58 protein-coding genes, 1 tRNA gene and 1 pseudogene (2 of these 60 cut by a window edge) are annotated in these 55,037 nt (G+C 65.4%); 19 read left to right on the top strand and 41 right to left on the bottom strand.

Annotated features, from left to right (window positions below; all coding sequences use genetic code 11):
- From EV664_RS05600 to EV664_RS05505, 20 genes are all read right to left on the bottom strand, one after another.
- Positions 1-411: the 5' portion of a TraB/TrbI/VirB10 family type IV secretion system protein gene (locus EV664_RS05600; protein ID WP_133494669.1), read on the bottom strand. Its footprint begins 807 nt before the window's first position; only the first 411 of its 1,218 coding nucleotides appear in the window; the start codon lies at positions 409-411; its stop codon lies off the left edge, out of view.
- Complete coding sequence (gene trbG, locus EV664_RS05595; RefSeq protein WP_133494668.1) at positions 408-1,424, bottom strand: P-type conjugative transfer protein TrbG; 1,017 nt, start codon at positions 1,422-1,424, stop codon at positions 408-410. Before trbG ends, EV664_RS05600 begins: the two co-directional genes overlap by 4 nt.
- Complete coding sequence (gene trbF / locus EV664_RS05590; protein WP_036526086.1) at positions 1,421-2,104, bottom strand: conjugal transfer protein TrbF; 684 nt, start codon at positions 2,102-2,104, stop codon at positions 1,421-1,423. Before trbF ends, trbG begins: the two co-directional genes overlap by 4 nt.
- Positions 2,105-2,107: 3 nt before the next feature.
- Entirely contained in the window at positions 2,108-3,418 is a 1,311-nt protein-coding gene (gene trbL / locus EV664_RS05585) for a P-type conjugative transfer protein TrbL (protein ID WP_133494667.1), read from the bottom strand.
- 1 nt (position 3,419) lies between these two features.
- The gene (gene trbK-alt, locus EV664_RS05580; RefSeq protein ID WP_133494666.1) at positions 3,420-3,725 is read right to left on the bottom strand and encodes a putative entry exclusion protein TrbK-alt; all 306 of its coding nucleotides are present in this window, start codon (positions 3,723-3,725) and stop codon (positions 3,420-3,422) included.
- A 4-nt stretch (positions 3,726-3,729) separates the two neighbouring features.
- Positions 3,730-4,488, bottom strand: coding sequence for a P-type conjugative transfer protein TrbJ (gene trbJ / locus EV664_RS05575; protein ID WP_133494665.1), 759 nt, complete (start codon positions 4,486-4,488; stop codon positions 3,730-3,732).
- Positions 4,485-6,920 (bottom strand): conjugal transfer protein TrbE, encoded by a 2,436-nt coding sequence (trbE, locus tag EV664_RS05570; protein ID WP_133494664.1) that lies wholly within the window; start codon positions 6,918-6,920, stop codon positions 4,485-4,487. Before trbE ends, trbJ begins: the two co-directional genes overlap by 4 nt.
- Positions 6,917-7,186: a VirB3 family type IV secretion system protein gene (locus EV664_RS05565; RefSeq protein ID WP_133494663.1), complete on the bottom strand. Its 270-nt coding sequence runs from the start codon at positions 7,184-7,186 to the stop codon at positions 6,917-6,919. The genes trbE and EV664_RS05565 overlap by 4 nt, the downstream gene beginning before the upstream one ends.
- The gene (locus EV664_RS05560) at positions 7,186-7,518 is read right to left on the bottom strand and encodes a TrbC/VirB2 family type IV secretion system protein (RefSeq protein ID WP_133494662.1); all 333 of its coding nucleotides are present in this window, start codon (positions 7,516-7,518) and stop codon (positions 7,186-7,188) included. The genes EV664_RS05565 and EV664_RS05560 overlap by 1 nt, the downstream gene beginning before the upstream one ends.
- The gene (trbB, locus tag EV664_RS05555; RefSeq protein WP_188656373.1) at positions 7,515-8,453 is read right to left on the bottom strand and encodes a P-type conjugative transfer ATPase TrbB; all 939 of its coding nucleotides are present in this window, start codon (positions 8,451-8,453) and stop codon (positions 7,515-7,517) included. The genes EV664_RS05560 and trbB overlap by 4 nt, the downstream gene beginning before the upstream one ends.
- 657 nt (positions 8,454-9,110) lie before the next feature.
- Entirely contained in the window at positions 9,111-9,674 is a 564-nt protein-coding gene (locus tag EV664_RS05550; RefSeq protein WP_133494660.1) for a TetR/AcrR family transcriptional regulator, read from the bottom strand.
- Entirely contained in the window at positions 9,671-10,630 is a 960-nt protein-coding gene (locus EV664_RS05545; RefSeq protein WP_133494659.1) for an SDR family NAD(P)-dependent oxidoreductase, read from the bottom strand. The genes EV664_RS05550 and EV664_RS05545 overlap by 4 nt, the downstream gene beginning before the upstream one ends.
- Before the next feature lie 136 nt (positions 10,631-10,766).
- The gene (locus tag EV664_RS05540; RefSeq protein ID WP_133494658.1) at positions 10,767-11,195 is read right to left on the bottom strand and encodes a ribbon-helix-helix domain-containing protein; all 429 of its coding nucleotides are present in this window, start codon (positions 11,193-11,195) and stop codon (positions 10,767-10,769) included.
- A 9-nt stretch (positions 11,196-11,204) separates the two neighbouring features.
- Positions 11,205-13,178, bottom strand: coding sequence for a conjugal transfer protein TraG (locus EV664_RS05535; RefSeq protein WP_133494657.1), 1,974 nt, complete (start codon positions 13,176-13,178; stop codon positions 11,205-11,207).
- A gap of 14 nt (positions 13,179-13,192) precedes the next feature.
- Positions 13,193-14,953, bottom strand: a complete 1,761-nt coding sequence (locus EV664_RS05530; RefSeq protein WP_133494656.1) for a relaxase/mobilization nuclease domain-containing protein — start codon at positions 14,951-14,953, stop codon at positions 13,193-13,195.
- A gap of 238 nt (positions 14,954-15,191) precedes the next feature.
- On the bottom strand, positions 15,192-15,857 hold the full coding sequence (locus EV664_RS05525; protein ID WP_373287489.1) for a lytic transglycosylase domain-containing protein: 666 nt from the start codon (positions 15,855-15,857) through the stop codon (positions 15,192-15,194).
- A gap of 190 nt (positions 15,858-16,047) precedes the next feature.
- The gene (locus tag EV664_RS05520; RefSeq protein ID WP_133494654.1) at positions 16,048-16,383 is read right to left on the bottom strand and encodes a DUF736 domain-containing protein; all 336 of its coding nucleotides are present in this window, start codon (positions 16,381-16,383) and stop codon (positions 16,048-16,050) included.
- Positions 16,384-16,419: 36 nt separating this feature from the next.
- A complete protein-coding gene (locus tag EV664_RS05515; RefSeq protein WP_133494653.1) occupies positions 16,420-16,965 on the bottom strand; it encodes a S26 family signal peptidase in 546 nt (181 codons plus the stop codon).
- Positions 16,962-17,468 carry a DUF2840 domain-containing protein gene (locus EV664_RS05510; protein ID WP_133494652.1) on the bottom strand — a complete coding sequence of 169 codons (507 nt, stop codon included), beginning with the start codon at positions 17,466-17,468 and terminating at the stop codon, positions 16,962-16,964. Before EV664_RS05510 ends, EV664_RS05515 begins: the two co-directional genes overlap by 4 nt.
- The gene (locus EV664_RS05505) at positions 17,465-17,731 is read right to left on the bottom strand and encodes a helix-turn-helix transcriptional regulator (RefSeq protein ID WP_015459426.1); all 267 of its coding nucleotides are present in this window, start codon (positions 17,729-17,731) and stop codon (positions 17,465-17,467) included. Before EV664_RS05505 ends, EV664_RS05510 begins: the two co-directional genes overlap by 4 nt.
- A 73-nt stretch (positions 17,732-17,804) precedes the next feature.
- On the opposite strand from EV664_RS05505, the gene EV664_RS05500 reads away from it, so the two are divergent.
- The gene (locus tag EV664_RS05500; protein ID WP_229668083.1) at positions 17,805-19,058 is read left to right on the top strand and encodes a pyridoxal phosphate-dependent aminotransferase; all 1,254 of its coding nucleotides are present in this window, start codon (positions 17,805-17,807) and stop codon (positions 19,056-19,058) included.
- A gap of 121 nt (positions 19,059-19,179) precedes the next feature.
- On the opposite strand, the gene EV664_RS19490 is transcribed toward EV664_RS05500, so the two are convergent.
- The 3 genes from EV664_RS19490 to EV664_RS05485 form a co-directional block, all read right to left on the bottom strand.
- Positions 19,180-19,848 carry a DUF2285 domain-containing protein gene (locus tag EV664_RS19490; protein WP_229668084.1) on the bottom strand — a complete coding sequence of 223 codons (669 nt, stop codon included), beginning with the start codon at positions 19,846-19,848 and terminating at the stop codon, positions 19,180-19,182.
- Positions 19,742-19,963, bottom strand: a complete 222-nt coding sequence (locus tag EV664_RS19485; RefSeq protein WP_133494651.1) for a transcriptional regulator domain-containing protein — start codon at positions 19,961-19,963, stop codon at positions 19,742-19,744. Before EV664_RS19485 ends, EV664_RS19490 begins: the two co-directional genes overlap by 107 nt.
- 147 nt (positions 19,964-20,110) lie before the next feature.
- On the bottom strand, positions 20,111-20,383 hold the full coding sequence (locus tag EV664_RS05485; protein ID WP_133494650.1) for a DNA -binding domain-containing protein: 273 nt from the start codon (positions 20,381-20,383) through the stop codon (positions 20,111-20,113).
- A 170-nt stretch (positions 20,384-20,553) separates the two neighbouring features.
- On the opposite strand from EV664_RS05485, the gene EV664_RS05480 reads away from it, so the two are divergent.
- Complete coding sequence (locus tag EV664_RS05480) at positions 20,554-20,781, top strand: helix-turn-helix domain-containing protein (protein ID WP_133494649.1); 228 nt, start codon at positions 20,554-20,556, stop codon at positions 20,779-20,781.
- Between the two features lie 162 nt (positions 20,782-20,943).
- Here the strand turns inward: EV664_RS05480 and EV664_RS05475 are convergent, their stop codons facing one another.
- On the bottom strand, positions 20,944-21,786 hold the full coding sequence (locus tag EV664_RS05475) for a DUF932 domain-containing protein (RefSeq protein WP_133494648.1): 843 nt from the start codon (positions 21,784-21,786) through the stop codon (positions 20,944-20,946).
- A gap of 263 nt (positions 21,787-22,049) precedes the next feature.
- Here EV664_RS05475 and EV664_RS05470 point away from each other — a divergent pair, with 263 nt between their 5' ends.
- A complete protein-coding gene (locus EV664_RS05470) occupies positions 22,050-22,373 on the top strand; it encodes a hypothetical protein (protein ID WP_133494647.1) in 324 nt (107 codons plus the stop codon).
- Between the two features lie 58 nt (positions 22,374-22,431).
- On the opposite strand, the gene EV664_RS05465 is transcribed toward EV664_RS05470, so the two are convergent.
- On the bottom strand, positions 22,432-22,731 hold the full coding sequence (locus EV664_RS05465) for a DUF736 domain-containing protein (RefSeq protein WP_133494646.1): 300 nt from the start codon (positions 22,729-22,731) through the stop codon (positions 22,432-22,434).
- 341 nt (positions 22,732-23,072) lie between these two features.
- Positions 23,073-23,720: a cation efflux transmembrane domain-containing protein gene (locus tag EV664_RS05460; protein ID WP_133494770.1), complete on the bottom strand. Its 648-nt coding sequence runs from the start codon at positions 23,718-23,720 to the stop codon at positions 23,073-23,075.
- Positions 23,721-23,788: 68 nt separating this feature from the next.
- Between EV664_RS05460 and EV664_RS05455 the strand changes: the two genes are divergently transcribed.
- Positions 23,789-24,193, top strand: coding sequence for a MerR family transcriptional regulator (locus EV664_RS05455; RefSeq protein WP_133494645.1), 405 nt, complete (start codon positions 23,789-23,791; stop codon positions 24,191-24,193).
- A gap of 191 nt (positions 24,194-24,384) precedes the next feature.
- On the opposite strand, the gene EV664_RS05450 is transcribed toward EV664_RS05455, so the two are convergent.
- Entirely contained in the window at positions 24,385-26,457 is a 2,073-nt protein-coding gene (locus EV664_RS05450; RefSeq protein WP_133494644.1) for a ParB/RepB/Spo0J family partition protein, read from the bottom strand.
- Between the two features lie 564 nt (positions 26,458-27,021).
- Here EV664_RS05450 and EV664_RS05440 point away from each other — a divergent pair.
- The 4 genes and pseudogenes from EV664_RS05440 to EV664_RS19480 form a co-directional block, all read left to right on the top strand.
- A complete protein-coding gene (locus tag EV664_RS05440; RefSeq protein WP_133494642.1) occupies positions 27,022-27,270 on the top strand; it encodes a FitA-like ribbon-helix-helix domain-containing protein in 249 nt (82 codons plus the stop codon).
- Positions 27,267-27,689 (top strand): type II toxin-antitoxin system VapC family toxin, encoded by a 423-nt coding sequence (locus tag EV664_RS05435; protein ID WP_133494641.1) that lies wholly within the window; start codon positions 27,267-27,269, stop codon positions 27,687-27,689. The genes EV664_RS05440 and EV664_RS05435 overlap by 4 nt, the downstream gene beginning before the upstream one ends.
- Positions 27,690-27,834: 145 nt before the next feature.
- Positions 27,835-28,026 (top strand): hypothetical protein, encoded by a 192-nt coding sequence (locus EV664_RS05430; protein ID WP_133494640.1) that lies wholly within the window; start codon positions 27,835-27,837, stop codon positions 28,024-28,026.
- A 15-nt stretch (positions 28,027-28,041) separates the two neighbouring features.
- A pseudogene (locus EV664_RS19480) lies at positions 28,042-29,067 on the top strand (recombinase family protein); the annotation flags it as partial.
- A gap of 573 nt (positions 29,068-29,640) precedes the next feature.
- Here the strand turns inward: EV664_RS19480 and EV664_RS05420 are convergent.
- Positions 29,641-29,731: transfer RNA gene (locus tag EV664_RS05420), tRNA-Ser, on the bottom strand.
- A gap of 136 nt (positions 29,732-29,867) precedes the next feature.
- On the opposite strand from EV664_RS05420, the gene EV664_RS05415 reads away from it, so the two are divergent.
- On the top strand, positions 29,868-30,731 hold the full coding sequence (locus EV664_RS05415; RefSeq protein ID WP_133494639.1) for a peptidylprolyl isomerase: 864 nt from the start codon (positions 29,868-29,870) through the stop codon (positions 30,729-30,731).
- A 3-nt stretch (positions 30,732-30,734) separates the two neighbouring features.
- Here EV664_RS05415 and EV664_RS05410 read toward each other — a convergent pair whose 3' ends face one another.
- The 4 genes from EV664_RS05410 to EV664_RS05395 are packed head-to-tail and all read right to left on the bottom strand — an operon-like array spanning position 30,735 to position 34,212.
- Entirely contained in the window at positions 30,735-31,325 is a 591-nt protein-coding gene (locus EV664_RS05410) for an ABC-type transport auxiliary lipoprotein family protein (protein WP_133494638.1), read from the bottom strand.
- Positions 31,326-31,331: 6 nt separating this feature from the next.
- Positions 31,332-32,321, bottom strand: coding sequence for an MlaD family protein (locus tag EV664_RS05405; RefSeq protein ID WP_133494637.1), 990 nt, complete (start codon positions 32,319-32,321; stop codon positions 31,332-31,334).
- Between the two features lie 11 nt (positions 32,322-32,332).
- Positions 32,333-33,118, bottom strand: a complete 786-nt coding sequence (locus EV664_RS05400; protein ID WP_133494636.1) for an ABC transporter ATP-binding protein — start codon at positions 33,116-33,118, stop codon at positions 32,333-32,335.
- Complete coding sequence (locus EV664_RS05395) at positions 33,115-34,212, bottom strand: ABC transporter permease (RefSeq protein WP_133494635.1); 1,098 nt, start codon at positions 34,210-34,212, stop codon at positions 33,115-33,117. Before EV664_RS05395 ends, EV664_RS05400 begins: the two co-directional genes overlap by 4 nt.
- A gap of 61 nt (positions 34,213-34,273) precedes the next feature.
- Between EV664_RS05395 and EV664_RS05390 the strand changes: the two genes are divergently transcribed.
- Positions 34,274-34,948: an HAD family hydrolase gene (locus tag EV664_RS05390; protein ID WP_133494634.1), complete on the top strand. Its 675-nt coding sequence runs from the start codon at positions 34,274-34,276 to the stop codon at positions 34,946-34,948.
- Positions 34,949-34,953: 5 nt separating this feature from the next.
- On the opposite strand, the gene EV664_RS05385 is transcribed toward EV664_RS05390, so the two are convergent.
- From EV664_RS05385 to EV664_RS05375, 3 genes are read right to left on the bottom strand one after another with little or no spacing between them, the layout of a single operon-like run.
- The gene (locus tag EV664_RS05385) at positions 34,954-36,216 is read right to left on the bottom strand and encodes a DUF445 domain-containing protein (RefSeq protein ID WP_373287484.1); all 1,263 of its coding nucleotides are present in this window, start codon (positions 36,214-36,216) and stop codon (positions 34,954-34,956) included.
- 31 nt (positions 36,217-36,247) lie between these two features.
- Entirely contained in the window at positions 36,248-39,445 is a 3,198-nt protein-coding gene (locus EV664_RS05380; protein ID WP_133494633.1) for an efflux RND transporter permease subunit, read from the bottom strand.
- Positions 39,446-39,449: 4 nt separating this feature from the next.
- Entirely contained in the window at positions 39,450-40,643 is a 1,194-nt protein-coding gene (locus tag EV664_RS05375; protein ID WP_133494632.1) for an efflux RND transporter periplasmic adaptor subunit, read from the bottom strand.
- 354 nt (positions 40,644-40,997) lie between these two features.
- Between EV664_RS05375 and EV664_RS05370 the strand changes: the two genes are divergently transcribed.
- Complete coding sequence (locus tag EV664_RS05370; protein WP_229668085.1) at positions 40,998-41,726, top strand: SIMPL domain-containing protein; 729 nt, start codon at positions 40,998-41,000, stop codon at positions 41,724-41,726.
- Between the two features lie 77 nt (positions 41,727-41,803).
- Here EV664_RS05370 and EV664_RS05365 read toward each other — a convergent pair whose 3' ends face one another.
- The gene (locus EV664_RS05365) at positions 41,804-42,064 is read right to left on the bottom strand and encodes a GlsB/YeaQ/YmgE family stress response membrane protein (RefSeq protein WP_133494631.1); all 261 of its coding nucleotides are present in this window, start codon (positions 42,062-42,064) and stop codon (positions 41,804-41,806) included.
- Positions 42,065-42,159: 95 nt separating this feature from the next.
- Positions 42,160-42,477 carry a CtrA inhibitor SciP gene (gene sciP, locus EV664_RS05360; RefSeq protein WP_133494630.1) on the bottom strand — a complete coding sequence of 106 codons (318 nt, stop codon included), beginning with the start codon at positions 42,475-42,477 and terminating at the stop codon, positions 42,160-42,162.
- 56 nt (positions 42,478-42,533) lie between these two features.
- Between sciP and EV664_RS05355 the strand changes: the two genes are divergently transcribed.
- Both EV664_RS05355 and mnmA read left to right on the top strand, forming a co-directional pair.
- Positions 42,534-42,794 carry a hypothetical protein gene (locus EV664_RS05355; RefSeq protein WP_133494629.1) on the top strand — a complete coding sequence of 87 codons (261 nt, stop codon included), beginning with the start codon at positions 42,534-42,536 and terminating at the stop codon, positions 42,792-42,794.
- 145 nt (positions 42,795-42,939) lie between these two features.
- A complete protein-coding gene (gene mnmA / locus EV664_RS05350; RefSeq protein WP_133494767.1) occupies positions 42,940-44,052 on the top strand; it encodes a tRNA 2-thiouridine(34) synthase MnmA in 1,113 nt (370 codons plus the stop codon).
- Between the two features lie 15 nt (positions 44,053-44,067).
- Here the strand turns inward: mnmA and EV664_RS05345 are convergent, their stop codons facing one another.
- A complete protein-coding gene (locus EV664_RS05345; RefSeq protein ID WP_133494628.1) occupies positions 44,068-44,415 on the bottom strand; it encodes a hypothetical protein in 348 nt (115 codons plus the stop codon).
- On the opposite strand from EV664_RS05345, the gene EV664_RS05340 reads away from it, so the two are divergent.
- Positions 44,414-45,586, top strand: a complete 1,173-nt coding sequence (locus tag EV664_RS05340) for a serine hydrolase domain-containing protein (protein WP_162848772.1) — start codon at positions 44,414-44,416, stop codon at positions 45,584-45,586. The genes EV664_RS05345 and EV664_RS05340 overlap by 2 nt on opposite strands.
- Here the strand turns inward: EV664_RS05340 and EV664_RS05335 are convergent.
- The 3 genes from EV664_RS05335 to pdxH are packed head-to-tail and all read right to left on the bottom strand — an operon-like array spanning position 45,537 to position 47,868.
- Entirely contained in the window at positions 45,537-46,358 is an 822-nt protein-coding gene (locus tag EV664_RS05335) for a PhzF family phenazine biosynthesis protein (RefSeq protein WP_133494626.1), read from the bottom strand. The two genes, EV664_RS05340 and EV664_RS05335, sit on opposite strands and share 50 nt — an antisense overlap.
- Entirely contained in the window at positions 46,355-47,293 is a 939-nt protein-coding gene (locus tag EV664_RS05330; protein ID WP_133494625.1) for a cation diffusion facilitator family transporter, read from the bottom strand. The genes EV664_RS05335 and EV664_RS05330 overlap by 4 nt, the downstream gene beginning before the upstream one ends.
- A complete protein-coding gene (gene pdxH / locus EV664_RS05325; RefSeq protein ID WP_133494624.1) occupies positions 47,290-47,868 on the bottom strand; it encodes a pyridoxamine 5'-phosphate oxidase in 579 nt (192 codons plus the stop codon). Before pdxH ends, EV664_RS05330 begins: the two co-directional genes overlap by 4 nt.
- A 96-nt stretch (positions 47,869-47,964) precedes the next feature.
- Between pdxH and ku the strand changes: the two genes are divergently transcribed.
- The 5 genes from ku to EV664_RS05300 form a co-directional block, all read left to right on the top strand.
- Positions 47,965-48,816 carry a non-homologous end joining protein Ku gene (gene ku / locus EV664_RS05320; protein WP_133494623.1) on the top strand — a complete coding sequence of 284 codons (852 nt, stop codon included), beginning with the start codon at positions 47,965-47,967 and terminating at the stop codon, positions 48,814-48,816.
- Positions 48,816-49,295, top strand: a complete 480-nt coding sequence (locus EV664_RS05315) for an MgtC/SapB family protein (RefSeq protein WP_133494622.1) — start codon at positions 48,816-48,818, stop codon at positions 49,293-49,295. Before ku ends, EV664_RS05315 begins: the two co-directional genes overlap by 1 nt.
- A complete protein-coding gene (ligD, locus tag EV664_RS05310; protein WP_133494621.1) occupies positions 49,282-51,741 on the top strand; it encodes a DNA ligase D in 2,460 nt (819 codons plus the stop codon). The genes EV664_RS05315 and ligD overlap by 14 nt, the downstream gene beginning before the upstream one ends.
- Positions 51,742-51,984: 243 nt before the next feature.
- Positions 51,985-54,471: a circularly permuted type 2 ATP-grasp protein gene (locus tag EV664_RS05305; RefSeq protein ID WP_133494620.1), complete on the top strand. Its 2,487-nt coding sequence runs from the start codon at positions 51,985-51,987 to the stop codon at positions 54,469-54,471.
- Positions 54,471-55,037, top strand: the 5' portion of a protein-coding gene (locus EV664_RS05300; RefSeq protein WP_133494766.1) for a transglutaminase family protein. It continues 321 nt past the right edge of the window; the window shows 567 of its 888 coding nt (coding positions 1-567); its start codon is at positions 54,471-54,473; the stop codon falls past the right edge of the window. Before EV664_RS05305 ends, EV664_RS05300 begins: the two co-directional genes overlap by 1 nt.

The following is a 55,037-nucleotide window of genomic DNA, read 5'->3' as shown; positions in this document are numbered from 1 at the left end:
GGTCTCGGCGGCCTGAACGCGGGGATCGGGTTGACCTGGTTGCGTGCCGACCGGAGGCACTGGCACATTCTCGCCGCGCTGCTGCGCCGCCACGATCGGTCCGCCGAGGTCGCCGGGCAGCGGCGGGCCGAGCCGGGGCGCCTGCGCGTAGTCGCGCGGCCCGGACGTGATGGTCTCGGCGGTGGCGCGGCTGTCGGTGTTATAGAGTTCCTGCGCGGCTTTCTCGCTGGGCGGGCGCAGCGCATAGATCAGTGAGCTGCCGATCCCAAGGCCGGCGGCGACACCCACGACTGCGAGCGCCTTACGCGACAGGCGCATCACGCGCGGCGGATCTCCGCGAAGCTGGAAGGCTTGAGGATCGGAATGCAGCGCGGCGGGCGCGGTGGCCGGAGTGTCTACGGGCTCGCTCACGGCCGCCCCCGCCGTCCATCGACGCGCACGATGCGAACGCGCTGCTCGCTGCGCCGATCGCCCAGGCGCAGCTCGGCGGCGGCAAACAGGCGATCGACCACCATGTAGCGGCCATGCACGCGGTAATTGACCAGCTCGGCGTTGCCGGCCGCGCCGGTCACGAACAGCGGCGGCATCTCGCCCTGCGATATCTGGTGAGGAAACTCGATGAACACCTGCCGGCCATCGTCGAAAGCGCGGGCCGGACGCCACGGTGCGTGGTCGCCCTCGATCCCATAGCGAAAGTTGAGCGCCGATACGTCGACGCCGGTCGCCACCGGCGCAACGGCTGCGGCGGCCGCATTGCGGCCCTGCAAGGCGATTAGCGTGTCCTGCGGATAGGTCCAGCTCACCGACGCCATGTAGGTCGCGGCCGTCGCACGCAGCTCCAGATGATAGGTGCGCCGGTCGGTGTTAATGACGAGGTTCGTGGAAAGGTCGGGCCGGGTCGGCTTTGCCAAGATATGCACGCGCGCCGTGGGGCCGCTGCCGCTCACCGTGTCGCCGATGATCCAGCGCACGGTGTCGCCGGCCGCGACCGGCCCGGGCCCGACGAGTTGCTCGCCCTCCTGCAAGGCGATGTCCGTTACCTGGCCGGGCGCGGTATAGACCTGATAGAGCGCGCCATCGGTCCACGGATATTGCTGGATGGCGTTGAGGAATCCATCACGCACCGGCTGCACGCGAGCGGCGGCGTTGGCCGCGCCGACGCGCTGGCGGGGATCGGCCGGCTCCGCAGCGCGGCGCGCGTCCGTCACGGGCTTCAACTGGCCGGGCAGCGGCAACGGCTCGGGGATCGTCACCACCTCGACGGCGTGCGGGCGCTCCGGCATGGGAGTCGCGGCGATTTCGGCCGGCGGATCGTCATAGGCGATAACGGGCGGCTTCGCTGATGTGGTGGCGCAGCCGGCGAGCGCGGAAGCGGAGACGAGCAGCACCGCCGATGCGGCGCGGCGGAACGGACTGGCGGTCATTGCGACAGCTCCTTCGACCAGTTGAGGGCATTGACGAAGACGCCGAGCGGATTCTTGCGCAGGGCGTCGGGCGTGCGCGGCGGCTGCACGACGACGGTGAGGATCGCCGACCAACGCTCGGTGGCGGCGAGGCTGCCATCCTGATAGCGGCGCTCGGTCCAGGCGACGCGGAAGCTGTCGGGCGAGGCCCGGATCACGCTCGACACGTCCACCGCGACCTGAGCCCGGCCGACATTGGCGAAGGGGTCGTTGGCGCGCGCGTAGTCGTTGAGGAACAGTGCGCCTTTGTCGGTCGTGAAGTCGTAGGCGCGCAGCCAATTCTGGCGGACGATGACCGGATCGGCCGGGATGCTCCTGACCTGCTCGATGAAGCGAGCGAGGTGGAACGCTACCTGTGGATCGGTCGGGCGATAGCCGGCTTCGGCGGGAGCGACGGCCTGCGCCTCACCGAGTCGATCGACCTGCACCACCCAGGGGACGATGTGCCCGCGCGCCGATTGCCAGACGAGGCCGCCGGCCAGGCCGCCCGAGAGAGCGAGCGCGCCGAAGAAGGCGAACCGCCAGTTCTTTGCCTGGACGCGGGATGAGCCGATCCGGTCATCCCAGACCTGCGCTGCGCGCTGGTATGGGGTCGTCGGTTCGGGAGTTTGGCCGTAGCGGATATTCGGGCGTCGAAACATGGATCAATCCTTCTGGCTGACATCGACCGATGCGCCGCTGCCCCCGCCATCGCCGGAGCGCAGCGTGTGGGCGGCGACCGTCGCGCCGTGGGTCATGGTCTGGCGGCGTTTCATCGCGGCGGCCCAGGCAGGCGGGCCGCCCGACGCCTCCGTTGATGGCGCCGGTGCGCCGCCCGAGATGGTGCCGCCGGTGGCGGTGACCGCCGCGCGACCGCCCGAGCGGTAGCTGTCCTTGAGCGAGGCGGCGGCCTTGCGCAGCGGCGATATGGCAGCGCCGACGGCGGCTTTGCCGACGCCTGCCACGCCGCCCGCTGCCGCGCCCGCGCCGGTCTTTCCCGCGGAGCCTAGGGCATAGGCGCTGTTGGCGGCGCCGGACGTAAAGGCCGCGCCTCGGGCTGCACCGCCGATCGCCCCCACTGCCACGCCGGCGCCGAGACGGGCGGCGGCTGCGCCGCCGGCCAGCGCACCGCCGGCAGCAAGCGCGGTGCCCGCTGCCGCACCGGCGCCCAGCGCAGGGCCGCCGGATACGATGCCGTTGGCGATCGAAGGGCCGAAGATGCCGAGTCCAAGCAGGCAGAGCGAGGCGAGCGCGACGGCCATCGCGTCCTCGATGCTCGGCTGCGCGCCGCCGAAGCCGGCGCGGAACTCATCGAACAGAGTTGAGCCGATGCCGACTATGACGGCAAGCACCAGCACTTTGACGCCCGACGAGATGACCAGCCCCAGCACGCGCTCGGCCATGAAGGCGGTCTTGCCGAACAGGCCGAACGGGATGAGCACGAAGCCGGCGAGCGTCGCCAGTTTGAACTCGATCAAGGTGATGAAAAGCTGGATCGACAGAATGAAGAAAGCGAGGATGACAAGCACCCAGGCGAACAGCAGCACCGCGATCTGGATGAAGTTTTCGAAGAACGCGACCCAGCCCATCAGGTCGGAGATCGACTGAAGGATGGGTTCGCCAGCTTCGAGACCGACTTGGGCGACGCGCCCCGGCTGTAGCAGCTCGGCGGCGGTGAAGCCGGTGCCGGATGCTTTCAGGCCGAGGCCGGCAAAGCTCTCGAAGACGATCCGCGCCAGGCTGTTCCAGTTGCCGATGATGTAGGCGAAGATACCGACGAAGAGGGTCTTCTTGATGAGCCGCGCGATGATGTCGTCGCCTTCACCCCACGTCCAGAACAGCGCGGCCAAAGTCACGTCGATGACGATCAGGGTGGTGGCGATGAACGCCACCTCGCCGCCGAGCAGGCCGAACCCGCTGTCGATGTAGCGGGTGAAGACATCCAGAAAGCGATCGACGACGCCGGTGCCGCCCATGTCAGTTCTCCTGTGCCGAAGCGTCTTCGGCGATGCGGGCGGCAGGGCGTGCGCTGGGCGCCAGGAACTGGCGGCGGTTCTCGGCCCAGGCGCGCAGGCAGTCGGAATCGCTCGCGCCGGCTTGCCCAAGCGACTGACAGCGGCGCAGCTCGATCAGCAGCGGGTCGGCCGTCGCCGGGGTGTCGGCGACGGCCGCCGGCTCGTCGCGCGCGGGCTTAGGTGCGCGGTTCATCTCGATCGCGGTCATCGTGATCGCGATGGCGATGAAGATGATGGCGCCGATGCGCGCGAGGAGCTTGGTGTCCATCGGTTCAGTCGTGGAACATGCTAGCGTTGCCCGGCTGGTAGCCGGTGGATCGCGTCAGGAAGCGGCGTCGCCGTTCGCGGCTTTCGGCCTCGACCGCCGCGTTGCGCGCAGAATCCAGCGCCTGCGCCCGGCCCTGCGCCGCGAGCAACGCCGTCAGGTCCGCGAGTTGCTGCGATTGCAGCGCGAGAAGCTGATTGCCCGCCTGTGCGGCCTGGAGCGCGCCGGTTGCTGACTGGCTGGATGAGACCAGGCCATCCATCGTCGTGCGCGCGCCTTCGATGTTGCCGACCACGCCCGCCTGAACGCGCAGCGCGTCCTCGAACGCGCCGACGCTATCCTCCCAGCGCGCGTTGGCGTTGGCGACCATCTGCGCGTGGGTGCCGGTGAGCGCCGCGCCCTTGTAGCGGCCGTTGAACACCTGCTGGACGTTCTGCACGTCGTAGGCGATGCGCTGCGCTTCGCCGAGAAGTTGCTGGGTGCGCTGCACCTGTTGCTGCAATCGCTGGAGTGAACTGAACGGCAGCGATGCCAGATTGCGCGCCTCGTTCATCAGGCTCGTCGCCTGCTGCTGGATTTGCTGAATCTGGTTGTTGACCTGCTGGAGCGACCGCGCGGCCGTCAGCACGTTCTGCGCATAGTTGGTCGGGTCATAAACGATCCCGCCGAACTGAGCGTGCGCCGGTGTGGCGGCGGTGATGCCGATCATGCTCGAGGTGGCGATGGCGCCGGCCAGGATGGCACGGCGCAGGATAGCGGTCTTCATAACGGTAACTCCTGCTGGCTGGGGGGAAGAAGCTCGACCGCCCAGGCACAGCCGCAATGGCGCAGCCATTCGGCGGCGAAGCGCTCGCGGCCGTGGGTCTCGACCAACTCGGCGATGCGGAGCTGATCGGTCTTGGAAGAAGCGGCGGCGAAGGCCAACGCGACCTCGCCCAGCCCTAACTCGAACAGCCGGTTGCCGCGCCGCGATTGGCAGTAGTAATCCCGCTTGGGCGTCGCCCGGCTGAGGATTTCGATCTGGCGGGCGTTGAGACCGAACCGCTCGTAAATGACGGCGATCTGCGGCTCGGCCGCGCGCTCGTTCGGCAGGAAGATGCGCGTCGGGCAGCTCTCGATGATGGCCGGCGCGATGCTCGACGTCTCGATGTCGGCGAGGCTCTGCGTTGCGAAGACGACGCTGGCGTTCTTCTTGCGCAGGGTCTTCAGCCATTCGCGGAGCTGCGCGACGAAGTCGGGGCTGTCTAGGACCAGCCAGCCCTCATCAATGATGATGAGCGTGGGCGAGCCGTCGAGCCGATCGCCGATGCGGTGGAACAGATAAGACAGGACCGCCGCGGCCGATCCGGCGCCGACCAGACCCTCGGTCTCGTAGGCTTGCGCATTGGCCTCGCCGATGCGTTCGGCCTCGGCGTCGAGCAGCCGGCCCCATGTCCCGCCGATGCAATACGGTGCGAGCGCCTGCTTGAGCTGCTGGCTCTGCAACAGGACGGCCAGCCCCGTGAGCGTGCGTTCGCTGATCGGCGCCGATGCCAACGAGCCGAGTGCCGACCAAATATGCTCCTTGGCCTGGGGATCGACCGCGACGCCTTCGGACGCGAGGATCGCCGCCAGCCATTCGGCCGCCCAGGCGCGTTCTGCCGGATCGTCGATGCGGGCAAGCGGCTGGAGCTGGACGCCGTCGCCGGCCTCGTCGGCGAGCATCCCGCCGAGATCCTGCCAGTCGCCGCCCATGCCGATCGCGGCGGCGCGGATGCTGCCGCCGAAGTCGAACGCGAAGACCTGGGCATTCTCATAGCGGCGAAACTGCATCGCCATCAGCGCGAGCAGCACCGATTTGCCGGCGCCGGTCGGGCCGACGATCAGCGTGTGGCCGACGTCGCCGACGTGAAGGGAAAACCGGAACGGGGTCGAGCCTTCGGTCTTGCCGTAGAGCAAGGGGGGAGCACCGAAATGATCGTCCCGTTCCGGCCCCGCCCATACCGCTGACAGGGGGATCAGGTGGGCGAGATTGATGGTGGAAATCGGGGGCTGGCGGACGTTGGCGTAGGTGTGGCCGGGAAGACTCCCCAGCCATGCCTCGATCGCGTTCATCCCTTCGGGAAGACACGTGAAGTCGCGGCCCTGGATGACCTTCTCTACCAGCCGCAGCTTCTCGGCGGCGATGGCCGGATCACGGTCCCATACCGTCACCGTCGCGGTGACATAGGCCATCCCGGCATAGTCGGCGCCCAGCTCCTGCAAGGCGGTGTCGGCGTCGGCGGCCTTGTTCGAGGCGTCGCTGTCGAGCAGCGTGCTCGCCTCGTTGGTCATCACCTCCTTCAGGATGGCCGCGACCGACTTGCGCTTGGCGAACCACTGGCGACGGATGCGGGTCAGCAGTTTGGTCGCGTCGGTCTTGTCGAGCATGATCGCCCGCGTCGCCCAGCGATACTCGAACGCGAGCCGGTTCAGCTCGTCGAGCAGGCCGGGGAAGGTGACGCTCGGAAATCCCGTGATCGTCAGCGTGCGGAGGTGATGGTCGCCAAGCTTCGGTTCGAGCCCGCCGGTGAGCGGCTCGTCGGCCAACAGCGCGTCGAGGTGCATTGGCGTTTCCGGCACCCGCACGCGCTGGCGGCGTGTCGAGACGGTGGAATGAAGGTAGGTGAGCGTCTCGGCGTCATCGAGCCAGCGCACTTCGGGCACGAAGCCTTCGACCAGGTTCAGCACGCGATTGCTGCGATCGTTGAAGCCCTTGAGCAACTCCCACGAATCGACGCCGCTGGTTGAACGACCCTCATAGAGCCAGCCTTCGGCGCGCGCGGCTTCCTCGGCGGGCGGCATCCACAGCAGTGTCAGATAATAGGCGCTCTCGAAATGCGCGCCTTCCTCACGGAACTGTTCGCGCCGCTCCATGTCGATCAGCGCCGACACGGGATCGGGAAATTCGGCGTCCGGGTAGTCGAGCGCGGGCGCTCGCCGCGCCTCGACGAAGATCGCCCAGCCCGAGCCCAAGCGGCGCAGTGAGTTGTTGAGCCGAGCGGTGGTGGCGACCAGCTCGGCGGGCGTCGCCGAATCAAGGTCCGGTCCCCGGAAGCGCGCAGTGCGCTGGAACGAACCGTCCTTGTTGAGCACGACGCCTTCGCCGACCAGCGCGGCCCAGGGCAGGAAGTCGGCAAGGTGTGCCGCCTTGTTGCGGTATTCGCGCAAGCTCATCATGGCTGCATCCAGCTCGGGTAGCGGAGGTGGCGGCGGGCCACGTCCACGAATTGCGGGTCACGGCGCGCCGCCCAGACTGACAGGGCATGGCCGATCGCCCAGATGACGAGGCCAGCGATCCAGAGGCGCAGGCCGAGGCCGATCGCACCGGCCAGCGTGCCGTTCACGATAGCGAGCGAGCGCGGAGCGCCGCCGAGCAAGATCGGCTCGGTCAGCGCCCGGTGGACGGGGGCATAGAAACCCGCGATCGGCTCCGCGCTCTCCATCAGACCAGCGCCCCGCCGCCGAAGCTGAAGAACGACAGGAAGAAGGAACTGGCCGCGAACGCGATCGACAGGCCGAACACGATCTGGATCAGCCGACGGAAGCCGCCGCTCGTATCGCCGAACGCCAGCGTCAGGCCGGTCACGATGATGATGATGACCGCGACGATCTTCGCCACCGGCCCCTCGATGGATTCAAGGATCGACTGGAGCGGGGCTTCCCACGGCATCGACGATCCGCCCGCATGAGCCGGGACGGCGAAGGTCAGCACGATCACGCTGGCGGTGGCGGTAAGCATGGCGCGGCGTGCGCCACGCCGGATGGCATGGATCATGGCAGGTCTCCTGGCTGGGGTTGGGAAAGCGAGATGACGCGGTAGTCGCCGGTGACGGGGTCGAGCCCTTCGACACGGGTCAGCTCGGCGAGGCGGCGGCCGTGTCCGTCGCGGACCAGCACGGCGATGAGGTCGATGGTCTCGGCCAGCAGAGCGCGGGGGACCGTGATGACGGCCTCCTGAATGAGCTGCTCCATGCGGCGGAGGGCCCCGAGCGCCGTGCCGGCATGGATCGTGCCGATGCCGCCGGGGTGGCCGGTGCCCCAGGCTTTGAGGAGATCGAGCGCCTCCGCGCCGCGCACCTCGCCGATGGGGATGCGATCCGGGCGCAGCCGCAGAGAGGACCGGACGAGATCTGACAGCGAGACGACGCCGTCCTTGGTCCGCATGGCGACGAGGTTGGGCGCGGCGCATTGCAGCTCGCGCGTGTCTTCGATCAGGACGATGCGGTCGGTGGTCTTGGCGACTTCGGCCAACAGCGCATTGACCAGCGTGGTCTTGCCGCTGCCGGTCCCACCCGCGACGAGGATGTTGTCGCGGGTTTCGACACCGTGCCGCAGCGCCTCAGCGTGAGCTGCCGACATGATGCCGGCCGCCGCATAATCGTCGAGCATGAATACCGCGACGGCAGGTTTGCGAATCGCGAAGGCAGGCGCGGCCACTACCGGGGGCAAGAGCCCCTCGAACCGCTCGCCTCCTTCCGGCAGCTCGGCCGAAACGCGCGGGGATCGGGCGTGAACCTCGACGCCGACATGGTGCGCGACCAAGCGGACGATGCGTTCGCCGTCGGCCGCGCTCAGCAGCTCGCCGGTGTCGCTGATGCCTTCTCCGAGCCGATCGACCCACAACCGGCCGTCCGGGTTGAGCATGACTTCGATGACGGCTGGGTCGTCGAGCCAGGTGACGATCGACGGCCCGAGCGCGGTGCGCAGCATCCGCGCGCCGCGTGACTTCGCCTCGGATCGGATCGGTTGAACGGTCAAGGATCGGCCCCTGGATTGGGCCGGGCGAACCGCCGCCCGGCGTCAGGAGCACATCAAGAGAGCCAGAAATCCGGCCGGTGCAACAGATAGTCGAAGGTGTAGTAGAGTCGGCGGCTTATACTTACAGGCTGCGGTTAATGCCGACGGTAATCGCTAGGCTGTCGGTCTGGGTTACGGGGTCTTGGGTAAGGGAATCCGGCGAGCATCGGTAGAAAATCTCTTGATTCGCTACGCGAGAATTCGCGAATTACCGGAAGAATTCCAATCGCAGGCGATCGCTGCCATCGTCCGGCGGGCAACTTCGCTCAGCAACCTGATCAGGTCTAATGCGTCGGACACGATCTTACATAGGGAAGAAGGCGACGCGGAACGTGCTGGCTGAACGGCAACCGATGCGCACGACAGCCCGAGCGATCCCGCTTCCTCCTTGACGTGGCAAATTCTTCGCCTGCGCGATGTGCCAACCGAGCAGATATTCTATCGGCGCAACGCCGCCTTCGCAGGTCCACGACCGTGCAAGTCTCCAGGGCATTCATGCATTGCAAACTGCCCGTCCGAAACGCTTCAGAATGGCCTAGGCAGGGCTTCTCAGGTAAAACCTCGCCAGTCTCACCGCGAGAATAGGCTGACCATCAGCGCCATGTTCTCCTCGATGGTCGGCAATCCCTTTTCAGCGTGAAGCTGGCCCTGGGCTTCCAGAAGAACGAGGCCGTGCATGGCGGCTAGCAGCAGGCTGGCGAGGCTCTTTGTCGGCGCGTTGGGCAGAGCTTTCGCGCATTTGCATTCATCGACCAGTGCCATGATCTCAGCGAGACAGGCCGAGCTGCACGCCTGCAGATCAGGATTTTTCTGGGCAAGCGTCGGTGCGCCGAAAACCAGTCGATACCGCGACGGCCGCAGGCGACTGAACGCAATCAGGGCGCCGATGGCGGTCAGCAGTTTGACCTTGGGCGCCTGCTCCGACCCGCGTATGTCGGCGAAGTTGGTCGTAAGCGTCTCAAGGTCAGCGGCAGCGACGGCGGCCAGCAGGGCATCCCGGTTCGTGAAATGCTTGTAGGGGGCATTGTGCGAAACCCCGGCCGCATGACCGACGGCCCGCAGGGTGACGGCCTGTTCGCCGCCCTCATCCAGCAGGTTCGCCGCGGCCTGAATGAGCGTGTTACGGGTGCTCATTTCAGGCGCTCGGGCTCTTCGTCCGAGCCGACCCCCACCAGCTTTTTCGAATCGCGCCAGAGCGCCAGAGCCAGTTCCTCGTCGTATGACATCGCGGCCGAACGTCTCTCGCCAAGGACGCCGTCCTTCCACTGATAATAGCGCCCCGACCCGACATTCTTCGCGGTAGCGAGACCGGCAAGCGCATGGCCGGACTGGACCAGATCGCCGAGGGTTAGACCCATCCGCCGCATCAGCCAACGGACTGGCGGCGATCCGATCATTGCCCGCGCCGGTCCCGGCAGGTCCCTCAGCAACCCGGTTTCCGCAATGGCGCCCGGATCGTAGGCGATGGAGGAGATACCGAGACCCGCAGCCCTCAGCCGCCGGTGGAGCTCGTAGGCATGCAGCACGGTGCAGAGCTTAGAAGTTGTATAGCGCGTGCCTCCGGAGAGCGGTTTATTTCCGTCCAGTCCCGTCTTCGCCAAAGCGAATGCGTCCGGCCTTACCGCGCGGCCGATGAACTTGCCGTCGGCCGTATCGGGATCGTGCGTCCCGCTGGCGGTGAATACCACGCGACCATCCTCTTTGAGGCTATCGAGCAGCAACTGGATCAGCAGGAAATGGCCGAGATAATTGGTGGCGAAGGTCAGCTCATAGGCGTCCCCGGTGTAGGTGGGGTCGCCGCGGAATGTCGCTCCGGCATTGCACAGAATTGCCTGAAGCCGACTGATCGCGCCTCTTTCCATCATCTGGCGGCATTGCGCGGCTGCTGTGCGGACCGAGCCCAGCGACGAGACGTCCAACTCGACGGCGGCCACCTTCACGCCCGCGCTCGAGCGGATCGACGATGCAGCCGCTTCAAGCTTCGCAGGGTTCCGGCCTGCCAGAACCAGATCGATACCCTGTGTCGCCAGCCGCTTGACGCATTCGAAACCGATGCCGCTATGCCCGCCAGTGATCAAAATTGTCGACATGTACGGACCTTTTGGTTGACCTCGTCAACCAAATATAGATGAAGGTTGACGTCGTCAACCTGGGGCGGCGCGTTATCGGCTCTCGGGTCGAGTTGGCGCGAATGCATCGTCGCGGCTTTTGCTTATTACAATCCAATTATCGCTGTGGCTCGCCGGGGTGCTTCAGCCAAACATCCTCCGGGATTTCATTCATCAGACTCTTGCCGCTCGCGTAACGCCGGCCGAGCGTTTCGACGAAGCCTTCATAGCGCTTGCGACCCTTCACCTGAGCTGCGGCCTGCTCCTCGTCGGGCAGTTGCGGTGTCACGGACAGCCAGAAACGGACGAACAATGTGAGCGCTTCGGTCGTCAGCCCGGTGTTACGCTCCAGCCGCTGGACTTGACGCGACAAGCGGTCGAGCCGCCGCGCGAACGCGGCCTCCATCCGATCGGCGCCATCCGGCGATAGGTAGGACGCCACTGCCGCCTCCACGATCGCCGAGCGCGAGATGCGCCGCCTGATAGCCAGCTCGTCGATCTGCTTGGCGAGCGCAGGCGGGAAGTAGACGTTGAGCCGGGTACGCATGGCAGCCTCCTACAATTCGATGCCGTCGCCCGGATCGAGCGACGCCTGACGCGCAATGCCCTGCATCCGGCGACGCACGGCCGCCTGCCGAGCCGCGTCGTCCTGCTCGTCGTCGACGATCGAAAACTCCTGCGCCGCAGGCGCCGGGGTTTCCGGCACGATGGCGACATGCTCGGGCAGCTCCGGTTCACGGCGCAGCCCGCCATTGGCGGCGTCCTCGGCGTCGCGGATGATCCGTGCGACCTGCTTCGGATCGGCGACGACCTGCCTCCCGGTCCAATCGTCAGGACGGATCGCAGCGGCCGGGGACGCTGGCGCCTGCATGATCCGCTCGGACAGGCGGCGGTCCTGAAAATAGCGCGCCTTCTTCGCGCGGATCGGATGGACGCCCGCCACCATGACGATCTCGTCGTCGGGCGGGAGCTGCATCACTTCGCCGGGGGTGAGGAGCTGGCGGGCGGTCTCTGACCGCGACACCATCAAATGCCCGAGCCAGGGCGAGAGACGATGCCCAGCATAATTCTTCATCGCCCGCATCTCGGTGGCGGTGCCGAGCGCGTCCGACACGCGCTTGGCGGTGCGCTCGTCGTTGGTGGCGAAGCTCACGCGGACATGGCAGTTGTCGAGGATCGCGTTGTTGGGGCCGTAAGCCTTCTCGATCTGATTGAGCGACTGCGCGATCAGGAACGCCTTGAGCCCGTAGCCCGCCATGAACGCCAGGGCGGACTCGAAGAAGTCGAGTCGGCCGAGCGCGGGAAACTCGTCGAGCATCAAGAGCACGCGATGGCGGTTGCCCTTCGGGGTCAGCTCCTCGGTCAGCCGGCGCCCGATCTGGTTGAGGATGAGGCGGATCAGCGGTTTGGTGCGCGAGATGTCGCTGGGCGGCACGACTAGATACAGCGTCGCCGGCCGATCGCCCTCGACCAGATCCGATATGCGCCACTGGCAGGCCCGCGTGACCTGCGCCACGACGGGATCGCGGTATAGGCCGAGGAACGACATGGCGGTGCTCAGCACGCCCGACCGCTCGTTGTCCGACTTGTTCAGCAACTCGCGCGCGGCGCTGGCGACGACGGGATGCACGCCCGCGTCGCCGAGGTGCCGCGCCGCCATCATCGCGGCCAGCGTCTGCTCGATGGTGCGCGCCGGGTCGGACAGGAAGCCGGCGACGCCGACCAAAGTCTTGTCAGTCTCCGCATAGAGGACGTGGAGGATGGCGCCGACCAGCAGCGAGTGCGAGGTTTTTTCCCAGTGATTGCGGCGCTCGAGACTGCCTTCGGGGTCGACCAGCACATCCGCCACATTCTGCACGTCGCGCACTTCCCACTGGCCTCGGCGCACCTCCAGCAGCGGATTGTAGGCGGCCGATGCGGCGTTGGTCGGATCGAACAACAGCACGCGGCCGTGCCGCGCCCGGAAGCCCGCCGTCAGCGTCCAGTTCTCGCCCTTGATGTCATGGACGATCGCCGACGCCGGCCAGGTGAGGAGCGACGGCACGACCAACCCGACGCCCTTGCCGCTGCGGGTCGGCGCGAAACACAGCACATGCTCGGGGCCGTCGTGGCGGAGATAGTCGCGGGCGAGCTTGCCGAGCACCACACCGTTCGGCCCGAACAGCCCGGCGCTGCGAACCTCGCGCTCCGTCGCCCAGCGCGCAGACCCGTAGGTCTCTGCGTTTTTCAATTCACGCGCGCGCCAGACCGACATACCGATAGCGACGGCGATCGACACGAACCCGCCCGATGCGGCGATGAACGCCCCGGTCTTGAAGATGTCGGGCGCATAGGCGTCGAACGAGAACCACCACCAGAAGAAGGCGGGCGGCGGATAGACGGGCCACTCGCCGAGCACGAACCAAGGCGGCCCCAATTCCGGCTGATAAGCGAGCGCCGCGGCAGTCCATTGGGTCGCACCCCAGACCGCGGCGAGCACGATCAGGAACACGGTGATGACCTGGCCCCAGAGGATCTTGGTCGCGGACATAAATTCTCCTGTGGTTAGAGGCCAAGGCCGCGCTTGCGGCCGAGCGTCCAGTCGATGCCGCCGCCGGCGCGGACGATGCCGGACACCTGACGGCCGAGCTGTTGTTCGAGGGTGCTGGCCCACGGCACGAGCCGGAAGCCGAGCCCGTCGTCGATCATGGCGAAGCGGCCTGACGCGAGCGCGAGGCGCTGGCGCACGACGCCGGCGATCTTCTCGCCGGACGCGGCGGGGCGATAGGCAAGCCCGGTCTCCCCCGCAAACTTCGCCCCAATCGCGTCCAGCTCGCGCTTGCGGAGCGTGTCGAGCATCCCGCGCTCGAACACCGTCCGCTCACCGAAGCGGCGCGCCAGCCCTTCGCGGACAAGATGGTCGGTGCGCGCGTCCATCGCGCGGCGCACCTCGGCACCGAACCCGCCGTCCGCAACGCTGGCGCCACGCTCGATCAGGCGATGGTCAAGCCAGGTCGCGCCGGGCGCTTTCACCTGCGCGGCAAGGTCTATGTCCGACCGCGTGGCAAGGATCAGCGTCGGCTTCTCCTCGCCGGGCCGGCCGACGCCGCGCAGCTCGACGATGCCGCCGAGCTTGGGGCTATGCTCCAGCGCCTCGATGCCCGGCAGGCGAACATGGTGGGTGCGCCCGTCCGTGCCGTCGATCACGGCATAGGCCGTGCCGGTCAGCTCGTCGTGCAAGCCCTTGTCGATCAGCCGGCCCGCGATCGGCTTTTCGGGCGCGCGAGTGACGACGGCGTAGCTGTCGAGCGGCCGGTCCTGCCCGCGATCCTTGAGCGCCGCGCCGATCGTGCGGATGATGTCGCCGCGCGTGCCCAGTTCGCGCAGCTTCGCCGCCGCGCCCTCCGCCACCGCCCACTGGCCGGTATCCCCTTCGGTTGCGAGCCCCATCGTCTCCAGATGCTGCAAGCGCCCGACCATCAGACGGCGGAGGCGCGGATCGTCGGGACCGGGCCGCTCGGGGCGTAGGTCGATCACGCCCAGCTCGTCGGCGGAACGCTGGATCTCGGTATCGAGCCGGGTCCAGCGTTCCGCCGTCACCTCACGGTCGAGCGCGCGCTGCACCTCATGTTCGGGCTTCGGCCCAAGCTCGGCGAAGGCCAGATCTTGCGCGCGCGAGCGGAGATTGTGGCTGATGTAGTCGCGGGAGATGACGAGATCGGCGCCCTGATCGGTAACGCCGCGCACAAGCAGATGGACGTGCGGGTTGTCGGTGTTCCAGTGATCGACCGCGACCCAATCGAGCCGCGTCCCAAGGTCCACCTCCATCTGCCGCATGAGGTCGCGCGTGTATTCGCGCAGGTCGGTCAGCTCGGCGGCGTCCTCGGGCGACACGATGACCCGGAAATGATGCCGGTCATCCTTGCACCGTTCGGCGAAACCGCGATCGTCGGCGTTGTCGCCAGCCGCGTCGAACATGCGGGTCGGCGAGCCGTCGCGGGTGACGCCTTCGCGCTTCAGATAGGCGACGTGTGCGGACAGTGGCGCCGAGCGCCGGCCGCCCCGGCTGCGGGTGGTCACGGGCAGCATCTTGACCATGACGCGCCGGCCCGAGCCGAACAGGCGGCTGCGGGCGAACGCGGTGCGTCCCCGCCCGAAGGTCGATTGCGCGCCCCGGCGCGCTCCGATGGCGCCGCCGCGCCGGCCGCCGCTGTGGATCGCGGCAACGCGCAGCACCTCGGCGACCAGGCCGCGCGCGTTGCGGCCCTGCGCCTTGCTGCGCTTGGCCTTGCCCGGCCGGACGCGGAACTCGCTGTCCTCGCTCACGGCCGGGCCGCCATCGGCCGAAAATGGCCTATGGTGCCATTCGAGGCGTTGTTTTTGCTGGCTTTTCCCTTCCGCGCGGCACGCGCGCCGACCGACGCCCCCGCGTGAAGCCGCGGAAAAGCCTCGGCTTTTCGGCTGAACGGGGCGCTGCTTATATCTTGCCCTCGTCTGTCCCTGCCGTTTTCCTCCTCCCCAGCCACTTTGCTGCTTCGGACGGATGAAGGGAGCGACAGGCCGATCATTGCGGTCGGCCCGCGCGGGCGCGGGACACGAACAGCGTGTCGCGCGCCACATTCGGCGACGGATCGGTCGTGCGACCGCCGTCAGATTCTACACTGCCCGAGGGCGTTTCCGGCGCGGTTTCGCCGCTGCCGGACTGCACGCCAACTGCATCTGATGCGGCGCTCCCCGTGCGGACAAACAACGCGGCGCGACGCCAGGCGAACGGATCAGGCGGCGAGCTTACCGCCACCTCCACAGCGCCCGAGCCGCCAGTGATCGGCGCGAGCTGGGCGAGATAGCCGACCGTCTCGGCAGGCAGGGGTCGGCCGCGCGACACGAAGTCGTCGTAGCGGCCCGGTCCCGCATTATAGGCCGCCAGCATCGCGCTCGCGTTGCCGTAGCGGTCGTACATCTCGCGCAGATAGGCCACGCCCGCCATGATGTTGTCGCGTACGTCGAACGGATCGGGACCGAGGCCGTAGCGGCTGCGTAGTCCCGCCCAGGTTGCGGGCATAATCTGCATCAGGCCCGTTGCTCCGGCGCGCGACACGGCGCGGGCATTGCCGCCGCTCTCGACGCGCATCACCGCCCATATCCACGCCTCGGGGATGCCGAACCGACGCGCGGCCTCCGCGACATGATCGGCATAGGGATGGACGGCCGATGATCGCGCGGCCGGCATATCCTGAGCCGTCGCAGGGGCAGACGCCGCGCCGCCGAACAGCAGGAAGACGGCAACCACGACCGCCGATCCGACTCCGCTCCGCCGACAGCCTGTCAGCGTGCTCGCTTCGGCCGGCCTGCGACCGAGCGGGACGGAGGGATGAGACGGTCTTCCCGCGAACAAAGGGATGATGAGGAAGCGCACGGGCTCAGTCCTGCTCGCGCGACTTCGGCTGACGGTTCCAGCGCAGCGACCAGGCCGATTTGTCGTTGCCATTCTGGAACAGCGCGGCGCGGAGCGGCTGCGCAAATGCCGGATCGTCGATGCGCAGCGAGACGTAATCGCCAGCGCGCTCGCCGCTTTCGTTCCAGCCGGCGCCGATCTCCGGCCCTTCGCCGCTGTCGCCACGGTGGACGCGCCAGTCCGGCGCCTTGTCGGCGTCGCTCGGCTCGGCCGGGACGATCGAGATACGGATGTCGAGCATCGCCGTCTCGATGATGCCTTCGTAGCCGTTGGCGGTGCGGAAGAAGCTGCCGATCTGCATAATGATCTCCTGTGGGTTGGCAGTTGGGAAAGCCGGTCAGCGCCAAGTGAGCGGCGCGGTCGGGGAGTCGCGGGTGAGGATCGGGACGGCGCGGCCGAGCACGGTCGAGGCCGGCAGCGGGCCGAAATAGCGGCCGTCCATGCTGTCGGCGTGGTCGGGATTGAGCATCAGCAGCTCGCCGGCGCGCAGCGTGCGGCAGCCCTGCCAGACCGGCAGCGGGCGGCCCATGCCGTCGGCCAAGCGAGCGACGACGACGGGCCGCGCATCGACGCTCACAACGGCGCCGATCCGGCACACCCGCTGCCCCGGCTTGGCCGCGACATGCTTCAACAGAGGCACACGCTCGCCGAGATAGCCGCGCGCCGCCAGCCACCGCGCCAGCGGCGCGGGCGGCGTCAAGGCGACCAGCGCGCCGTGCGGGGGATCGGACAACGGCTCGATCCGGTAGAACCCGATCGGTGCGCTCGCGCTGGCGTTCCAGACGAGGCGCGGGAGCGGGTCGAGCACCGCCACGGCTGCGAACGACGCGCCAAACAGCGACGCAACGGAGACCGTCACAATGACCCATCCACGGCGCGTCATCCTTCGATCTCCCGGCGCTTGAGCCAGGCGCGATGACGCTCCAGCGTGTAGGGACGCGGCTGCTGCCCGGCGGCGATGCGGTTGTGGACGTGCCACCAATGATCGGGTGCGGCGTCACAGGGATCGACGCCGGCGGCTTCGGTCGCGTCGATCGCGGCGAGCACTTGGGAAACCTTCGGCCAGCTTTCGATCTTGAGCAGGATGTCGCCGCCGGGCCGCACGAACGGCAGCGTTGTGAACGGCTCGCCGGTGCCGACCGCGCGCACGATGTCGATGCGGGAGCTAACCGTGCCGTAATCGTTCGCCGCCCAGCGGACGAACGCGAAAATCGCGCCTGGGCGGAAGCGGACGATGCGGCGTCGGCGGTCCACGATCTCATCCACCGCGATGCGGCCGAACCTGATCCAATGCTCGATCCGCTTCTCGATCCAGGTCAGTTCGACGCGTGTCATACCGTCGTCGGATGGTTGGCGGTGGCGCATGGGTGACGGCGGGACGCTCATCGCCGGCTCCGGGCGATGGCAGAATCCGCGCGCGGCATGAGGTCGTCCTGCCCCGGATCGGAGGTCGAATGCTTGATGCCGATGTCGGCCCAGGCGCGCAGGTCATCGACCGAATAGACGACGCGGCCGCCGATCCGCCGGTAGGCCGGTCCGGTCCCGAAATAGCGGTGCTTCTCAAGGGTCCGGCCGGAGAGGCCAAGAAAGCGCGCGGCTTCCGGCGTGCGCAGGAAGCGAGGCGGCAGGTTGGTGGGCGTATCGGACAAGTGACGGCTCCTGCGGGCGGTGGCGGCGGGAGACGTAATTGTCAGATCGGAGGCGGCCGGGTGGGGTACGAAGATGTGCGGCTGCACGGATGCGACCACCTTAGCAGCGGTGTCTTCACCGTTGCTGCACGCATCGAAATTCCCACATTGTTATCTCATTGCCGCCATGATCTGCGGCGAGATAACGACTCAGGGCCAGCCATTAGAGGTGACGCTCATCACAGGAGATCGTATGGAATTACCGCCATTCCTGCTAAATGAATGGCTCGAACGCCCGCGTGATCTCAAGTTTAATCTTGCAGGAAGTGCTGGCCCACGCTGGACGATGAACGAATTGATTCAATTGGGTGGCGGTCAGCTCGACCTGACGGACCTACCGCTCAGTTATGCTCCGACAGCGGGCGCGGTCGCGCTCCGCGCAGAAATCGCGTCCCATCATGATGTCGATCCGGATTGGGTAGTCCTCACCACGGGCGCGGCGGAAGCGCTCCTTCTTCTGCTTTCCTCGCTGTCACGGGCGGGCGGCAATGTGTTGCTGCCAATGCCCACCTATGCCGCGTTCGCTGGTACGGCGCAGTTCGTTCATTTGGAACCACGCTACTATCCGCTGTCGCGCGATTGCGGATTCGGCATCGACCCGGCGCAGGTTGGGGCGCTAGCGGATGCGCAAACCGTAGTGACGTTGGTCAACTCGCCGCACAATCCGAGCGGGGCCGTGCTCGAGACGCCGGACTGCGTGTCTTTGGCGCATGCGCTTGCGAGCAAGGGGGTGCCCCTGTTGCTCGACGAAGTGTTCCACCCCGTCTATTTCGATGCGCCGAGAAGATCGGCGGCCGGCATCGAGAACGTGATCGTGACCGGCGACATGTCGAAGGCACTCTCGTTGCCCGGCTTACGCATGGGTTGGGTCATCGACGCGAACGCACAGCGGCGAGAGAGCATGATCCGCACGCGCAGCTATATCGCGTGGAGCGGCTCGCCGGTTCTGGAGGCGCTCGCGCTGCATGCCATGCGAGGCCGATCGGTGATCTTGCAGCGAGTGAACAGTGTCGCATCCGCAAACCTGAAGGAGCTTCGCGCCTTCATGGCTAGAGTGAGCGACGTTCTCGAATGGGTGCCGCCGCAGGCCGGGCTCGTGGCGTTTCCGTGGTTTCGCGATGGCCGCGAAAGCCGGCCGTTCTGCGAGCGGATGGCAGAGCGGGGCGTTCTGCTAGCTCCCGGAGATTGCTTCGGCATGCCCGAGCATATGCGCGTCGGCTTCGGCTCACAGGCGGACGGCATCGCGGGCGCCTTGGCGATCATCGAGGAAGAATTGCGAACATCATGACGCGAGTGGGAGGGCGGGCAGGCCCGCCCAATCTAATCGGGCACTTACTCCCAATTCGGCATCTCTGTTCAGACAGCCGGGAAACCGGTCCGTTCGTTCTCTGCCCGCTCCTGCCATAGCGTTAGCGGATATGGAGCAGCTTGCGGTAGTCGCCGTTCATCATCGCGATGCCGTCGCGAACCAGACGGACCACGAACGAACGCGCGGAAGACATCTTCCAGTCGCTCGCGGACAGCCGCGCTGCCTCGTCGCGTCCCAGCGCAATCGCGATCTCGCGGTAGGTCGCACCGCCATCGCGCAGGTCGAGCGCGCGGAGCATCAAGTCGAGCCGGGCGAGCCGGTAAGCCGTCAGCGGCCATCCGCGCGGCAGAGGGCCGGCGGCGCGGCCGAGCAGACGGCGGTGGAAGCGCAGCAGGCTGGCAAGGCGGGTGACGAAATCCTTGTCGAGCGGGATGACGGCGGCGAGCGGCCGGCCCGGCGTTGAGTCGCGCAGCCACAGCCGATGCTCGCCGGCCACATCGGCCACAACGACATGGCGTCCGTCGATCCCGGCCAGGTCGGCGAGCAGCGCGCCAAGCGCGCGCGGATCGACTGGGGCAGCGGTCGCAAATCCCTCCGGTGCGGCGTCCAGGATGACCGTGACGGCGGTCAGCTCGGGGCGCCAAACGACCGGCTCTGACAGGTCATCCGGCGCCGTGGCGAAAGGACAACCCCCAGCGTCGCGCGAATGCCGACTCGGCGGCATTCTTTGCGACGGCGCCGTCAGCGATGCGTTGCTGCATTTGCGCATGTTCGGCGCGATAGGTGCGGTTTCGCCGAAGGAATTCGGCGGCTATGTCGGCGCGTCCGATCGCGCCGGACAAACCGCCGTCGCGTCGCGGGCGCCGACGCTGGGGCGTCGGCATTCCATCCTCCTAACCGCGTCTCGCGCGGATTTCAGGAGGTTCAGCGTCACCTGTGAAATATCGGGCGAATAGCGCAAAGGCTGCGCTCAATCATGCCGCGAAAGCCGTGCCAGAGATGAGTGAATGCAACCGAATTGGATTGAAATCTTAACGTTTTAACGGTCGTTCGCATCCGAGCAGATGGGCATAGCCAACCTCGGTCATCCATCGCGCTCGCGCAAGATGACTGTCGTGCATTGTTTTTGCCCGGCGCGGTTCGGCGGCCGCGTCGATGCCGAGAATACAGGCGGCGGTTTCGCGCCAGTCTGCGCCTTCTTCGTCGGCGTCGAGCAGGCGCAAATAATCGGTGAGATGGCTTTCGTCATAGGCGGTGAGCTGCGATATGTTCGGCGCGCGATCCGCGAATTGGCTGGTGCTCATGGCGCTCCCGTCATGTTCTTCGTTAACAAAACTAGACCAAATACGGACGTCAAATAGGCGCAAGTCTCGCATCGTTCGTTGCACCTTTGGCAGCGATGAGGCGGTGCGAAGCTGTCGATACACCTTATATGAGATAAACCGCATAGTGTGTATCGTCCAGCTTGCCGCGCATGGATATGCGCCGCCTCGTGGGACTGAACTTCGCCAGACTGAGGAAGGAGAAGGGCTTTACCCAGGAGCGCTTTGCCGAGACGTCAGGTTTTACCCAGCAATATGTCAGTGATCTTGAACGGGGTCGCCGTAATCCAACGGTTGTGACCCTGTTTCATCTGGCCTCCCCACTAGGCGTCACGCCGGCTGATCTACTCGCCGAAGCTGACCAGTCCGAAACCAACTAACCACATCCCTTTAGATCGCGAGCCGGCGTTAGCCCGGCGAGCGCACTTCATGCGGCCGCGCGGACCTTCGGCACGCGCGGCCGCCGCCGATCCGGTGCAGCGGATCGGCGCGAAAACGGCAAAGCCGCAGGGCCGGAAACTCCGGCCCTGCGGTAGTTATCGTCACGCCGCTTTGAGGCGCTGCATCCCTTCGGCTAGTGTCCAGAGCGCACGGTTGAGCGTCACATTCTGGTCGATGCCGTTGATCGCGCGGGTCTGCGCACGGCGAATACGGCCCTCGGCGTTGCGCTTGCGGCCCTGCAACCCGCCACGAACGACGTTCTCCTGAATGACGTTGAACGTGGTCCATAGGCTGCGGTCCACATCCTCGCGGCGGCGCGGCTCGATGATCTGCTCGGGCCTAACCGGGCTTTCCTCGTCGCCATAGCGGGCGACAAGGCTAACCTCGCCAAGCAAGCGCTGCTCATCCGGCGAAAGCTGGATCGCCTTCATCGACTCGCTCGCGTCGATCAGCCGGGGGAAGTCCTCGGCGACGGTGAACACGCCCTCGATAATGTCATGCTCGATATTACCTTTGTGCGGCACGCGGACCTCCTCAAACCGCTCGCCCGCAATCATGCTGTTGGTGCAAACGAAGCGCAGCATCCCGGCGAACATCTGGTAGGCGCTGGTCCCGTCATGGCTGTTCACGATTATGACTTCGGCGGCCTCCGGCTTGCCGATGCCGTCGTCCCTACGCAGCCGCAGCATGTGCTTGGCGTGGCCGTGGCGGCTGCCGTCGCGCGGAACCGACTGGACCGCGAAGAACGGCGACCAACCTTCCCGGCGCAGCCCCTCCACGATATCGATGGTCGGGACATAGACGTAGCGATCCGAACGGCTGTCATGCGCTTCGCGGGCGAAGATGGACGGGACGTGCCGATAGAGCGCCTCGTTGTCGAGCGGCTCCCGCCCACTGATCTGATGGGCGTTGCGGCCGAACCGGGTGGCAAGCTGGTAGTGCATTTGGGCCTCCTTGGGCTTGGGTTTCCGCGCAGCGGAGCGCCGCGCTGAAACCCTGCCCGTCGGCGAGACCGGGGGTGCAAACGGAAGGCGGCTTCGCGGGGAACCGGCTGCACGGAACGCGCGCAGCGCGGGGAGGAAGCTGGGCGGAAGCCGCTTGGAGTGCGCCGGGGGCAGAGCCCCAAGCACGCGCCGCCCTGCGGCGCCAGCAAACAGCTCTTGCCATTTGTTCCTGTTTTGATCCACACCGGCTGCAAGGAGTCGGTATGAGCATTACGATCACAGGACAGCCGGGCCAGCGCATCGCAGTCGCAGGGGACATCACCAAAACGTTGCGCATCCCTTATGACGAGATTGAGGAGCGTTTCCTGCTGGCGGCGAGCGATGGTTCGTTGATCGAAGGCCGCCTAGAGGAAGATCGCTTCGACTTCCGGGTCGTGGTGGACGGCGCCGGGATTTCACGGATCGGTTCCGGTGAGCTGACGTTGGATTGGGCGGTCGAATGGGTGACGATCGCGCCCTATGACGCTGGCGCATTGACGGAGCGCGGCCCGATGCCGCTGCCCCTGTTCGATTCGCTGTCCGGCTAGTTCTGCCGTTCCAACGCGAAAGGCCCCCGCTCCGGTGGAGCGGGGGCGTCGTCGCCGGTCAGCGGGACCAGATCAGCGCGTATTCGCCGGTGGTGTCGGTCTCGGACAGCGTGGCGTAGATCGGCGCCGGGAAGCTGGGATCATCCAGCTTGACCGAGATGTAGTCGCGGCCTTCGCGGCTGGTCTTCTTCCAGGCGGCGCCGATGTCCATGTTGGCGGCGCTGATGCGGAAGTCAGGGGACTTTTCGCCTTCCTTCTCGACGGCACGGAAGCTGGCCTTGGTGTTGAGGGTGAGCGTCTTGATGACGCCAGCGATCTCGCCCTTGCTGTTGGCGGTGAAGGTGCCGATGGTAGCCATGTCGTAATCTCCTGTCTGTTCAGGCCACGCCCATCGCGGCCTCGATGGCTCAGCGTCGGCCGGGGCTCGATCGACCCCGCACCGCTTGCGGCCGAAACGCAGTGGAGGTTGGGTGGCGGGCGGCTTTTTTGCTTCGCGATGCAAAGCCGCAGGCGGCGGAAAAAAGGCGCACGACACCCTTGCGGGAAGGCGATCGGCCTCGGTCAGACAAGCCATTGGAGAGGCCGTGTGCGTGCCCCGACCTGGGGAGGAGGATTGCGCACTGACGAACACGACTCGCTGACAGGAGGGCGACCAGCGGGCGATAAGACGCACACAACGCCCTGGCGCGGCCCGGCGGGTTAGATGGCGATTTGTTCCCGCCCCGCAGAAGCAACCCGGCGCAGTTCGACGCGTGCCTGCCGGATGATCTGCCATCCGCCGCTCACACCAAGCCCGGCGAGGATCACGGCGACCGCGATGTCCGGCCAGGCCGCGCCCGTACCGAACACGCCCAGCGCGGCGGCGACTACGGCGATATTGCCGATCGCGTCGTTGCGCGAGCAGATCCACACCGATCTGCGGTTGGCGTCGCCGTCGCGGTGCCGCCACAACATGACGGCGCAAACGAGATTGGCGAGCAGCGCGAGCACGCCGATGACGCCCATCGTCTCGGCCTGCGGCAAGGTGCCAGTCAGCGCCATCCAGACGGTGCTGCCGAGAATCCAGAGGCCGAGCAGCAACAGCGATACCCCCTTGAGCAGCGCGGCCCGCGCGCGCCATTGCAGCGCCATGCCGGCGACGCCGAGGCTGATTGCGTAGTTGGCGGCATCACCGAGGAAATCCAGCGCGTCGGCCTTGAGCGCGGCGGAGTGCGCGGCGACGCCGGCGACGATCTCGACCGCGAACATGGCGGCGTTAATCGCGAGCGCGATCCACAGCACGCGCCGCCATGCCTTGTCCTTGGTCGGCGCGGTCGTCTCGCAGCCACCGCAGCATCCGCCTGCCATGTTCGTCACCTCGATTCGTTCGATGCGACAGCCTATATGCACCCTGTAGCAACTACAGGGTCAAGGCTATGGCGCTCACCATCGGCGAGCTAGGCAAGACGACGGACACGAAGGTGGAGACGATCCGCTATTATGAGCGGATCGGATTGCTGCCGAAACCGCCGCGCACCGGCGGCAACTACCGCGCCTATGGCGCGGCCGAGCTGGGGCGGCTGTCGTTCATCCGCCGCGCCCGCGATCTCGGCTTCCCGCTCGACCAGGTGCGCGCGCTGCTGTCGCTGTCGGACGATCGCGGCCGGGACTGCGCGACGGTCGATGCGCTCGCCCGCGACCATCTCACCGAAGTCGAGCGCAAGATCGCCGATCTGACGGCGTTGCGCCGGGAACTGGCCGCGCTCATCACCTCATGCGGGGGCGGCACGGTCGCGGACTGCCGCATCATTGAGGCGCTTGCGCCGCACGCCAACCGATAGGGTGCCTATGACGATCACGCCCTTTGCCTATGCCAGCGCGGCCTGACCTATATCCGCGAGCCGGGCCTTGGCCCGGCGAGCGACGATCTTTTCAAACAGCAAAAGCGGCCGCCCCCCAACGAGGGTGCGGCCGCTAGTTTTGGGCAGCGAAAGAAGGCCGGGACCGTTCGCGCGGCCCCGACCCAATGCCGCTATTCGGCGGCGACGGCATAGGACGCTTCGCCGTCCTCCGCTCCGGTATCGGGGGCCTCCGCTTCGGACGGCTGCTCCACGATCCCGCCATCCTCGACCTCGACAGACTCGGACTGATCCGCCTCCGGCTCGGGCGTCCGCAGGATCACAGGCAACCAGCCAGTCCCGGCCAGAAGCTGCTCGGCGGCCTGCGCCATGTCCGGCTTCTTCATGTCCGCGATACGGCGGGCGGCGTCCTCCGACACGCCTTCGGCGACGGCCTCCACGATATGCGCCTTGGTCACGCGACCAAGGTAGCTGTCCACGGTGGGCGTCCAGTCCTTCGCCACGTCCAGCGCCAGCGCGGTCGCCAGCCTGTCCGCCGTTTGCAGAGAACGGGGCTTGCGGTCCCACGGCAAGCGCAGCGCGTTGACGGTGCGGGACGCGCAATGCGCCAGCAGCGCCAGCCGCTTGTCGTCGTCCATCCCGACGATGAAGCCCCACAGGGTGGCCACGTCACGCGGCATCCGCTCGGCCCACGCCTCGCGCGCCTCGTTCGCCTTGGCGGCGAGCGGCGTATCCTCGATCCCGTCCGCATGGCTGCCCAGCGGCGTCACGGTCGGACGAACCTCAAGGCAACCGGCCTCGGTATAGCTGTAGAACAACTGCGCCGTGAGCGTGTGGGTCAAGGCGATCAGCGCCAGATCGGGCCGCTCGGCCAGTGCAACACGAAGCGCCAGCGTCCGATGGGCGGACAGGTCGCGGGTGAGGCTGTCGGAAATCGGCTTGCCCGGTTCCTCGTCCTCTTCCTCGATCTCCCGCACGTCCTCGTCGCCGTCCTCCGCCTGCTCGTCCTCCACGGCCTCCGGGGCCGTCGCATCGCCCTCGGCTTCCGGCTCCGGTTGCGGGTCGGCCAGCGCCTCATCCTCGAGACGGACGAAACCCCGCTCGATCCTGACCGTGCCGTCATGGTGAAGCATGACGAACGCGCCGCCATGCGCGATCACGTTGGCGTCGTAGGCGTGACGCTTGGCCGAAATGGCGTCGATCTCGTCGGAAATCGCCTCCAGCTTCTCGGCCACGTCCTCCGGCAACTCGTCGTAGGACGAATAGCCCTCGGCAAGCTCGTCATGCTCGGTGGACAGCGCCTCCAGCCGGGCCTCGTCCTCGTCGGACAGGGCGATGGTCTGCGGATAGAAGCGCCGCATCCCGTGGGCGTGGGGATAGGCGATATGCGCCTCGGTCCATTTCCAGCCCTCGGCCTGAACCTCGCCCGCGATCTCGCGCAGCTTCTCGGTCGCGAGCATATCGAGCAAGCCCGCATCCTCGAAGAACCCGCCCCGATCCTCGCTGAACAGGTCGCGGATGATGTTGCCGCCCGCCTCGACATAGGCCTCGGCCCCGACGAACACGGCACGGCGATCGTCGCCGGGCACGTTGCTGGCTGTCATGTCACGCCGGATGATCCACGGCTCGCGATTATGATGCAGGCTCTCGAACACCTGCTCCTGCCGGGCATGGTCCTCCGCAATCGCGAAGGCCATTAGCTGGTCGAGCGTAAGCCCGTCCTCGCGATAGACCTGCAACAGCTTCGGACTGACAGCACCAAGCCGGAGGCGTTGCTTCACCACGGAAGCCGACACGCCGAACCGCGCGCCGATCTCCTGCGCACCCCAACCCCTGTCGCGGGAAAGCTCCGCGAATCGCTCGAATTGGTCGGCGGGGTGCATCGGCGTCCGGGTGACATTCTCGTCAAGGCTGACCTCGGCGGGATCGTTCTGCGTATCGAGCCAGCAGCGCACGGCTTCCGATTTCTTGATCTGCTTGCGTTTGGCGCGCAGCAGCATCGCCAGTCTGCGGCCCTCGCCAGCAGTGACGAAATAGCAGCCGGTCGGTGAACCGTCCGCCTTCACCTCGGGTTCGACCACAAGGTTCTGGATCAGCCCTTTGTGCTGGATCGAAGCGGCCAGCGCCTCGATAGCGGCTTCCCCATGCGGCACCTTGCGGGCATTGCGCGGGGACTTCTTGAGCTTGTTCAGCGGCACGAAAATCTCGACGCCACTGACGGCTTCGGTTTGAACGGTATCGGTCATCTTACTGCTCCTTGGGCTTGGGTTTCCGCGCAGCGGAACGCCGCGCTGAAACCCTGCCCGTCGGCGAGACCGGGGGTGCAACCGGAGTGGGCGGCTTCGCGGGGAACCGGCTGCACGGAACGCGAAGCGTGGAGGAAGCTGGGCGGAAGCCGCTCCGAAGGGCGCCGGGGGCAGAGCCCCAAGCAGCCGCGCCGCGTCCGCGGCGCTACCAATGAAGGCACCCTTGCGGCGACCGGCCGGCGCGGCGGCGTGCGCGCGGGCCTGGGGGCCAGCCGCCGCCGCGCCCTCCGGGCAGAACAAGTGTGCCACGCGGCTACGATAAGGCGCGCACCCTGTCGGCTCGTAGAAGTCGCAGAGTACGCTCTATTGAAACCGCGTGCTGCCCGGCGCGCCAGCGCCGCCCGCCATGCTGATCGTCACCCGGCAGGGCCGAAACCCGTCAGGGGTTCGGTCGGAGCGCAGCGCAGATAGAGCGGCGGTCCCGCAGGGAGGCGCCAAACCCTCTGATCTTGTAATTTTCACCAGCATCGACTAATATGAAGTCATTGACTTATGGAGGCCAGCATGGCGGTCATGACGATCCGAAATATCGACGATGTGATCAAGAAGCGCCTCCGCGTGCGCGCAGCCGTCAATGGCCGGTCGATGGAAGACGAGGCGCGCGACATTCTGCGCTCGGCGTTGTCCACAGACGATCCGCGCCCTCGCAATCTCGCTCAAGCGATCCATGAAAGGTTCGGCCCGCTGGGCGGCGTTGATCTGCCCGCCGCACCGCGCGAGGCGATCCGGCCGCCGGTGGATTTCGGCGAATGATCGTCCTTGATACCAACGTCATTTCCGAGCTGATGCGGCGCGAGCCGGACGCAACGGTGATGGCCTGGATGGGCGAGCAGCCGATGGCGGGGGTGTTCACGACCACGCTGACGCAGGCGGAAATCTTCTACGGTCTGGCGCTGCTGCCCGAGGGGCGCCGCCGCGATGCGCTGATGGCGGCCGCGCAGCCGATGTTCGATGTCGATCTCGCCGGGCGCGTGCTGCCGTTCGATACCGATGCCGCCAACGCCTATCCCGATATCGCGGCCGGGCGGCAGAAGGGCGGCCAGCCGATCAGTCAGATCGACGCGCAGATCGCCGCGATCGTCCGCTCGCGTGGAGCCCGGCTGGCGACTCGCAACGTCGCCGACTTCGCCGACTGCGGCATCACCGTGGTCAACCCGTGGGGCGAGCCATGAACCGCGCCGCCGTCCGTCCCTATCTGCGCTACGCTGCGTCGGAGCCGTTGCGCGAGAGGAAGGCGGGCGGCACCCTGTCTGCATGGCCACGTCTCGCAAGCCTCGTCGCCGAACGCCGCGCCGTCCTGCATACTGCCCGGACGACTTGCTCGACTATGTCCGGTTGCCGGTCAACTCGGCTCAGCCCCATGTGGGTCGGCCGCCCAAAGACGATCTTGCGTCCTGGACCGTCACTGACGATTGGCCCGAGCGCGTTCCGGTCACGAGCGCCGAAGTGGACGTGTTCGAGGCATGGTTCGGCGATGTCTTCGACGAGCTGTTCGGGCCGTGCCAATGATGTGAGGATGCTGCCATGACCGTGCCGCTGCGCGCCGCCCTTTACCTGCGCGTCTCAACGGCGCGGCAGGCCGAGCATGACGTTTCGATCCCCGATCAGCGCAAGCAGGGCGAAGCCTATTGCCTGTCGCGAGGATTGGAGCTGGTCGATACGTTCGTAGAGGCGGGCGCATCCGCCACCAACGACCGCCGACCCGAGTTCCAGCGCATGATCGAGGCCGGAACGAGCAAGCCGGCACCGTTTGACGTGGTGGTGGTCCACAGCTTCTCGCGCTTCTTCCGCGACCATTTCGAGCTGGAGTTCTACGTCCGCAAGCTCGCCAAGAACGGCGTGAAGCTGCTCTCCATCACACAGGAGATGGGCGACGATCCGATGCACGTCATGATGCGCCAGATTATGGCGCTGTTCGACGAGTATCAGTCGAAGGAGAATGCGAAACACGTCCTGCGCGCCTTGAAGGAAAACGCACGACAGGGCTTCTGGAATGGCTCGCTGCCACCGATCGGCTATCGCGTCGTCGCCGCCGAACAGCGCGGCGCCAAGACCAAGAAGAAGCTGGAGATCGACCCGCTCCACGCCGACACGGTGCGACTGGCGTTCAAGCTGGCGCTGGAAGGGGACGGCACGTCCGGGCCGATGGGTGTCAAGACCATCACCAATCATCTCAACGAGCGCCGCATCTTCACCCGCGACGGTGGGCGCTGGGGCATCGGCACGGTGCATCGGATGCTGACGCGCGCCACCTATGCGGGCCGACACGAGTTCAACAAGCGCGGCAAGTCAAAGGAACTGAAGCCCGCTGGCGAGGTGATCCCGGTCGAGGTGCCGCCGATCATCGACCAAGCGACGTTCGATGCGGTGCAGGCGCATCTGAAGGCGCGCAGTCCGAAGGTCGCGCATCCGCAGGTCGTCGGTGGTCCGACGCTGCTGACGGGGCTGATCCACTGCGGGCGATGCGGTGGCGCGATGACGATCCGCACCGGCAAGGGCGGGCGCTATCGCTATTACACCTGCTCGATGAAGGCGCGGCAGGGAGCGACCGCTTGTGAAGGTATGACCGTCGCGATGGAGCGGCTGGACGATCTTGTCGCCAATCATCTGGCGGAACGGCTGCTCGATCCAGTCAGGCTTGAGGTCGTATTGTCCGAGGTTCTGGATCGCCGGCAAGAGCGATCCGAGCGGCGCCGCGAGCATATCGCGGAGTTGAACCGGCGTGCTGCGGAGACCGAGCTGCGTTTGAAGCGGCTCTATGACGCAATCGAAAGCGGAGTCGCCGACCTCGATGACCCGGCGCTCAAGGATCGCATCGACGGATTGAAAGCGACCCGCGATCAGGCGCGAGCGGATGCCGAACGCGCCTCAGCGCTGCTCGTAAGCTCGACCCAGCAGGCGATCACGCCGACGATGCTGCGCGAGTTCGCATCGACCGCGCGACGCCGTATCCGGCTGGAGGGCGGCGGCTACCGGCGCGATCATCTGCGTGCGCTCGCGCAACGGGTAGAAGTCGATCGCGAGGAAGTCCGCATCATGGGCTCGAAGAGCAACCTGTTGCGCGTGCTCGCCGCGAACGGCGTAGCCTCGGCGGTGGGCGGAGTGCCCACCGTTGTTCCGAAGTGGCGGAGCGGGAGGGATTCGAACCCTCGATACGGTTTTGCCGTATACTCACTTTCCAGGCGAGCGCCTTCGACCACTCGGCCACCGCTCCGCATATCGCTGGAAGGGCGTTCCCCTAGGCCGGAACGGCGCGCGGTGCAAGCATCTCCTCATCCGAGCGGCTTCGCTGCGAAGCGACGCCGGCCATTGCCAGCCCGGTATCGCTGTGCCAGCTTTTGCCGATGCAGATGCTCCTATCCGCCCTTGTCGCGCTTGCCGTCCCGCCGGTGGCCGCGGCGCCGCAGACCGCCCCCTCGGACGCTGTCGCCGCCGACTGGCGCGCCATTCCGGCCGATGAACTGCTGGTGATGCGGCTTGCCGATGGTGGCGAGGTGGTGATCCGGCTGGCCCCGCGCTATGCGCCGCGCCATGTCGGCAATATCCGCACGCTCGCCCGCGACCATTGGTGGGACGGAAAGAGCGTGTACCGGGTGCAGGACGGCTATGTCACCCAATGGGGCGATGTGACGGAAAAGGCACCGCTGCCCGCCGGCGTCGCCGACGATCTGCCGCCCGAATATGACTGGAGTGCAGCGCCGCTCAGCCTGAGCCTGTCGCGCGGCGATCCCTATGCGCGGGTGACGGGGTTCAGCGCGGATGGCTGGCCGCTGGCCGGGGACGGTGTCCGGCAATGGCTGCCGCATTGCTACGGCATGGTCGGCGTGGCGCGCGATCTGGCACCGAGCACGGGAAGCGGGGCGGAGCTATATACGGTGATCGGCCATGCCCCGCGCCATCTCGACCGCAATATTGCGCTGATCGGACGCGTGATCGACGGGATGGATCATCTCTCGGCTTTGCCGCGCGGGACCGGCGAGATGGGCTTTTACGGCGAGGAGCAGACGCCGACCGGCATTGTCAGCGTCCGGCTCGCCTCGGACATGCCGGAGAGCGAACGGCCCCGGTTTCAATATCGTGCCACCGACAATCCGCGCTTCGCGGCCTATGTCGCGGAGCGGGAGAATCGGCAGCCGCCCTTTTTCACCGTTCCCGCCGATGGCGCGGACATATGCAACGTGCCCGCGCCGGTCCGCAAAACGCCCGACCAATAGCGGTTATTTACCGATCCAGTCGGCGACCTCGACCGCGACCTGATTGGCCGCCTGGTTGAGCGCTATCCCCGCAGAATTGTTGTCGATCGCAGTGACGGGTACGCGCGCTTCAAAGCGCCGCGTTTCGACCGTGTCCGTCTTCGCGCGGATCAGCGACGCGTCATAGGTCACCACCGCTTCCATCGTCGGCGCATCGATCGTGAAGTTGCGCAGCGTTCCCGACAGCGTCTCGCCCGGATTGACTGTTCCCTGCGACCCGCTGAGCACCAGCCGCCCGGTGCGCGCGCCGATCGTATCGCCGAGCAGCCGCGCGAACAGGCGAGCCGGCGGTTCGACCCATTGCGCGTTCTTCACATATGCGATCGAAGTGTCGCTCGACCGCACGGGAACGCGCTGGACCGCGATTTCCTGCGCAACTTCGGGGGTGCGAACGGTGATCGTCGGGCTGGTGGCGGAACTTTGCGTCGCACCCACCTTCACCGCGGCGTCGCTGCTGAGCACCAGCAGCGAGGGCGGCGGTTCGCTGCCGAATTTCACGCATCCGGCGAGGAGCGCAACAGTGGCGAGGGCGGGCAGGGTCTTGATGGCGCGCACTGGGCCTTACTCCTTGGGCTGCTTAGGCGATTTCTTGGGGTCGTAATCGGGCAGCGCGGGCGCGCCGATGATCGACCCCGCACCCTGGCGATCGACCTTTTGCGCAACCGAGCTCAGCGCCTCGGTCATGTTGCGCAGGTCATGGACGAGCTGATTGACCTCCGGCACCGTCTGGTTCGAGAAGGTCTTGAGCCCCGGTCGTGCGTCGCCGATCGCGCTGTCCAGCGTGTCCATGCTGTGCTTCGCGGAATTGATCGCCTGATTGAGATTGTCCATCGCAGGCTGCACATCCTGATCGAGCACGCGGTTGGTGGTACCGGCCAGCTCGCCGATCTGCTGCGCTGCATTGCCGGCTTTCTGGATCGCGATCCGGGTTTCGGCCAGCGTCGCGGCGATCTCAGGACCGCGATCGGCCAGCGCATCGGTAAGGCGGTTGGTATTTTCCAATATGCCCGCGATCGACGCCTGATTCTTGTCCGACAGCAATTCGGTCAGCCGCTCGGTCAGCGTCGTCAGCCGCTCGAGCAGCTTCGGCGCTGAGCTCAGCAACGCGCCGAGCCCGCCCTGTTTGGTCGGGATGACCGGCACGCCCAGCGGGCAGACGCTGGCGCGGTCCTTTTCCGGGCAGGTGATCGGCGGGGCACCCTTTACCGCACCGTCGAGCTGGATCTGGCTGACGCCGGTAAAGCCGATGCCCTGAATCGTCGCGGTGGTGCCTTCCAGCACGGGAACGTCGCTGTTGACGGTGATGCGCACCCGGACGAATTGCGGATCGGGTTTGAACAGCGCGATTTCCTTCACCTGTCCCACCGGCACGCCGGAAAAGGCCACGGGCGAGCCCTTGTTCACACCATCGACCGCTTCCTTGAAGAAGATGTCATATTGCTTTTCCGACCCGCCGTTCAGCCGGGCGAGCCAGACGGTGAACAGCGCAAGCACGGCGAGCAGGATCAGCACGACGGCGCCTACCAGCACGTGATTCGATCTGGTTTCCATCGTCTAGACCTTCATTCCTTGTGCGCGTTCGCGGTTGCCACGGCCGCCCGCCCGCGCGGGCCGTTGAAATATTCCTGGATCCACGGATGGTCCGTGGCGAGCAGTTCGTCGATCGTCCCCACGGCGATCACCTTTTTGTCGGCCAGCACCGCGACCCGATCGCAGATCGCGTACAGCGTATCGAGATCATGGGTGATGAGGAATACGGTAAGACCCAACGTCCTTTGCAGCGATTTGATCAATTCGTCGAACGCCGCCGCGCCGACAGGGTCGAGCCCCGCCGTCGGCTCGTCGAGGAACAGCAGATCGGGATCGAGCGCCAGCGCGCGGGCAAGCCCGGCGCGTTTCTTCATACCACCCGACAGTTCGGCCGGAAATTTCGGCCCCGCATCGGGCGTCAGGCCGGTCATCACGACCTTGTAATTGGCAATCTCGTCCATCAGGTCGAGATTGAGGTCCGGATAGAATTCGCGCAGCGGCACCTGCACATTTTCCGCCACCGTCAGCGTCGAAAACAGCGCCCCGCCCTGAAACAACACGCCCCAGCGTTTGCGGATATCGACGGTATCGTCCTCGCTGCGACCGAGCACATGTTCGCCGAACACCTCGACTTCCCCCTCGGCCGGGGGCTGGAGCCCGATGATCGATCGCATCAGCACCGATTTGCCGGTGCCCGATCCGCCGACCACGCCCAGAATCTCGCCCTTGCGTACGTCGAGATCGAGGTCCTGATGCACGACCTGTTCGCCGAACGCATTCTTCAGGCCGCGAACCCGGATGATCGTTTCGTCGCTCATATCCAGCCGATCCAGGTAAAGAACACGGCAAAAAAGGCGTCGAGCACGATGACGAGGAAGATCGCCTGCACCACCGCCGCCGTGGTGCGCAGGCCGACCTGTTCGGCATCGCTTTCCACCAGCATGCCCTGAAAACAGCCCGCAATCGCGATGATCGCGCCGAACACGGGTGCCTTGACCAGCCCGACATAGAGGTCGGTGATCGGTACGACTTCGTGCAGCCGTTGGATGAACGTCACCGGCGGAATGCCTAGCGAGACCCAGCAGAGCAGCCCACCGCCGATGATCGACACGATCGAGGCGTAAAAGCCGAGCAGCGGCATCATCAGCACCGCCGCCAGCACGCGCGGCAGCACCAGCGCCTCCATCGGCGACACGCCGATCGTGCGCATCGCATCGATTTCCTCGGTCAGCTTCATCGTGCCCAGCTGCGCGGCAAAGGCGCTGCCCGACCGGCCGGCGACCATGATCGCGGTCATCAGCACGCCCAGTTCGCGCAGGGTGATTCGCCCGACGAGATTGATCGTGAACACCTCAGCGCCGAACTGGCGAAGCTGTACTGCGCCCTGTTGTGCGATCACGATGCCGATCAGGAAGCTCATCAGCCCGATGATCGCGAGCGCCGATACGCCTACGACTTCGAACCGGTGCACTGTCGCGTTGAAGCGGAAGCGGCTGGGGTGGCGCAGCACCTTCAGAAAAGCGATCGTCGTCGCGCCCATGAAACCGAGCAGGCCGAGCAGCGTCTGCCCCGCCGTCGCGGTCGCTTCGCCGACCTCCTCCAGCATATGGATGAAGGCGTTTTTGGGTCGGGGCGGCTTGGCGACCGGGGCATCGGCCTCTCGCACCTGCTCGAACAGGCGCTCCTGATCCTCGTTCAGGCCTGCAATCTCGGCACCGCAGCGATCGGCGAAGCGATGCACCACCCACACGCCGATTGTGTCCATCCGATCGACATCGGCAAGGTTGATTCGCTTCACATCACCGCCTGCCGAATCCAGCGCATCGGGCAGGTCGCCCAGATGCGCCAGGACCAGCGCGCCGGTGATATGAAGCGTGTCCCCCTCGCGGGTAAATTCGGCCGCGTTGCTCATTGCATATGCCCATCCCGCATTTGGACTGGAACAGCAAGGATATTGGCGATTAAATGCCCCAATGCATCACCTTGCCATTTACGATATGGATCGCACGATTACGCGCGAGCCGACCTGGACCCCGTTTCTTATCCATGCCGCGCGCAGGATCGCGCCATGGCGACTTGCACTGATACCGGCGGCGCTGGGCGGGGCGATCACCTATAAACTCGGCCTGATCAGCCGGGGACAGCTCAAACAATTCACGCAGCGGCTGATCCTCGGCCGCTCGCTGGCGCCTGATACGCGCGCTCAGCTTGCCGCAGCCTTTGCCGAGACGGTTGATGAAAGCGGTATCCTTCAGGGCGCGCGCGACCGGATCGCTGAGGACCGGGCGGCGGGATATGAACTGGTGCTCGCGACCGCTTCGTATCGTTTCTACGCCAGCGCAATTGCCGACAAGCTCGGTTTCGATTCGGTCATCGCCACCGAATCGCGCTTTGCCGAAGATGGCGACCTGCTTCCCAAGATCGAGGGAGAGAATTGCTATGGCGAGGCGAAGCTGACCATGATCAAGGCGTGGATGGCGCATCAGGGCATCGATCGCGGCAACGCGCATATCCGGTTCTACAGCGATCATGTCTCCGATGCTCCCGCGCTCGAATGGGCCGATGAGGGGTTTGCCGCCAATCCGCATGACGCGCTGCGAAGGCTTGCCGGGAAACGCGGCTGGCCCGTGCTCGACTGGCGCGGCTGAACCGCTCACAACAAACGGTCGGCCAGATGGATGCACAGGCCGACCATGCCGCCGACAAGCGTGCCGTTGATCCGGATATATTGCAGGTCGCGCCCTACCGCATTTTCCAGCCGGCGGGTGATCGTTTCGGCGTCCCAGCCCTTCACCGTGTCGGACACCAGCCGCACGATGCCGTCGCCATAATCGGCGGCGGCGCCCACGGCAGCGCGCCGGGCGAAGCGATTGATCGTGCGTTTGAGGTCGGGATCGCGCTGCAGCGTGTCGCCCAGCTGGCGCAGCGCATCGCCGAGCTGTCCCGTCAGCGCATCGCCGGGTTCGCGCACGAGCTTCAGCATGCCGCGCCGCATCTGCTCCCAAACCCCCATCCACCAATGTTCAATCGCCGGATTGTCGAGGATTTCGGCCTTTAGCCGGAAGATACGCGCGCGCATTTCGGGGTCGTGCTGAAGGTCATGCGCGAAATTGGCGAGGCCTTCCTCGGCGCGCATGCGCAAGGGATGGTCGGGCGTTTCGATCATCTCGTCGATCAGCCGGTGGAGCCCGTCGATGATTTTATTGGCGAGCGTTTCATCGAGCCCCGTCCAGCGCATGATCGATCCGGCACGGTCGTGAATCATCTGACGAATCAGATGCTCGTTCGCTTCCAGCGTCCGCCCGGTCCAGCGAATCGCCGAATCGAGAAGCGGCGCGTGGCGTCCTTCGGCCAGTGCTGCCTCCAGCGCCTGACCCAGCATCGGCGCGACATCGAGCGCGCGCAGCTTTTTGGCAAGCGCGCCCTTCACCATGCCGCCCAGCCGCTCCTGATCGAGCGATTCGAGGATGTCGCCGCCCAGCCGTGATGCGCCGCGCCAGATCCGGCCACGTTCGGGCGGATCGGCAAGGAAGCGGCCGATCGCGCTCGCCAGATCGACCCGCGCCATCCGCCGCGCAACGACGGCGGGTATCAGGAAATTATCGCGTAGGAACACGGCCAGCGTATTGCCGATCCGGTCCTTGTTGCGCGGGATGATCGCGGTATGGGGGATGGGGAGGGCGAGCGGGTGGCGGAACAGCGCCGTCACCGCGAACCAGTCGGCAAGGCCGCCGACCATCGCCGCCTCGGCAAAGGCCTGTACATAGCCCCATGCGGGATGGCTGTGGGCCAGCGTGCGCGCCACGAGGAACAGCACCGCCATCGCCAGCAACAGCCCCGTGGCGACCCGCCGCATCCGGCGAAGCGCCTCGGGAACCGTATCGCCTGCCGGGGATGCGCGCCGCAATGCATTCATACCCGCAACAATCCCCGAAGCGGGCGAAGGTTCACTCGGCGGGGCGGGGCGAATCCGGGTCGGGGTCATAGCCGATCCGCCCGCCGGGCCGATGCTCGATCGCGCTGCCGTCATCTCCGGGGCGATAGGTGAGTAGGCGACGCGACAGGCGCGGCCCGATCCAGCGTTCCAGCCCCACCGCGAGACTGAAGCCCGCAGGGACGATCAGCAGGGTCAGCGCGGTCGACAGGATCAGCCCGCCGATCACCACAATGCCCATCGGCGCGCGCCAGGACGAATCGCCGCCGCTCAGCGACAAGGCCGTCGGCACCATGCCCGCCACCATCGCGATGGTGGTCATCAGGATCGGCTGGGCGCGCTTATGCCCGGCATCGATGATCGCGACGGTCTTTTCGACGCCGTTCGCCATTTCCTCCAGCGCGAAATCGACGAGCAGGATCGAGTTTTTGGCGACGATGCCGAGCAGCATCAACAGGCCGATATAGACCGGCATCGAAAGCGGATTTCCGGTGATCAGCAGCGCGACCCCGCCGCCCAGCGGCGCCAGTGCCAGCGAACCCAGATTGACGAAAGGCGGCATCACCCGTTTGTAGAGCAGCACAAGCACCGCGAAGACCAGCAAAATGCCCGACAGCACGGCGACGATGAAATTGTTGATCATCTCCGCCTGCCATTTCGCCTGACCCAGCGTCATTTCATGCACGCCGAGCGGGAGATTCTTCATCGCGGGCAGATTGTGGATCTGCTCCATCGCGACGCTGTAATCGACGCCAGAGGCAAGATCAGCCCCGATCGTGAGCTTTCGTTCAAGATTGGTGCGCTGGATCTTGGTCGGACCCGCGCCAAAGCTGATCTTCGCGACCACACCCAGCGGAACCGATCCGCCATTTTGCGTGGGGACCGGCAGATTCTCGATCGTCGAAAGCCGGGTGCGCGCGTCTTCGGCCAGTGCGACGCGGATCGGAATTTGCCGATCGCTGAGTGAGAAACGCGCGCTGTTCTGATCGATATCGCCCAGCGTCGCGACACGGATCGCGTTCGACAGGGCAGCGGTCGTCACGCCCAGATCGGCGGCAAGGTCCATATTCGGGGTGATGACGATTTCGGGGCGTTGCAGATCGCCGCTGATGCGCGGGGCGACCAGCGATTTCAGCCCCTGCATCTGTTCGACGATCTTGAACGCCGTTTCCTGAAGCAATTTGGGGTCTTCGCCGCCCAGCGTGATGGTCAGGTCGCGGCCGCTCGATCCCCAGCCCTGATTATTGTTGAACGAAACCCGCGCGTCGGGAATTTTGTTGAGCTGGCTCGCCATCGACCGCTGGAACGCGTTGCTGTCCATCTCGCGATCGTCTTTCAGCAGTGCGGTCACCCGCCCATTGCCGACAAAGGCGCGGGCATAGGTATTTTCGACGATCGGCTGTTCGCTCAATATCGTGTCGACCCGATCGACCACCGCCTGCGTCTGCTGCAGCGTCGTTCCCGGGACCATCTCGATCGACGCGGTAACCGAATCATTATCGGTTTCCGGCGAAAAGGTCTGGTTCAGGCTTCTGAACGTGATGACCGTCGCCACCATGGCCAGCACGCCGCACCCCATGATCCACATGCGATGATCGAGGAACTTGGCCGCAAACCGCCGCCAGCCGCCCTTTGCCGCAACCTGCTTCGCGCGCGTATCGTCGAGCGACCAGCGCAGCACGCGCAGATACCAATGCAGCGCACGACCCTCACCATGCACCGCATGGCCCTTTGCCTGCAGAAAATAGGCGGCGATCATCGGGGTGATGAGGCGTGCGACGGCAAGGCTCATCAGCACCGCGGCAACGACGGTCAGGCCGAAATTCTTGAAAAATTCGCCCGAAATGCCGGGCATCAGCCCGACCGGCAGGAACACCGCGACGATCGACATGGTGGTGGCGAGCACCGCAACACCGATTTCGTCGGCGGCGTCGATTGCGGCCTGATAGGCGGATTTGCCCATCCGCATATGGCGAACGATATTCTCGATCTCCACGATCGCATCATCGACCAGCACGCCCGCGACCAGCGAGAGCGCCAGCAACGTCATCTGATTGAGCGTGAAACCCATCATGTCCATGAACCAGAAGCTGGGGATCGCGGACAGCGGGATCGCGAGCGAGGAGATGATCGTCGCGCGCCAGTCGCGCAGGAAGAAGAAGACGACGACGACGGCCAGAAAAGCGCCCTCGATCATCGCATCGATGGCGGTGTGATATTGCTCCTCGGCATATTTGGACTGGTTGACGAGCAGTTCGAAATGGACCTTCGGATTGCGCTTTTCGAGCGCCGCAAGATGCTTTTCCGCCTCGTGGAAAATGGTGACGTCCGACGCGCCCTTGGTGCGTTTGATATCGAACGACAGCACCTCATGTCCGTTGAATTTGGCCGAGGAGCGTTTCTCGGCATAGAGGTCCTTTACCGTTCCGATATCGTCGAGCCGGACGGTGCGCCCGCCGCCGATCGCGATCTGCGTCGCGCCGAGATCGCGCGCGCTGTTGGCATTGCCGAGCACGCGAACCGCCTGTTCGGAGCCGGCGATTTCGGCGCGGCCTCCGGCAGCGTTCAGGTTGACCTGACGCAACTGCTGATTCACCTCGCCTGCGGTAATGCCATAGGATTGCAGCTTCGCGGGATCGAGAATAACCCGGATTTCGCGATCGACACCGCCGCCGCGATCGACCGAGGACAGGCCCGGAATGGTCAGCAGGTCCTTGGCGACCGTATTATCGACATACCAGCTGAGATCCTCCAGCGTCATGTCATCGGCGATCGCGGTGAAGCTCGCGATATCGCTGTCCGAGGTGTTGGCGCGCCCGACCTGCGGCTCCAGAATACCGTCGGGAAGATCGCCGCGAATCTGGTTCACTGCCTCGCGCACATCGTTCACCGCGCGGTCGATCGGCGTGCCGATGTCGAGCTGAACAATGGTCTGCGAATTGCCCTCGGTCACGGTCGAATCGATCTGGTCGATTCCCTGAACGTTGCGCACCGCCGCTTCCACCCGGCGGGTGATCTGCGTTTCCAGCTCGCTGGGCGCAGCACCGGGCTGCGTGATCGAGACCCAGACGATCGGAAATTCGACGTCCGGGTCCTGATTGACATCCATCCGCGAGAAGCTGACCAGCCCGGCGATTGTCAGCGCCAGGAACAGAACGATCGGCGGCACCGGGTTGCGGATCGACCATGCGGAGATTCTGCGGAAGCTCATGCCGTTATTTTCCCAGCGTTTTGAGTACCGGATCGACCTTTTGTCCGGGGTTCAGGAATGCGCCTGCGCTCAGCACCACCCGCTCGGTTCCGTTCAGGCCGCCGGCGATCGAAACGCCGTCGTCCGAAACATTGCCGACCTTCACATCGCGCCGGACCGCTTCATCCTTGTCGTTGAGGACATACACATAATTGCCGTCATTGTCGCTCAGCACCGCTGATTCGGGGAGCAGCGGCAGGCTGTTCGCCCCCGCCACGATCCGCGCCGAGGCGAAACCGCCGGGACGAAGTTCGGAATTATAGGCAAGCGCGATTCGGGCAATGCCCTGCCGCGTTTGCGGGTCGATGACCGGCGATACCTGCCACACCTGGCCCTTGAAGGACTTGTCGCTGCCGACCGGTGTCACCTCGGCGGGGACACCCACCGAAACCTTACGCAGATCGCCTTCGGCCAGCCGGGCAAGCATCTCCATCTCGCCGCCTTTGGCGATGCGGAACAGCACGCCGCTGCCGGCACTGACGATCTGGCCCGGTTCGACCGCGCGGGTCAGCACCAGCCCGGCCTCGGGAGCGCGGATATCGAGCCGCGCGTTGCGGGCGCGCGTTTCCTGAAGCTGCGCCTGCGCCACGCGCACGCGCGCATTGGCCGAATCGCGCGCCGAGCGTTTGCGTTCCAGATCGGCCTTTGAGATGAATCCGCGCCCGACCAGCTGCTGTGCGCGATCGAGTTCGGACTGGGCGAGTTCGGCATCAGCCTCGGCAGCGCGGACCTGCGCTGCGAGCGATTGCGCCGTTTCGCGCTGTACCGAATTATCTACCTCGGCCAGCGTCTGGCCCTTTTTCACCCAGGCGCCGGGTTCGACCAGAACGCGCGTTACCTGACCGCCTTCGCCCACGACCCCGACCGGCATTTCGCGCCGCGCGGCAAGCGATCCGGTCGCGCTCACCACTTCGCGAACGGTGCCGCGACCCGGAACCGCAACGGAAATCGTCGGAATCTGCGAATCGGCCTGACCGGTCGCCGCGGCGGGTGTGTCTGCGCCGCTCTCTTTGCCCTTGCCGAAGAAGAAAAAGGCAAGCAGCAGCGCCCCCGCGATCAGCAGCGCAATAACGATCCAGCGCCTGCGCGATGCGCGCGAATCGCGCATGTCTTCCAACAGATAGGCATCGCGTTCGGCGGCGCCGGGCTCTTGATTCATGTTCGACACTTTCGGTCCAGGCCCCCGTCCTGAGCGGTAATTCACAAACTGTGTTATACGAATAAGTCACTAGCGGCAAGTCGTTGTTGCGCATCGCTTTCGCTGATCGCGTCGCAGCCGCGGCCATAACGTACCTGCTTTCAACCGCGCGTGCACGCAACATCAATCTCCGTCGAACGGGATGCCGTCCCTTGAAGAGATTTCGCGAACCCGAGGTAGCGGCGATGGGCGGGCAACGATACGCGCCGACAACCGCGCAGGTTTCGATGGCGCCAATTGAACCGGATGCGTTCATTTTCGGTTTGGTATTCGGCTGTTAGGCCATCAATCTCCATTACCCAACGGGAGGGCATAGTGCGCAAACATATCATTCTGACCGGAGCGGCCATGCTTGCCGCGTCACTTCCGGCCGCAGCGGCACAGGCGCAGGATATCACCACCGCCGTACCGGTTCCGCCGGGCGCAACGGTGCTCGACCTTACTGCAGAGGGCAGCGTTACCCGCACCCCCGATATCGCAACGATCCGCGCGGGCGTGGTTACCGAAGCCGATCAGGCGGCGGCCGCGCTGTCAGCCAATTCTACGCGAATGAACGCGGTGCTTGCCGCGCTGAAAAAAGCGGGAATCGCCGATCGCGACATTCAGACCTCGACGATCGCGCTCAATCCCAAATATCAATATGGCGAAAACCAGCCGCCGAAGATCACCGGCTATCAGGCGACGAATACGGTCACGATCCGCTTTCGCGACGTGAAACGGAGCGGCGCGATTCTTGATGCGCTGGTGCGTGAGGGCGCGAACCAGATTGACGGGCCGAACCTGTCGGTCGAGGATCTGGAATCGGCTCAGGATGCGGCGCGCAGCGATGCCGTTGCCAAGGCGCGAAGCCGCGCCGCGCTATATGCAAAAGCGGCGGGACTGTCGGTTGATCGCATCCTTTGGATTCGCGAAAACGGCATGAGCAGCCCGCCCCGCCCGATGATGGTTTCGATGCGCGCTGAAGCGGCAAAGGATTCGACGCAGATCAGCCCGGGCGAGCAGGATGTGAACGTCAATGTCGAGGTCCGCTTCCTGCTGAAATAAGAAGCACCGGTCGCTTAAAATAAAAGGGCCGCCCCAACGGGGACGGCCCTTTTTTTGCCAGCAGTTCGTGCTGCGGATTACCGAACCGAACCGCGACGAACCAGATTAACGATCGCCAAAAGGATGATCGCGCCGATCAGCGAGGTAATGAACGTCATCACGGTGATGCCGTTATTGATCGAACCGCCGAACAGCAGGCCGCCGATAAAAGCGCCGACAATGCCGACGACGATGTTGAGAAGAATTCCCTGCTGCGCATCGGTGCGCATGACGAGACTGGCGAGCCAGCCGACAATACCGCCGATAACCAGCCAGATAATGAAACCGACAATGCCCATTTTACGTCCCTCCGTTACATGGACCCGATTGGGGTGGCCCGTGCCGGAAAAGACTCGCAACCCTGCCTGTTTGTTCCGCCTTCGATGCGACAGCGCTATTCGCGCGGTTCGGGGCGATAGCGCTGCTGCCGCTCATAGAGCGAACGATAATGCTGGATACGCGTGACGCGAAGCCCCGGCATGCCCGACCGGTCGATCGCGCGCTGCCAGCTCGCGAATTCCTCGGCGGTCAGGCCATAGCGCTCGCACACTTCCTCGATCGTCAGCAATCCGCCATTGACTGCGGCGACCACCTCTGCCTTGCGCCGGACGACCCAGCGTGTGGTGTCGCGGGGCGGGAGCGTCTCGATCGTGAGCGGCTCACCGAGCGGGCCGATTACCCGTTCCGGGCGGATTTTCTGGTTCTCGATCATTGCCATCCTCGATCGGGCCTGCGCCCCTTACTCACTTACTCTGTCAGGAAATGACAGTGGATTTTGAACATCCCATAAAATGGGTAGGTAAACAGCGCATTTACACTTTTTTCCGGTTTGTTATCGTCGCCGCAACCCCGCTATTAAATGCGCCGTCCGCCGGGCCGGTAATCGGTATTGCGATATCGTTCCGCTCCAGCATCGCACTTATTCTCGCCGTTCGACTCGCCGCCTGCCGCGTCAGAAACGCCGCAACCAGCACCGCGAGCGCCGTCGGCAGGACGGTAACCGTCCGTGCGCGCTCCTGCGATGCATAGCTGAGGTCCAACTGAAGCGCCCTCGCATAATTTCAATGGTTTACACACGCATAACCATAAGAAAGAAAGCTGAAGGTCTGGTAAAGGATGCATGTTTTTTTGCTTTTTGCATCGCGCGGGCGAAATCACTATCTCCACCCCGATCATGACTCATGCAGAATTTCAGCTTTCCGGCCCGATCGCGGCGCGCAGGATCGTCGTCGCCATGTCGGGCGGCGTCGACAGTTCGGTCGTGGCGGCCCTCGCTGCGCGTACCGGCGCGGAGGTCATCGGCGTCACCTTGCAGCTTTATGACCATGGCGAGGCGGTGGGGCGTGCGGGCGCGTGCTGTGCCGGGCGCGACATTCGCGATGCGCGCGCCGTGTGCGACAGGCTGGGAATCGCCCATTATGTGTTCGACCATGAAAGCCGCTTTCGCGACAGCGTGATCGACGATTTCGCCGACGAATATATGGCCGGGCGCACACCGATCCCCTGTGTGAAGTGCAATATGGGGGTCAAGTTCACCGATCTGTTCGCGCTTGCGCGGGAGCTGGGCGCCGATTGCCTCGCCACCGGCCATTATGTCAGCCGCGTCGAAGGGGCGCAGGGTGCCGAACTGCACCGTGCCGCCGATCCGGCCCGCGACCAGAGTTATTTTCTTTTCGCGACGACGAACGAGCAGCTCGACTTTCTGCGCTTCCCGCTGGGCGGCATGCCCAAGACGCAGGTGCGCGAGATCGCAAAGGAGCTTGGCCTGATCGTCGCGGGTAAGCCCGATAGTCAGGATATCTGCTTCGTTCCCGATGGCGACTATGCCTCGCTGGTGAAAAAGCTGCGTCCGGAAGCGGGCACGACCGGCGATATTGTCGATGAAAGCGGCGCGAAGCTTGGCGAACATCGCGGCCTCATCCATTTCACCGTGGGCCAGCGACGCGGGCTGGAGATCGGCGGACAGGCGGAACCGCTTTATGTCATTCGGCTCGATCCCGAGCGCCAGCAGGTTGTCGTCGGCCCCCGCCGCGCGCTTGCGGTAAAGGCTGCGCGGATCGAGGGGCTGAACTGGATCGGCGGTGATCATTCGGGGCCGCTCACCGCCAAGGTGCGCTCGCTCGCGCGGCCTGTGCCCGCCCGGCTTGAGGGCGACCGGGTGGTGTTCGATACCGCGGAATATGGCGTCGCACCGGGTCAGGCGGCGGTGCTCTATGCCGGGGACCGGGTGCTGGGCGGCGGCTGGATCGCCGAAACCGAGCGGGCGGAGATCGCGCTCGCAGCCTGACGTTTCGCCGCGCGATTACCCGGCGGGATGTACTTTAAGCGGTTCGCCCTTGAACCGGTCGGGCTGACAGCCGAGCACGGGATCGAACCGCGCCTTGCGATGGAGCAGCAGGGGGACCGATGCGGTGACGGTATGCGTGGCGGGATCGTCGGACAGGCGGATCGGCTCCATGCCCGGTTCGAAATCCCTGTAGCAGCTCCTGAGCGGACGTCCCTCGATATAGCGGCATCCGCACGCTACCCGCGCCGCATAGCCAAGCCCCAGTTCGAGTTTCGGCGTCATGGTGCGAAAATAGAGGAAGGTGGCGATCGCAACGATCGCCAGCACCGCAAGAATGCCGGAAAGGACTTTGCTTGCCTTCATGCGCGCCAACCCTAATCTTGCCGGCGTGAGGCGCAAGTTCATCCTGTTCGCGACATTGTCTGCGGCGATTACGGCTACGCTGCAGGGGGCCGCCCATGCGGCGCCTGCGGCCGAGATCGAGCAGCGGCCCTGCCATATCGCCGCGCCGAACCTGTATCCGATGCTCGATTCGCTGGCGCTGCACGATCCCGGCGCGCGGGCGATCGTGCTGAATGTCGATGGCTGCATCGCCTTTCGCGCGACGCTTGACGGCTTCTCGCCCGACACGCCGATGATCGGCTGGTCGATGGCGAAGACGATCACCGCGATGCTGATCGGCGAACTGGTGCAGGAGGGCAGGCTGAAGCTTGACGCCCCCGCACCGATCCGTGAATGGCACGGCAAGGGCGATCCGCGCAAAGCCGTTACGCTCCGCCATCTGCTCAACATGGCGTCCGGGCTTCGCCATATCGAGGTCGGCGATCCGGTCGAGGCATCGGATACCAATCAGGTGCTGTTCGTGTCGGGAACGCATGGCATGGCGGCGCGTGCAATTGCCGCACCGCTGCAATATCGCCCCGGAACCTGGTTCGAATACAGCACGCTGACCAGCATCATCCTGTCCGAGATCGTCACCCGCACGCTGACGCCCTCGACCGATCCGAAGGTCCGCGCAGCCGCCTATCGCCGCTTCGCCCAAACGCATCTTTTCGGCCCTGCCGCAGTGACGAGCGCGTTTCTGGAATTTGACGGCGCGGGGACTCAGGTCGGCGGATCGTTCATCCACATGACCCCGGACGATTGGGGCCGAATCGGTCGCCTGCTCATCGACGGCAGGGCGCAGGATGGAACACAGGTGATCGCGCCCGAATGGCTGGCGTTGATGAAAGCGCCCTCGCCGGCTTATTCGGGCTATGGCGGGCAGCTATGGCTCAACCGACCCGGTGGTGCCGCCCACGGTCCCGGCCTGTTCCGCGGCAAAGGGCCGGACGATGCGGTGGGCATGAAGGGGCATCTGGGCCAATATGTCGTCGCCGCACATGGCATGGGGCGCGACGGCGCGTCGCACGATGTCGTTCTGGTACGTCTCGGCCATAGCGCTGATCCGCAGTCGAAAGCGGCGCTTGCGGCGATGGGCGATATTATCGAAGCGATCCTTCCGGCAGCAGCAAGGTCCCCTCGATCACGGTGACGCACTTGCCGGTGAGCACTACCCGGTCGCCCTCGATCCGGCAGTCGAGCCGTCCCCCGCGCGCGCTCGCCTGAAACGCGGTCAAGCGGTCGCGGCCCAGCCGGTCGGCCCAATAGGGGGTGAGCACCGCATGCGCCGATCCGGTCACCGGGTCTTCCTCCAGCCCCGCTCCCGGCGCGAACACCCGGCTGATGATATCGCTGTCGCTGCCCGGCGCGCTGACGATGACGACGAAATCGTCAGTATTTGCAAGCGCGGCGAAATCGGGGGCAAGGCCGGTGACGAGCGCCGCATCCTCCACAACGATCAGCGAATAGCCGCTGTCATGCGCCAGCATCGCCGACACCTGATCGCGCGACAGTCCCAGCGGCGGCAGGCGATCGGAAAGGTCCGCCTCGCTCGCCCGCCATGCGGGGAGCGCCATTGCATAAGCATTCCCGTCGCGCGACACGCGAAGCGTTCCTGCCCGGCGGGTACGGAACGTCACCGAATCGCGCGACTCATCCGCCGACAGCAGATAATGGCCGCTCGCCAGCGTCGCATGGCCGCAAAGCTGCACCTCCGTTTCTGGCGTGAACCAGCGCAGTTCATAGTCCGCTTCGCCGCTCGTATCGGGCACGAAAAACGCGGTTTCAGAGAGGTTGTTCTCCATCGCGATTTTGCCGAGCAGCGAATCGTCGGGCCATGCCTCCAGTGGCACCACCGCTGCCGGATTGCCGGTGAAGGGCGCATCGGCAAAGGCATCAATCTGGACAAAGGGCAGGCGGATCATTCGCGGTCTTCCTTCAACTGTTCGATCAGATCGGCCTCGGCCATCGGATTGTCGGGCTGATCCACCTGTCCTTCGGGATCGACATGGATCAGGATTTCGGTGCCGGGAAATTCGTCGCGCAGTTCGGCCTCCAGCCGCTCGACCACGTCATGCGATTGCGCAACCGTCATCATCGGGTCCATGCCGATGTGAAACTGGACGAAATCATGCGCGCCGCTGCTGCGTGTGCGCAGATCGTGGAGATTTTTGAGTTCGGGATGGCGGCTGGCGATTTCGACGAAACGCATCCGTTTGTCTTCTGGCCATTCCTTGTCCATCAGCTGGTCGATCGCGGCAATCGAGGCGCGCCATGCGCCGAACAACAGCCATAGGGCAATCGCGACACCGAACACCGGATCGGCACCGGCCAGCCCGGCATAATGTTCGAGGGCGAGCGCGACGATCACCGCGGCGTTCAGCAGCAGGTCGGACTGATAATGAACATTGTCCGCGCCGATCGCCACCGATCGGGTGCGCGCGATCACAAAGCGCTGATAGCTGGTGAGCGCGAGCGTCACGAGGATCGCGATGCCCGACACCGCGATACCATATTCGGCATTCGCGCTGACTTCGCCGGAGCTGAGCCGCTGCACCGCCTGTACCAGAATCGCAACCGCCGATACGGTGATGACCGCGACCTGAAACAGCGCAGCAAGCGATTCGGCCTTGCCATGGCCGAATCGGTGATCCTCATCCGCGGGCTGCGCCGCGACCCACACCCCGAACAGCGTAACGAGCGAGGCGACCAGATCGAGCACGCTGTCGGCGAGCGAGCCGAGCATCGCGACCGATCCCGTCGCCCATGCGGCATAGCCCTTCAGCACGCCGAGCAGCAGCGCCGCCGACACGCTGGCCAGCGCCGCATTGCGGGTCAGCCGCGCTGTATCGTCGCTCACGGGTAGAGCATGCCCATATCCCAGCCGCTGTCGGTGCGGGTGAAGACGCGCCGTTCGTGCAGGCGATGTTCGCGGTCAAGCCAGAATTCGATTCGCGTGGGCGTGACGCGATAGCCGCCCCAATGCGGCGGGCGCGGAACATCGCCGCCTTCGAACCGGGCCTTCACCTCCTCGAACCGCTTCTCGAACGTCGCGCGCTCATCAAGCGGGCGCGACTGGTCCGATGCCCATGCGCCAAGCTGCGAATCGCGGCTGCGCGATGCAAAATAGGCATCCGATTCGGCATCCGATACCAGGCTCACCGGCCCCTGAATGCGGATCTGACGGCGCAGCGATTTCCAGTGGAAGAGCAGCGCAGCATGCGCGTTTTCCGCGAGCTCTGCCGCCTTCTGACTTTCGCGATTGGTGTAGAAGACGAACCCGTTCGGTCCATGCCCCTTCAACAACACCATGCGTACCGATGGATGACCCTCGGCATCGGCGGTGGCGAGCGCCATCGCATTGGAATCATTTGGTTCGCTGGCGCGCGCCTCGGCATACCAGTCGGCGAACAGGGCAAAGGGATCATGGCTCATAGCGGGCGGTTTAAGCCCCCCGCTCGCCCAAGTCTATCGCGGCGGAACGACTCCGTGGCTCGCGGATTGAATCGGCTCCGCAACGGGGAAAAGGCAATGGCAGCACGCGCTTATTGGCAGGGACAGATCAGGCTCGCTCTGGTGTCGATCCCTGTCGAAATCTATCCGGCGGTGAAATCGGGGGCACAGATTTCGTTTCGTCAGATCCATGAACCTTCAGGCAAGCGGATCAAATATGAAAAGGTCGTGCCCGGCATCGGTCCCGTCGATACCGACGAAATCGTCAAAGGCTATGAGGTCGAAAAGGGCAGCTATGTCCTGCTCGAATCCGAAGAGATCGACGCGGTAAAGCTCGAATCCAAAAAGACGCTGGAGCTGACCCAGTTCGTCGATGCGCACGAAATCGACGTGCTCTATTATGAAAAACCCTATTTCGTCGTGCCCGCCGACGACCTTGCCGAAGAAGCGTTCATCGTGCTGCGCGAGGCGCTTCGCAAGACGAAGAAGGTCGGGCTGGGTCAGCTTGCGCTGCGTGGGCGCGAATATATCGTCAGCCTGAAACCATGCGGGCGCGGGCTGGTGCTGGAGACGCTGCGCTATGCCGATGAGGTGCGCAAAGCGCAGGGCTATTTCCGCGACATTCCCGACGACAAACCTGACGAAGAACTGCTCGACCTTGCCGAAAGCCTGATCGAGAAAAAGACCGCGCCCTTCGATGCGGGCGAATTTCACGACCGCTATGTCGATGCGCTGACCGAGCTGATCGAGAAAAAGCGCAAGGCGAAGGGCAAAAGAATCGTCGAGGATGCCGAGGCGCCCGAGAGCGGCGGCGGATCGAATGTCGTCGACCTGATGAGCGCGCTCAAAAAGTCGCTCGAAAAGCCTGAAGGGTCATCGAAGCGCAAATCGTCGTCGCGATCGGGCGCAAAGACAAAAAAGAGCGCCTGATGGAGCTGAATGCCCCCGTCGGCCTGACCGGTATCGGATGGGACCCGATGCTGCGCCTGTTGTGCGCAGCATTGGCCGGATTGCTGCTGGGCGTGGATAGGGAGTTTCGCGGCCATGGCGCGGGGCTGCGCACCAATGCGATCGCGTGTTTCGGCGCAGCGTTGATGACCGTATCGGCGCTTGCGCTATGGCATCAGCTTGGCGGCGGCGCGACGCGGATGGACCCGCTGCGTGTGTTGCAGGGAACGGCGACGGTGATCGGCGTGCTCGCCGCTGCGCTGGTCGTCTATTCGAACGGTCAGGCGCAGAATCTCACCACGGCAGTGCATTTATGGCTGGTCACCGGGATCGGTATCGCCTTCGGTGCGGGGCAATATCCGCTTGGCCTGTTTTCGAGCGTCGTGGCGCTGGTGCTGCTGATCGTGGTCGGCGCGATGGAGCGCCGCTGGATGCCGGAGGATGACGATGGCGAAGACTGATCCGCTCGCAGACTATAACGCGAAGCGCGATTTTTCGCGCACCGCCGAACCGGCTGGTACGCTCGCGCCCGGCCATGGCAATCGCTTCGTGGTGCAGAAGCATGACGCGACGCGGCTCCACTGGGATTTCCGGCTGGAAATGGACGGGGTGCTCAAAAGCTGGGCAGTGACTCGCGGGCCGAGCCTCAATCCCGATGATAAACGCCTCGCCGTGCGGACCGAAGATCACCCGCTCAGCTATGGCGATTTCGAAGGGACGATCCCGAAAGCCGAATATGGCGGCGGCACGGTGATGCTGTGGGACAGCGGTACCTGGTCGCCGATCAAGGGCAAGAAGGCGAGCGACATCGAAAAGGGGCATTTGCATTTCGTGCTCGATGGCGAGCGGATGAAGGGCGAATGGCTGCTGATCCGGCTTCGCGGCAAGAAAAACGAAAAGCGCGAAAACTGGCTGTTGCGCAAGATCGACGATGATTTTGCGGGCGGATCGGATTTGCTGGTCGAAACCGCGCTCACCAGCGTGAAGACCGGGCGGTCGATGCGCGAGATCGAGAATGGCGAGGAGGGCCAGAAGAAGCCCGCCAAGAAGCGCAGGAAGACTGGCTCCGGCCCTCGCGGGGGCGACAAAGGGATGACGGGAGACGCGCCGGGCTTTCGCGACGTGCAGCTTGCCACGCTGGTCGACAGCGTGCCCGCCGGGCGGCAATGGCTGCATGAAGTTAAATATGACGGCTATCGCGCGCTGATTTCGACGGGCAAAGGCGGCGCGCGGGTGTTTACCCGGTCGGGCCTGGACTGGAGCGACAAATTCCCCGGCATCGTCGAGGCGGCGAACACCATCCCGCATGCCGCGCTGATCGATGGCGAGATTGTTGCGTTCAAGAACGGCAAACCCGATTTTTCGACGCTTCAGGCCGCGATTTCGGAGGGCGGCGCGATGACGTGCTTCGCCTTCGACTTGCTCGAACGCGACGGCGACGACCTGATTGACCTGCCGCAGGTGCAGCGCAAGGAGGAACTGGCGGCGCTGCTCTCCGGCGTGACCGATGAGCGCATCCGCTATGCCGAACATGTGCTGGGCGAGGGCGAGAAATTGTTCGAAGCGATGTGCGCCGAAGGGCTGGAGGGGGTGGTGTCGAAAAAGGTCGACGCTCCCTATCGGGGTACGCGCAGCAGAGCGTGGCTGAAGATCAAATGCACGAAGCGGCAGGAATTCGTGATTGTCGGCTGGTCGGATAGCAGCGCGAAGGGGCGGCCCTTCGCTTCGCTGCTGCTCGGCGTGCATGAAGGGGACAGCCTGCGCTATGCCGGGCGGGTCGGGACCGGCTTCGATGCCGATACGCTCGAGGACCTCGCCGCCAAACTCGATCGGATCGCGCGCAAGACCGCGCCGGTGGACGTGCCCAAATCGGTCGCCAAAACCGCGCATTGGGTCACGCCCAAACTCGTCGCCGAAATCGCCTTTGCCGAATTCACCAGCGAAAATGTCGTGCGCCATGCGAGCTTTCTGGGGCTGCGCGGCGACAAGGATGCAGGCGAAGTAGTCGCCGAAACCCCCGCCGATCCGCCAAAGGGGCGTGAGGCCACGGGCGTAAAGATCACCCATCCCGACCGCGTCGTTTTTCCCGATGCGAAGATCACCAAGGGTCAGCTTGCCGATTATTATTCCGATATCGCCGGACTGATGCTTCCTGCAATCGCGCATCGCCCGATCAGCCTTGTCCGCTGTCCGCAGGGCCGCGCCAAACAATGTTTCTTCCAGAAGCATGACGCGGGCAGCTTCGGCAAATCGGTGCACAGCGTCGATATCGAGGAGAAAGACGGCGGGACCGAACCCTATCTCTATGTCGATGACGCGACGGGAATCCTGCAATGCGTGCAGATGGGGACGATCGAATTTCACGGCTGGGGCGCGCGCGCCGATTCGGTCGAGACGCCTGACCGGATGGTCTTCGACCTCGACCCCGATGAAGAGCTGGATTTTGAGGACGTCAAAAAGGCAGCGATGGATATCAAGCAGCAGCTCGCCGATATCGGGCTGACCAGCTTCGCCATGCTGACCGGGGGCAAGGGTGTGCATGTCATCGTGCCGCTGAACGGCGAGGCGCACTGGCCCGAAGTAAAGTCCTTCGCCGAACGCTTTTCGCGCGCGCTGGCACAGAGCGAACCCGATCGCTTCACCGCGACCATGTCCAAGGCCAAGCGCAAGGGGCGGATTTTCATCGACTGGCTGCGCAATCAGCGCGGGGCGACCGCAGTGCTGCCCTATAGCGCCCGCGCGCGAGAAGGCGCGCCGGTCGCCGCGCCGGTGAGCTGGACCGAGCTGAAAGAGATCGACGCCGCAAATCGCTGGCATATCGGCGATTCGGCGGAGCTGATCGAGCGCGCCAATGGGCGGGGGCTTGCCGGTTGGGGCGTCGCGGATCAGGCGCTGCCCGATGTGTAAGGATCGTGGCGCATTCGGCGAAAAGTACGGCGCTTCGACAGGCTCAGCGCGAGCGATTTTGTTGCAGGTGATCCTAAAACCGTTTGCGCTGACCTTGTTGAAGCGCGGTTCTTCGTATCGCGATGCACCGCTTTGATGGCTGCCCGCTATAAAGCCATCGAGACGATGGTTGCCCACGCGCCCGCTTTGGGGGAGAAGCAGCCGGAACCGGCGATGGGGGCAAATTGATGCGCATGGCAATTCATGGCTGACCGCGCCGCCGATGCGATGGACGCAGGCGCGATCGCCGACCGCTGGATCGCCGAATATTGCGCGCATTCGCCCGCCGCCGACATGCTCTGCTCGGCGCGCGGGAGCGCCAGCGCCGCATGGCACGGCATGTTCGAGGAACTGGCGCGGGTGAGCGGCGGCCGTCTCTCCAATGCGCAGGAGCGCGCTCAGCGTCAGGCGGAGGATATCGGCACCGGATATCGCATCGCGGGCGAACATGACGAGCGGCCCTGGCCGTTATCGCCGATCCCGCTGATGATCGACGAGGGCGAATGGCGGACCATCGCCGATGGCGTGGCGCAGCGTGCAAGCCTGATGGAAACCATTCTGTTCGACCTCTACGGCGATGCCCGGCTGGTCGAGCGCGGCCATATTCCCGCCGCGCTGGTGACCGGCAGCCCGTTCTTCCTTCGCCCGATGGCGCGGGTCGCGCCGCCGGGCGGATATCAGCTGCATTTCTTCGCCGCCGATCTGTGCCGGGGGCCGACCGGCGAATGGCGCGTGCTCGCCGATCATCTGCGCGCGCCTGCCGGAGCGGGCTATGCGCTCGAAAACCGGCTGGCGGCAGCGCGGATGCTGGGCGGGCTGCAATCGCGGCTGAATATCGAGCGTCATGCGCCTTTCTTCGCCGCGCTGCGCGACGGGCTCGCTGCCTTGTGCCGCCGATCGGATCCGCGCATCGGGCTGCTCACCGCCGGGCGGTTCGACCCCAGCTATGCCGAACAGGCGCATCTTGCCCGCTATCTGGGCTTCATGCTGGTCGAGGGCGCCGATCTGACCGTGATCGACGACCAGCTCTATGTGCGCACCATTGCGGGGGTGAAGCGGATCGACGCGCTGCTGCGGCGACTCGATCCGCGCCTGCTCGACCCGCTGGCGTTCGATTCGACCTCGCATATCGGCGTGCCCGGGCTGGTCGATGCGATGGCGGCGGGCAATGTCGTGGTGTCGAACGCGCCGGGATCGGGCGCGGCGGAGGCGCCCGCTTTCTCCGCCTTCATGCCGCGCCTGTCGCTTCGCCTGACGGGGCAGGAGCTGCGCCTGCCCAATATCGCGACCTGGTGGGCGGGCCAGAGCGATCAGGCCGACTATATCCGCGACAATCTCGACCGGCTGGTAATCGCACCTGCATTCGGCGATGCGCCTTTGGGCCTGCCCGGGGGGGCGAAGGTGCTCGGCGCCGATCTTTCGGGAAAGGCGCGCGACACGCTGATCGCCGATATGGCCCGCCGCCCGCAGGATTATATCGGGCAGGAGATCGTCAGGCTGTCGACCATGCCCGTCGTCGCCGACGGCGCGCTCGCGCCGCGCCCGTTCATGCTGCGCGTCTTTGCCGCGCGCGGAAGCGACGGGCGCTGGGCAGTGCTTCCCGGCGGTTTTGCCCGGATCGGCGAGCATCCCGACCCGCGTGCCGCGCTGATGGGTGAGGGGAGCTGGTCGGCGGATGTGTGCGTCACCGCATCGCACGCCGTCGAACCGGTGACGCTGCTCCCCGGCCCGGAGGAAATTCGTCTGCGCCGCAATCCCGGCACGCTGCCCAGCCGCGCCGCCGATAATATGTTCTGGCTCGGCCGCTATCTGGAGCGGGGCGAGGCGCTGCTCGGCGTGATTCGCGTACTGCTCGGCCATTCGATCAGCGCAGATACCGGCGCTGCCCTGTCGCAGGCCACGATCGGGCGGCTGGTCGGGCTGGTGGTTGCCGGGACGGCTGCACCCCCGCCGCCGGGTACGGGCCGGGCCGAGCTGGTCGAATTCGCGCGGACCGCGCTGGCCGGGGAAGGCACCGGCTTTTCGGTGCGCGCGATCAATCGTCAGGCGCGCGGCATCGGCGACGGGATGCGCGACCGGCTGGCCGCCGATATGATCCGCCTGCTCGAAGCGCCCTTCCCGACGCGCGGCGGGCTGCTCGACAAAGCGGGAAGTCTTCAGCGGCGCTACGCTGCGATTGCCGGGCTGTGCGCCGAACATATGGCGCGCACCCATGCCTGGCGCTTTATCGATCTGGGCCGCCGTCTGGAGCGCGCCATGGCGGTCAGCCGAACCTTGCGCGCCTTTATCAGCGGCGACGTGACCGGCGACGATCTTTCGACGCTGCTCGACCTTGCCGACAGCCAGATCAGCTATCGCCAGCGCTATATGGCGGGACCGGCACGGGTGCCGGTGGTCGACCTGATCGCATTCGATGCCAGCAATCCGCGCGGCCTTGCGTTTCAGGTGGCGGCGATCGCCGAGCATCTGTCCGCGCTGCCGGTGCTCTCCGATGACGGCCTCGCCGAACCGCAGCAGGCACGTGCCGATGAGATCGTCGCGCTGCTGAAGACATGGCGCGCTGCCGATCTGGATCAGGCGATGTTGCACGATATCGATGTTCGCCTCGCCGGATTGTCGGACGCGATCGCGCGCCGCTATTTCCTGCAGGCGGGCGAGCCGCTGCGTGCCGAAGGATTGACGCTGGGATGATGCGCTATGCCATTCGCCATATCACCCGGTTCGATTATGGCGATCCCGCCGCGTTCGCCCGGTGCAATCTGCGGCTGAAGCCGATCCTGTGGTCGGGCCAGACGCTGGAGGACTATCGCCTGTCGGTCGAACCGGGCGGGCATTTCGTTCCTGCCCGCGCACCGGCGGGGCTGGCCAATATGGTGCGGCTGGTGGTCGATCGGCCGACGCGGATATTGACCATCGAAAGCAGCGCGCGGGTGGACGTGAACCGGCCGATCCCGATGCCGGGCGAGGGCGATCCGACGCTTGCCGATATTGCGCGGATGGCGCGCGAAAGCCGCGACCTGTCGCCCGCCGGACCCGCCGCCTATCTCTATCCCTCACCGCGTATCCCGCTCGACCCCGATATCGCCCGCTGGTGTTCGGACGAGCTCGATCCGGCGCGCGGCGCGCTTGAGGCGGGAATCGCGCTAGCCCGGCGGATTCAGCGCGATTTCGCCTTTGACCCTTCCGCCACCCTGGTCGATACCCCGCCGGCTCAGGCCTTTGCCCAGCGCGGCGGCGTGTGTCAGGATTTCGCGCAG

It is taken from the genome of Stakelama pacifica, from assembly GCF_004361835.1.
GTDB lineage: Bacteria > Pseudomonadota > Alphaproteobacteria > Sphingomonadales > Sphingomonadaceae > Sphingomonas > Sphingomonas pacifica.
The sequence above is the reverse complement of the archived record's forward strand: the minus strand, read 5'-3'. Positions and strand labels throughout refer to the sequence as shown.

Coding starts and splice junctions, on each gene's coding strand:
- trbG (WP_133494668.1), bottom strand. CDS start 1,424: ATGACCGCCAGTCCGTTCCGCCGCGCCGCATCGGCGGTGCTGCTCGTC.
- trbF (WP_036526086.1), bottom strand. CDS start 2,104: ATGTTTCGACGCCCGAATATCCGCTACGGCCAAACTCCCGAACCGACG.
- trbL (WP_133494667.1), bottom strand. CDS start 3,418: ATGGGCGGCACCGGCGTCGTCGATCGCTTTCTGGATGTCTTCACCCGC.
- trbK-alt (WP_133494666.1), bottom strand. CDS start 3,725: ATGGACACCAAGCTCCTCGCGCGCATCGGCGCCATCATCTTCATCGCC.
- trbJ (WP_133494665.1), bottom strand. CDS start 4,488: ATGAAGACCGCTATCCTGCGCCGTGCCATCCTGGCCGGCGCCATCGCC.
- trbE (WP_133494664.1), bottom strand. CDS start 6,920: ATGATGAGCTTGCGCGAATACCGCAACAAGGCGGCACACCTTGCCGAC.
- EV664_RS05565 (WP_133494663.1), bottom strand. CDS start 7,186: ATGGAGAGCGCGGAGCCGATCGCGGGTTTCTATGCCCCCGTCCACCGG.
- EV664_RS05560 (WP_133494662.1), bottom strand. CDS start 7,518: ATGATCCATGCCATCCGGCGTGGCGCACGCCGCGCCATGCTTACCGCC.
- trbB (WP_188656373.1), bottom strand. CDS start 8,453: ATGCTGCGCACCGCGCTCGGGCCGTCGATCGTCACCTGGCTCGACGAC.
- EV664_RS05550 (WP_133494660.1), bottom strand. CDS start 9,674: ATGAGCACCCGTAACACGCTCATTCAGGCCGCGGCGAACCTGCTGGAT.
- EV664_RS05545 (WP_133494659.1), bottom strand. CDS start 10,630: ATGTCGACAATTTTGATCACTGGCGGGCATAGCGGCATCGGTTTCGAA.
- EV664_RS05540 (WP_133494658.1), bottom strand. CDS start 11,195: ATGCGTACCCGGCTCAACGTCTACTTCCCGCCTGCGCTCGCCAAGCAG.
- EV664_RS05535 (WP_133494657.1), bottom strand. CDS start 13,178: ATGTCCGCGACCAAGATCCTCTGGGGCCAGGTCATCACCGTGTTCCTG.
- EV664_RS05525 (WP_373287489.1), bottom strand. CDS start 15,857: ATGCCGGCCGCGCGATCATCGGCCGTCCATCCCTATGCCGATCATGTC.
- EV664_RS05520 (WP_133494654.1), bottom strand. CDS start 16,383: ATGCAGATCGGCAGCTTCTTCCGCACCGCCAACGGCTACGAAGGCATC.
- EV664_RS05515 (WP_133494653.1), bottom strand. CDS start 16,965: ATGACGCGCCGTGGATGGGTCATTGTGACGGTCTCCGTTGCGTCGCTG.
- EV664_RS05510 (WP_133494652.1), bottom strand. CDS start 17,468: ATGAGCGTCCCGCCGTCACCCATGCGCCACCGCCAACCATCCGACGAC.
- EV664_RS05500 (WP_229668083.1), top strand. CDS start 17,805: ATGTGCGGCTGCACGGATGCGACCACCTTAGCAGCGGTGTCTTCACCG.
- EV664_RS19490 (WP_229668084.1), bottom strand. CDS start 19,848: ATGCGCAAATGCAGCAACGCATCGCTGACGGCGCCGTCGCAAAGAATG.
- EV664_RS19485 (WP_133494651.1), bottom strand. CDS start 19,963: ATGCCGACGCCCCAGCGTCGGCGCCCGCGACGCGACGGCGGTTTGTCC.
- EV664_RS05485 (WP_133494650.1), bottom strand. CDS start 20,383: ATGAGCACCAGCCAATTCGCGGATCGCGCGCCGAACATATCGCAGCTC.
- EV664_RS05480 (WP_133494649.1), top strand. CDS start 20,554: ATGGATATGCGCCGCCTCGTGGGACTGAACTTCGCCAGACTGAGGAAG.
- EV664_RS05475 (WP_133494648.1), bottom strand. CDS start 21,786: ATGCACTACCAGCTTGCCACCCGGTTCGGCCGCAACGCCCATCAGATC.
- EV664_RS05470 (WP_133494647.1), top strand. CDS start 22,050: ATGAGCATTACGATCACAGGACAGCCGGGCCAGCGCATCGCAGTCGCA.
- EV664_RS05465 (WP_133494646.1), bottom strand. CDS start 22,731: ATGGCTACCATCGGCACCTTCACCGCCAACAGCAAGGGCGAGATCGCT.
- EV664_RS05460 (WP_133494770.1), bottom strand. CDS start 23,720: ATGGCAGGCGGATGCTGCGGTGGCTGCGAGACGACCGCGCCGACCAAG.
- EV664_RS05455 (WP_133494645.1), top strand. CDS start 23,789: ATGGCGCTCACCATCGGCGAGCTAGGCAAGACGACGGACACGAAGGTG.
- EV664_RS05450 (WP_133494644.1), bottom strand. CDS start 26,457: ATGACCGATACCGTTCAAACCGAAGCCGTCAGTGGCGTCGAGATTTTC.
- EV664_RS05440 (WP_133494642.1), top strand. CDS start 27,022: ATGGCGGTCATGACGATCCGAAATATCGACGATGTGATCAAGAAGCGC.
- EV664_RS05435 (WP_133494641.1), top strand. CDS start 27,267: ATGATCGTCCTTGATACCAACGTCATTTCCGAGCTGATGCGGCGCGAG.
- EV664_RS05415 (WP_133494639.1), top strand. CDS start 29,868: ATGCTCCTATCCGCCCTTGTCGCGCTTGCCGTCCCGCCGGTGGCCGCG.
- EV664_RS05405 (WP_133494637.1), bottom strand. CDS start 32,321: ATGGAAACCAGATCGAATCACGTGCTGGTAGGCGCCGTCGTGCTGATC.
- EV664_RS05400 (WP_133494636.1), bottom strand. CDS start 33,118: ATGAGCGACGAAACGATCATCCGGGTTCGCGGCCTGAAGAATGCGTTC.
- EV664_RS05395 (WP_133494635.1), bottom strand. CDS start 34,212: ATGAGCAACGCGGCCGAATTTACCCGCGAGGGGGACACGCTTCATATC.
- EV664_RS05390 (WP_133494634.1), top strand. CDS start 34,274: ATGCATCACCTTGCCATTTACGATATGGATCGCACGATTACGCGCGAG.
- EV664_RS05385 (WP_373287484.1), bottom strand. CDS start 36,216: ATGAATGCATTGCGGCGCGCATCCCCGGCAGGCGATACGGTTCCCGAG.
- EV664_RS05380 (WP_133494633.1), bottom strand. CDS start 39,445: ATGAGCTTCCGCAGAATCTCCGCATGGTCGATCCGCAACCCGGTGCCG.
- EV664_RS05375 (WP_133494632.1), bottom strand. CDS start 40,643: ATGAATCAAGAGCCCGGCGCCGCCGAACGCGATGCCTATCTGTTGGAA.
- EV664_RS05365 (WP_133494631.1), bottom strand. CDS start 42,064: ATGGGCATTGTCGGTTTCATTATCTGGCTGGTTATCGGCGGTATTGTC.
- sciP (WP_133494630.1), bottom strand. CDS start 42,477: ATGATCGAGAACCAGAAAATCCGCCCGGAACGGGTAATCGGCCCGCTC.
- mnmA (WP_133494767.1), top strand. CDS start 42,940: ATGACTCATGCAGAATTTCAGCTTTCCGGCCCGATCGCGGCGCGCAGG.
- EV664_RS05340 (WP_162848772.1), top strand. CDS start 44,414: ATGCGCGCCAACCCTAATCTTGCCGGCGTGAGGCGCAAGTTCATCCTG.
- EV664_RS05345 (WP_133494628.1), bottom strand. CDS start 44,415: ATGAAGGCAAGCAAAGTCCTTTCCGGCATTCTTGCGGTGCTGGCGATC.
- EV664_RS05335 (WP_133494626.1), bottom strand. CDS start 46,358: ATGATCCGCCTGCCCTTTGTCCAGATTGATGCCTTTGCCGATGCGCCC.
- pdxH (WP_133494624.1), bottom strand. CDS start 47,868: ATGAGCCATGATCCCTTTGCCCTGTTCGCCGACTGGTATGCCGAGGCG.
- ku (WP_133494623.1), top strand. CDS start 47,965: ATGGCAGCACGCGCTTATTGGCAGGGACAGATCAGGCTCGCTCTGGTG.
- EV664_RS05315 (WP_133494622.1), top strand. CDS start 48,816: ATGGAGCTGAATGCCCCCGTCGGCCTGACCGGTATCGGATGGGACCCG.
- ligD (WP_133494621.1), top strand. CDS start 49,282: ATGGCGAAGACTGATCCGCTCGCAGACTATAACGCGAAGCGCGATTTT.
- EV664_RS05305 (WP_133494620.1), top strand. CDS start 51,985: ATGGCTGACCGCGCCGCCGATGCGATGGACGCAGGCGCGATCGCCGAC.